General features: G+C 54.1%; 59 protein-coding genes (2 of these 59 cut by a window edge). 22 read left to right on the forward strand and 37 right to left on the reverse strand.

Translation table 11 applies throughout. The features are described from left to right. Positions 1–7 carry the beginning of a DNA-directed RNA polymerase subunit omega gene (gene rpoZ, locus ACSPHG_RS00255; RefSeq protein WP_034461476.1) on the reverse strand. It extends 269 nt beyond the left edge of the window, so 7 of the gene's 276 nt are visible here — the first part of the coding sequence; it begins with the start codon at positions 5–7; its stop codon lies beyond the left edge, outside the window. A gap of 53 nt (positions 8–60) precedes the next feature. After that, on the reverse strand, positions 61–684 hold the full coding sequence (gene gmk / locus ACSPHG_RS00260) for a guanylate kinase (protein ID WP_435951491.1): 624 nt from the start codon (positions 682–684) through the stop codon (positions 61–63). 255 nt (positions 685–939) lie between these two features. Here gmk and ligB point away from each other — a divergent pair, with 255 nt between their 5' ends. Further along, positions 940–2,628 (forward strand): NAD-dependent DNA ligase LigB, encoded by a 1,689-nt coding sequence (ligB, locus tag ACSPHG_RS00265; protein WP_435951492.1) that lies wholly within the window; start codon positions 940–942, stop codon positions 2,626–2,628. Here ligB and ACSPHG_RS00270 read toward each other — a convergent pair. Then, positions 2,625–3,242, reverse strand: coding sequence for a trimeric intracellular cation channel family protein (locus ACSPHG_RS00270; RefSeq protein ID WP_435951493.1), 618 nt, complete (start codon positions 3,240–3,242; stop codon positions 2,625–2,627). The genes ligB and ACSPHG_RS00270 overlap by 4 nt on opposite strands. Before the next feature lie 412 nt (positions 3,243–3,654). Further along, positions 3,655–4,518, reverse strand: a complete 864-nt coding sequence (locus tag ACSPHG_RS00275) for a YicC/YloC family endoribonuclease (protein WP_435951494.1) — start codon at positions 4,516–4,518, stop codon at positions 3,655–3,657. A gap of 123 nt (positions 4,519–4,641) precedes the next feature. Here ACSPHG_RS00275 and rph point away from each other — a divergent pair, with 123 nt between their 5' ends. After that, positions 4,642–5,358, forward strand: a complete 717-nt coding sequence (rph, locus tag ACSPHG_RS00280) for a ribonuclease PH (protein WP_435951495.1) — start codon at positions 4,642–4,644, stop codon at positions 5,356–5,358. Between the two features lie 61 nt (positions 5,359–5,419). After that, positions 5,420–6,061 (forward strand): orotate phosphoribosyltransferase, encoded by a 642-nt coding sequence (gene pyrE / locus ACSPHG_RS00285; protein WP_435951496.1) that lies wholly within the window; start codon positions 5,420–5,422, stop codon positions 6,059–6,061. A gap of 30 nt (positions 6,062–6,091) precedes the next feature. Here the strand turns inward: pyrE and slmA are convergent, their stop codons facing one another. From slmA to coaBC, 3 genes are all read right to left on the reverse strand, one after another. Continuing rightward, positions 6,092–6,688 carry a nucleoid occlusion factor SlmA gene (slmA, locus tag ACSPHG_RS00290; protein WP_435951497.1) on the reverse strand — a complete coding sequence of 199 codons (597 nt, stop codon included), beginning with the start codon at positions 6,686–6,688 and terminating at the stop codon, positions 6,092–6,094. Positions 6,689–6,812: 124 nt separating this feature from the next. Next, a complete protein-coding gene (gene dut / locus ACSPHG_RS00295) occupies positions 6,813–7,271 on the reverse strand; it encodes a dUTP diphosphatase (protein ID WP_435951498.1) in 459 nt (152 codons plus the stop codon). After that, positions 7,249–8,460: a bifunctional phosphopantothenoylcysteine decarboxylase/phosphopantothenate--cysteine ligase CoaBC gene (gene coaBC, locus ACSPHG_RS00300; RefSeq protein ID WP_435955913.1), complete on the reverse strand. Its 1,212-nt coding sequence runs from the start codon at positions 8,458–8,460 to the stop codon at positions 7,249–7,251. The genes dut and coaBC overlap by 23 nt, the downstream gene beginning before the upstream one ends. 164 nt (positions 8,461–8,624) lie before the next feature. Between coaBC and radC the strand changes: the two genes are divergently transcribed. The 4 genes from radC (at position 8,625) to mutM (ending at position 10,816) form a co-directional block, all read left to right on the forward strand. Further along, positions 8,625–9,302 carry a RadC family protein gene (gene radC, locus ACSPHG_RS00305; RefSeq protein ID WP_435951499.1) on the forward strand — a complete coding sequence of 226 codons (678 nt, stop codon included), beginning with the start codon at positions 8,625–8,627 and terminating at the stop codon, positions 9,300–9,302. 215 nt (positions 9,303–9,517) lie between these two features. Beyond that, positions 9,518–9,754, forward strand: coding sequence for a 50S ribosomal protein L28 (gene rpmB, locus ACSPHG_RS00310; RefSeq protein WP_004154798.1), 237 nt, complete (start codon positions 9,518–9,520; stop codon positions 9,752–9,754). A 13-nt stretch (positions 9,755–9,767) separates the two neighbouring features. Further along, positions 9,768–9,935, forward strand: coding sequence for a 50S ribosomal protein L33 (gene rpmG / locus ACSPHG_RS00315; RefSeq protein ID WP_002208990.1), 168 nt, complete (start codon positions 9,768–9,770; stop codon positions 9,933–9,935). Between the two features lie 71 nt (positions 9,936–10,006). Next, complete coding sequence (gene mutM, locus ACSPHG_RS00320) at positions 10,007–10,816, forward strand: bifunctional DNA-formamidopyrimidine glycosylase/DNA-(apurinic or apyrimidinic site) lyase (RefSeq protein ID WP_435951500.1); 810 nt, start codon at positions 10,007–10,009, stop codon at positions 10,814–10,816. Here the strand turns inward: mutM and coaD are convergent, their stop codons facing one another. The 7 genes from coaD to rfaQ form a co-directional block, all read right to left on the reverse strand. Then, positions 10,817–11,296 (reverse strand): pantetheine-phosphate adenylyltransferase, encoded by a 480-nt coding sequence (coaD, locus tag ACSPHG_RS00325; protein WP_435951501.1) that lies wholly within the window; start codon positions 11,294–11,296, stop codon positions 10,817–10,819. Further along, a complete protein-coding gene (locus tag ACSPHG_RS00330; RefSeq protein WP_435951502.1) occupies positions 11,293–12,069 on the reverse strand; it encodes a glycosyltransferase family 2 protein in 777 nt (258 codons plus the stop codon). Before ACSPHG_RS00330 ends, coaD begins: the two co-directional genes overlap by 4 nt. Continuing rightward, on the reverse strand, positions 12,069–13,343 hold the full coding sequence (waaA, locus tag ACSPHG_RS00335; RefSeq protein ID WP_435951503.1) for a lipid IV(A) 3-deoxy-D-manno-octulosonic acid transferase: 1,275 nt from the start codon (positions 13,341–13,343) through the stop codon (positions 12,069–12,071). The genes ACSPHG_RS00330 and waaA overlap by 1 nt, the downstream gene beginning before the upstream one ends. A gap of 162 nt (positions 13,344–13,505) precedes the next feature. Beyond that, positions 13,506–14,507, reverse strand: coding sequence for a glycosyltransferase (locus tag ACSPHG_RS00340; RefSeq protein ID WP_435951504.1), 1,002 nt, complete (start codon positions 14,505–14,507; stop codon positions 13,506–13,508). A 19-nt stretch (positions 14,508–14,526) separates the two neighbouring features. Next, entirely contained in the window at positions 14,527–15,627 is a 1,101-nt protein-coding gene (locus ACSPHG_RS00345; protein ID WP_435951505.1) for a glycosyltransferase, read from the reverse strand. Positions 15,628–15,630: 3 nt separating this feature from the next. After that, positions 15,631–16,758 (reverse strand): glycosyltransferase family 4 protein, encoded by a 1,128-nt coding sequence (locus ACSPHG_RS00350; protein ID WP_435955914.1) that lies wholly within the window; start codon positions 16,756–16,758, stop codon positions 15,631–15,633. Beyond that, a complete protein-coding gene (gene rfaQ / locus ACSPHG_RS00355) occupies positions 16,758–17,831 on the reverse strand; it encodes a putative lipopolysaccharide heptosyltransferase III (RefSeq protein ID WP_435951506.1) in 1,074 nt (357 codons plus the stop codon). The genes ACSPHG_RS00350 and rfaQ overlap by 1 nt, the downstream gene beginning before the upstream one ends. A 157-nt stretch (positions 17,832–17,988) precedes the next feature. On the opposite strand from rfaQ, the gene ACSPHG_RS00360 reads away from it, so the two are divergent. Beyond that, positions 17,989–18,957 carry a polysaccharide deacetylase family protein gene (locus tag ACSPHG_RS00360; protein WP_435951507.1) on the forward strand — a complete coding sequence of 323 codons (969 nt, stop codon included), beginning with the start codon at positions 17,989–17,991 and terminating at the stop codon, positions 18,955–18,957. A gap of 13 nt (positions 18,958–18,970) precedes the next feature. On the opposite strand, the gene ACSPHG_RS00365 is transcribed toward ACSPHG_RS00360, so the two are convergent. From ACSPHG_RS00365 to rfaD, 6 genes are read right to left on the reverse strand one after another with little or no spacing between them, the layout of a single operon-like run. After that, positions 18,971–20,185, reverse strand: a complete 1,215-nt coding sequence (locus ACSPHG_RS00365) for an O-antigen ligase family protein (protein ID WP_435951508.1) — start codon at positions 20,183–20,185, stop codon at positions 18,971–18,973. Next, positions 20,173–21,093 carry a glycosyltransferase family 2 protein gene (locus ACSPHG_RS00370; RefSeq protein ID WP_435951509.1) on the reverse strand — a complete coding sequence of 307 codons (921 nt, stop codon included), beginning with the start codon at positions 21,091–21,093 and terminating at the stop codon, positions 20,173–20,175. The genes ACSPHG_RS00365 and ACSPHG_RS00370 overlap by 13 nt, the downstream gene beginning before the upstream one ends. Before the next feature lie 25 nt (positions 21,094–21,118). Beyond that, positions 21,119–22,219, reverse strand: coding sequence for a glycosyltransferase family 9 protein (locus ACSPHG_RS00375; protein ID WP_435951510.1), 1,101 nt, complete (start codon positions 22,217–22,219; stop codon positions 21,119–21,121). Positions 22,220–22,225: 6 nt separating this feature from the next. Next, a complete protein-coding gene (gene rfaC / locus ACSPHG_RS00380) occupies positions 22,226–23,203 on the reverse strand; it encodes a lipopolysaccharide heptosyltransferase RfaC (RefSeq protein WP_435951511.1) in 978 nt (325 codons plus the stop codon). Then, the gene (gene rfaF, locus ACSPHG_RS00385; protein ID WP_435951512.1) at positions 23,203–24,252 is read right to left on the reverse strand and encodes an ADP-heptose--LPS heptosyltransferase RfaF; all 1,050 of its coding nucleotides are present in this window, start codon (positions 24,250–24,252) and stop codon (positions 23,203–23,205) included. The genes rfaC and rfaF overlap by 1 nt, the downstream gene beginning before the upstream one ends. A gap of 16 nt (positions 24,253–24,268) precedes the next feature. Next, complete coding sequence (gene rfaD, locus ACSPHG_RS00390) at positions 24,269–25,201, reverse strand: ADP-glyceromanno-heptose 6-epimerase (RefSeq protein WP_435951513.1); 933 nt, start codon at positions 25,199–25,201, stop codon at positions 24,269–24,271. A 217-nt stretch (positions 25,202–25,418) separates the two neighbouring features. Between rfaD and kbl the strand changes: the two genes are divergently transcribed. Together kbl and tdh are read left to right on the forward strand one after the other, a co-directional pair. After that, positions 25,419–26,615, forward strand: a complete 1,197-nt coding sequence (gene kbl / locus ACSPHG_RS00395; RefSeq protein ID WP_435951514.1) for a glycine C-acetyltransferase — start codon at positions 25,419–25,421, stop codon at positions 26,613–26,615. A gap of 10 nt (positions 26,616–26,625) precedes the next feature. Beyond that, complete coding sequence (gene tdh, locus ACSPHG_RS00400; protein ID WP_435951515.1) at positions 26,626–27,651, forward strand: L-threonine 3-dehydrogenase; 1,026 nt, start codon at positions 26,626–26,628, stop codon at positions 27,649–27,651. Between the two features lie 95 nt (positions 27,652–27,746). On the opposite strand, the gene ACSPHG_RS00405 is transcribed toward tdh, so the two are convergent. From ACSPHG_RS00405 to gpmM, 5 genes are all read right to left on the reverse strand, one after another. Beyond that, positions 27,747–28,664, reverse strand: a complete 918-nt coding sequence (locus ACSPHG_RS00405; RefSeq protein WP_435951516.1) for a hypothetical protein — start codon at positions 28,662–28,664, stop codon at positions 27,747–27,749. Further along, positions 28,657–29,889: a glycosyltransferase gene (locus ACSPHG_RS00410; RefSeq protein ID WP_435951517.1), complete on the reverse strand. Its 1,233-nt coding sequence runs from the start codon at positions 29,887–29,889 to the stop codon at positions 28,657–28,659. Before ACSPHG_RS00410 ends, ACSPHG_RS00405 begins: the two co-directional genes overlap by 8 nt. Before the next feature lie 79 nt (positions 29,890–29,968). Continuing rightward, a complete protein-coding gene (locus ACSPHG_RS00415) occupies positions 29,969–30,925 on the reverse strand; it encodes a divergent polysaccharide deacetylase family protein (RefSeq protein ID WP_435951518.1) in 957 nt (318 codons plus the stop codon). A gap of 3 nt (positions 30,926–30,928) precedes the next feature. Continuing rightward, complete coding sequence (gene envC / locus ACSPHG_RS00420; protein WP_435955915.1) at positions 30,929–32,188, reverse strand: murein hydrolase activator EnvC; 1,260 nt, start codon at positions 32,186–32,188, stop codon at positions 30,929–30,931. A 33-nt stretch (positions 32,189–32,221) separates the two neighbouring features. Further along, positions 32,222–33,769: a 2,3-bisphosphoglycerate-independent phosphoglycerate mutase gene (gpmM, locus tag ACSPHG_RS00425; RefSeq protein ID WP_435951519.1), complete on the reverse strand. Its 1,548-nt coding sequence runs from the start codon at positions 33,767–33,769 to the stop codon at positions 32,222–32,224. A gap of 250 nt (positions 33,770–34,019) precedes the next feature. Between gpmM and ACSPHG_RS00430 the strand changes: the two genes are divergently transcribed. From ACSPHG_RS00430 to cysE, 5 genes are all read left to right on the forward strand, one after another. Next, positions 34,020–34,451, forward strand: coding sequence for a rhodanese-like domain-containing protein (locus ACSPHG_RS00430; RefSeq protein WP_435951520.1), 432 nt, complete (start codon positions 34,020–34,022; stop codon positions 34,449–34,451). Between the two features lie 23 nt (positions 34,452–34,474). Next, the gene (gene grxC / locus ACSPHG_RS00435) at positions 34,475–34,726 is read left to right on the forward strand and encodes a glutaredoxin 3 (protein WP_435951521.1); all 252 of its coding nucleotides are present in this window, start codon (positions 34,475–34,477) and stop codon (positions 34,724–34,726) included. A 65-nt stretch (positions 34,727–34,791) separates the two neighbouring features. Beyond that, positions 34,792–35,259 (forward strand): protein-export chaperone SecB, encoded by a 468-nt coding sequence (gene secB, locus ACSPHG_RS00440; RefSeq protein ID WP_121266219.1) that lies wholly within the window; start codon positions 34,792–34,794, stop codon positions 35,257–35,259. After that, a complete protein-coding gene (gpsA, locus tag ACSPHG_RS00445; protein ID WP_435951522.1) occupies positions 35,259–36,278 on the forward strand; it encodes an NAD(P)H-dependent glycerol-3-phosphate dehydrogenase in 1,020 nt (339 codons plus the stop codon). Before secB ends, gpsA begins: the two co-directional genes overlap by 1 nt. A gap of 155 nt (positions 36,279–36,433) precedes the next feature. After that, positions 36,434–37,255 (forward strand): serine O-acetyltransferase, encoded by an 822-nt coding sequence (gene cysE / locus ACSPHG_RS00450; RefSeq protein WP_435951523.1) that lies wholly within the window; start codon positions 36,434–36,436, stop codon positions 37,253–37,255. Here cysE and trmL read toward each other — a convergent pair. From trmL to cpxR, 3 genes are all read right to left on the reverse strand, one after another. Beyond that, positions 37,252–37,725, reverse strand: a complete 474-nt coding sequence (gene trmL / locus ACSPHG_RS00455; RefSeq protein ID WP_435951524.1) for a tRNA (uridine(34)/cytosine(34)/5-carboxymethylaminomethyluridine(34)-2'-O)-methyltransferase TrmL — start codon at positions 37,723–37,725, stop codon at positions 37,252–37,254. The two genes, cysE and trmL, sit on opposite strands and share 4 nt — an antisense overlap. Before the next feature lie 79 nt (positions 37,726–37,804). After that, entirely contained in the window at positions 37,805–39,175 is a 1,371-nt protein-coding gene (cpxA, locus tag ACSPHG_RS00460; protein ID WP_435951525.1) for an envelope stress sensor histidine kinase CpxA, read from the reverse strand. Continuing rightward, positions 39,172–39,870, reverse strand: coding sequence for an envelope stress response regulator transcription factor CpxR (gene cpxR, locus ACSPHG_RS00465; RefSeq protein WP_435951526.1), 699 nt, complete (start codon positions 39,868–39,870; stop codon positions 39,172–39,174). The genes cpxA and cpxR overlap by 4 nt, the downstream gene beginning before the upstream one ends. A 147-nt stretch (positions 39,871–40,017) precedes the next feature. Here cpxR and cpxP point away from each other — a divergent pair, with 147 nt between their 5' ends. The 5 genes from cpxP (at position 40,018) to ACSPHG_RS00490 (ending at position 45,265) form a co-directional block, all read left to right on the forward strand. Then, complete coding sequence (gene cpxP, locus ACSPHG_RS00470) at positions 40,018–40,530, forward strand: cell-envelope stress modulator CpxP (RefSeq protein WP_435951527.1); 513 nt, start codon at positions 40,018–40,020, stop codon at positions 40,528–40,530. 125 nt (positions 40,531–40,655) lie between these two features. After that, the gene (fieF, locus tag ACSPHG_RS00475; RefSeq protein WP_435951528.1) at positions 40,656–41,558 is read left to right on the forward strand and encodes a CDF family cation-efflux transporter FieF; all 903 of its coding nucleotides are present in this window, start codon (positions 40,656–40,658) and stop codon (positions 41,556–41,558) included. A gap of 186 nt (positions 41,559–41,744) precedes the next feature. Then, on the forward strand, positions 41,745–42,707 hold the full coding sequence (pfkA, locus tag ACSPHG_RS00480) for a 6-phosphofructokinase (RefSeq protein WP_167614694.1): 963 nt from the start codon (positions 41,745–41,747) through the stop codon (positions 42,705–42,707). A 146-nt stretch (positions 42,708–42,853) separates the two neighbouring features. Continuing rightward, a complete protein-coding gene (gene sbp / locus ACSPHG_RS00485) occupies positions 42,854–43,843 on the forward strand; it encodes a sulfate/thiosulfate ABC transporter substrate-binding protein Sbp (protein ID WP_435951529.1) in 990 nt (329 codons plus the stop codon). A gap of 117 nt (positions 43,844–43,960) precedes the next feature. Beyond that, positions 43,961–45,265: an SLC13 family permease gene (locus ACSPHG_RS00490; protein WP_435951530.1), complete on the forward strand. Its 1,305-nt coding sequence runs from the start codon at positions 43,961–43,963 to the stop codon at positions 45,263–45,265. 43 nt (positions 45,266–45,308) lie between these two features. Here the strand turns inward: ACSPHG_RS00490 and tpiA are convergent, their stop codons facing one another. Next, a complete protein-coding gene (gene tpiA / locus ACSPHG_RS00495; protein ID WP_435951531.1) occupies positions 45,309–46,076 on the reverse strand; it encodes a triose-phosphate isomerase in 768 nt (255 codons plus the stop codon). A 107-nt stretch (positions 46,077–46,183) separates the two neighbouring features. Beyond that, the gene (locus ACSPHG_RS00500) at positions 46,184–46,783 is read right to left on the reverse strand and encodes a YiiQ family protein (RefSeq protein WP_435951532.1); all 600 of its coding nucleotides are present in this window, start codon (positions 46,781–46,783) and stop codon (positions 46,184–46,186) included. A 113-nt stretch (positions 46,784–46,896) separates the two neighbouring features. Here ACSPHG_RS00500 and ACSPHG_RS00505 point away from each other — a divergent pair, with 113 nt between their 5' ends. Continuing rightward, the gene (locus ACSPHG_RS00505; protein WP_435951533.1) at positions 46,897–47,316 is read left to right on the forward strand and encodes a DUF805 domain-containing protein; all 420 of its coding nucleotides are present in this window, start codon (positions 46,897–46,899) and stop codon (positions 47,314–47,316) included. Between the two features lies 1 nt (position 47,317). Here ACSPHG_RS00505 and fpr read toward each other — a convergent pair whose 3' ends face one another. From fpr to ACSPHG_RS00525, 4 genes are all read right to left on the reverse strand, one after another. Continuing rightward, the gene (gene fpr, locus ACSPHG_RS00510; protein WP_435951534.1) at positions 47,318–48,064 is read right to left on the reverse strand and encodes a ferredoxin--NADP(+) reductase; all 747 of its coding nucleotides are present in this window, start codon (positions 48,062–48,064) and stop codon (positions 47,318–47,320) included. Positions 48,065–48,181: 117 nt separating this feature from the next. Beyond that, positions 48,182–49,192: a class II fructose-bisphosphatase gene (glpX, locus tag ACSPHG_RS00515; RefSeq protein ID WP_435951535.1), complete on the reverse strand. Its 1,011-nt coding sequence runs from the start codon at positions 49,190–49,192 to the stop codon at positions 48,182–48,184. 86 nt (positions 49,193–49,278) lie between these two features. Then, positions 49,279–50,793, reverse strand: coding sequence for a glycerol kinase GlpK (gene glpK / locus ACSPHG_RS00520; protein ID WP_435951536.1), 1,515 nt, complete (start codon positions 50,791–50,793; stop codon positions 49,279–49,281). Positions 50,794–50,818: 25 nt separating this feature from the next. Continuing rightward, positions 50,819–51,670, reverse strand: coding sequence for an MIP/aquaporin family protein (locus tag ACSPHG_RS00525; protein WP_435951537.1), 852 nt, complete (start codon positions 51,668–51,670; stop codon positions 50,819–50,821). A gap of 440 nt (positions 51,671–52,110) precedes the next feature. Between ACSPHG_RS00525 and zapB the strand changes: the two genes are divergently transcribed. Beyond that, the gene (gene zapB, locus ACSPHG_RS00530; RefSeq protein ID WP_435951538.1) at positions 52,111–52,350 is read left to right on the forward strand and encodes a septal ring assembly protein ZapB; all 240 of its coding nucleotides are present in this window, start codon (positions 52,111–52,113) and stop codon (positions 52,348–52,350) included. Between the two features lie 58 nt (positions 52,351–52,408). Here zapB and rraA read toward each other — a convergent pair whose 3' ends face one another. The 3 genes from rraA to hslU all read right to left on the reverse strand — a co-directional run. After that, entirely contained in the window at positions 52,409–52,894 is a 486-nt protein-coding gene (gene rraA / locus ACSPHG_RS00535) for a ribonuclease E activity regulator RraA (protein ID WP_435951539.1), read from the reverse strand. 92 nt (positions 52,895–52,986) lie between these two features. Continuing rightward, positions 52,987–53,916 carry a 1,4-dihydroxy-2-naphthoate polyprenyltransferase gene (gene menA / locus ACSPHG_RS00540; protein WP_435951540.1) on the reverse strand — a complete coding sequence of 310 codons (930 nt, stop codon included), beginning with the start codon at positions 53,914–53,916 and terminating at the stop codon, positions 52,987–52,989. Positions 53,917–53,992: 76 nt separating this feature from the next. Continuing rightward, positions 53,993–55,064 carry the 3' portion of an ATP-dependent protease ATPase subunit HslU gene (gene hslU / locus ACSPHG_RS00545; RefSeq protein ID WP_435951541.1) on the reverse strand. Its footprint extends 263 nt past the window's final position, so only the last 1,072 of its 1,335 coding nucleotides appear in the window; the start codon falls outside the window, past its right edge; it ends in the stop codon at positions 53,993–53,995.

Here is a 55,064-nt window from a genome sequence, read left to right on the forward strand (position 1 = left end):
GTGCCATATTTTAAAGCTCCACAGATGAAGAAATGACTGGGCATGATACTGAAACTGGGCTCAGTCTGCCAATAGTTTGCTGATTAAAGCGTCATGTCGCGCTTTTTGGCGACCCATTCGCAGACGCTCGGCACGAATAATAATCTTTAAATCTGACAGCGCGGTGTCGAAGTCATCGTTGACGATAAGATAATCATATTCGGCGTAATGACTCATTTCTGCAACAGCCTGCTCCATACGCTTCGCGATAACTTCTTCGCTGTCCTGCCCGCGGCCACGCAGGCGACGGTCTAATTCATCTTTTGACGGCGGTAAAATAAAGATGCTGCGCGCATGCGGCATTTTATTACGAATTTGCTGTGCGCCCTGCCAGTCGATGTCCAGAAAGACGTCTACACCGGTTGCCAGAACCTGCTCAATGGCATGACGCGAGGTGCCGTAGTAATTGCCAAAGACTTCCGCGTGCTCGAGGAAGGCGTCTTCAGCAATCATCTGCTTAAACTCGTCTTTGCTGACGAAGAAATAGTGCTCGCCATGGTTTTCACCAGGGCGTACGCCGCGAGTGGTATGAGACACGGAAACCTGCGTGTCATACAGCGGTTGTGTTTTTAACAAAGCCTGAATGAGGCTGGATTTCCCCGCGCCACTTGGGGCGGAAACAATATAAAGCGTGCCTTGAGCCATGAGTTCTAACTTATTCGGTAAGGATAAAAGAAGAGCATCTACCGGCCTATTATACACGGCGGCAAGACGGCACGGTGAATTTGTCATACCGCCATCACGCTTTTCTCTGGTTTTGCGTAGCGCTTTCCAACTTATCCGAACGGTTTCTGCAACAACTCCAATTTCTCTGGAAATGTCTCGCAGGGATTTTAATCCGTTATCGCAGCGGTCGCGTTGTCGCGATATACCTCTTTTCAGTCTGACAGGGAGGTAGCTATGAGCAGGTTAATAAAGCTGATTTTGTTATTGAACATTCTGGCTGGAGCCGCCTCGGCCTCCTGCCCCGTCTGGTCGCCGTTACAGGCAGAACAGGAGATGGATAAGTTGAAAAGCCAGCTTAATCGGTGGGACGATGCCTACTATCGTGAGGGACAAAGCCAAACCAGCGATGCGGTTTACGACAATCTTCGTGCGCGGTTAAACGAATGGCAGCGCTGTTTTCACCCATCAGCCCCGTCGTTGCAGCCCACTCTTTCAACGCAGGGTAAGACTTATCATCCCGTTGCGCATACCGGTGTCAAAAAACTTGCGGATAGCGTGGCGGTGTCCCATTGGATTGAAGGCAAATCTGATTTATGGGTACAGCCTAAGGTAGATGGGGTTGCCGTCACGCTGGTGTACCGGCACGGCAAGCTTGTAAAGCTTCTCAGTCGCGGCGACGGGCAAAAAGGCGAGGACTGGACGGCAAAAGCCGCCATGATTGATGCGATACCCAAAAAGCTTTCCGGCCTGCCTGGAGAGAGCATATTGCAGGGGGAGCTATTCCTGAAGCGCCAGCAGCATATACAGAAAACCATGGGCGGCATTAACGCCCGCAGCAAAGTCGCGGGTTTCATGATGCGGCAGGCAAGCTCCGAATCGCTGAACAGCCTTGGCCTCTTCATTTGGGCCTGGCCTGACGGCCCGGCAGATCTCAGGCAAAAGTTAGACGTTCTCGCTCAGGCCGGGTTGCCGTTCGCCAAAGCATGGTCAAAGCCTGTCGAGTCGCTAAGCGAGATCTCTTCTCTGCGCAACGAATGGTTTACCTCGCCTTTGCCGTTTGTGACGGACGGTATCGTTATCCGCCAGGGCCATGAGCCTGCCGGGAAGTTTTGGCAGCCGGGGCAGGCAAACTGGCTTGCTGCCTGGAAATACCCTCCTGCGCAACGGTTTACGGACGTAAAAGGTATTCGCTTTAATATTGGGCGCACCGGCAAGGTTGCCGTGGTGCTGGATTTGGAGCCTATGCAGCTCGACGATAAGCAGGTTAAGCGGGTCAATATCGGTTCGGTAAAACGCTGGCAGGAGCTTGATATTGCTCCCGGCGATCGGGTTATGGTGAGTCTGGCAGGTCAGGGCATTCCACGAGTCGATGAAGTTGTATGGCGCGTCGGCCTGCGAGATAAACCGCAGCCGCCGACGCAGATAAGCGCCTCGCCTCTAAGCTGCCTTTACGCCGCCGCAAAGTGCCGCGAGCAGTTCTACGCAAAGCTTGCATGGCTAAGCACGCCCGCGGTGTTAGACATCAAAGGCGTCAGCAGGAGCACGTGGCAGAAACTCAATCAGTCCACGCACCTGGAACATATCTTTTCCTGGCTGTTGCTGAGCCAGGAAGCCTTAAAGCAGCCAGACGGCTTTTCCGCCAGCAAAGCCGAGCAAATCTGGCATCAGTTCTCTTTAGCTCGCCAGATGCCCTTTCGTCGCTGGCTGATAGCCTTTGGCCTCCCGTTGCCGAGACCTGCGATGAACTTACTTGCCGATACCCACTGGCGTCAGCTAGTCGAACGCAATGAACTTGGTTGGCAGGAGCTGCCCGGCGTGGGGGCCGTCCGGGCAAAGAAGCTGGTGGAGTTTGTTAATTATCCGCAGATAGGCCAACTGGCGGCTTTTCTGGCACAGCAGGGAATAAAGGGCTTTGCCGATTAATGTTCGCTGTGCTTGTAGTGAAAGACCGGTAAGCCAAGCCGCAGGCGCAGTGCCAGTAAACGCGTGGTGAAACCGAAAATCAGCGTGGCGATGACGACGACATCGTGGCTCGATACATAGTGTTGCAGCACGATGTAAAGGACGGCAGAGGCGAACGAAATGCCGGCATACAGTTCTTTCTGGAATACCAGCGGAATGCGCTTGCAGAACATGTCACGCAGCACGCCGCCGAACACGCCGGTCACCACGGCGGCAATAATGGCGATAATTGGGCCTTCACCCATATCCAGGGCAATTTGTGCGCCGATGATGGAAAACACCACCAGGCCAAGGGCGTCCAAAACAAGGAACAGGCGGCGAAGATGAGGCATCACCGGAGCCATGATAGTTGTGAGCACGGCGGCTATGGCAACAATCACCACGTATTCAGGATGCTTTACCCAACCCAGCGGATAATGTCCAAGCAGAATGTCACGCACCGATCCTCCGCCAAGAGCGGTAGCTGTTGCGATGATAATAACGCCAAAGGTATCCATGCGGCGGCGTCCGGCAGCCAGCGCGCCGGTCATTGCCTCGGCGGTTATACCGATGAGATAGAGAATATGTAGCAGCATGAACACCCCCTGTAAGAACGCGAAGAGGGTAACGTTTCGTGCGCTGGGCCACCATTGAGATTTTCTAAGTTGAAGTGTTTTGGATTAGTTTTGATAATGAATTTACTGGATTTTCTCCTTATTTTAAGGCGATTTTATAAAGTTTTATGTTTTATAAGGATAAGTTTAACTATCGAGTTAGAAAGAAGTCATAACGATAAATACCGCAATGATTATGCCAGGTCAGGCAAAAGGGTACGGTGCGGGCATCGCCATAGAAACACTTCGCGGTGAATTGGGGCGTTCAGAGCGCGCGGTAGGCGATCCAGCTTGAGAAAATGGGGATGGTTACGGCGGAACAGCTTATCGGCTACAGCTGAATTTGAGCATTAAAAAGCCCGCAAACAGCGGGCCATAATCAGCTAAGCGGAGATTATTCGATGTTCTGGATTTGCTCGCGCATTTGCTCGATTAGCACCTTCAGCTCAATGGCCGAATTGGTAACATCGGAATTAATAGACTTAGATGCCAGGGTATTCGACTCGCGGTTGAACTCCTGCATCATGAAGTCGAGGCGACGGCCGACGGCCTCTTTTTTCTTCAGGATGTTGTAGGTCTCTTTGACGTGCGCTTCCAGGCGATCCAGCTCTTCGGCAACATCGATGCGCTGAACCATCAGCACCAGCTCCTGTTCGAGACGCGTGTTCTCTAGCTGAACCTGCGCTTCTTCAAGCTTACTGACCAGGCGCTCACGCTGCCATTTGACCACTTCAGGCATCTGCGCGCGCACCTTAACGACTTCAGCGTTCACGCCTTCGAGACGCTGCTCGATCATCGCTTTCAGCGCCTGGCCTTCGGTCTCACGGGCAACGATGAAGTCGTCCAGCGCGCCGTCCAGCGCGGCGAGAATTTCAGCGGCGATGGCATCCAGATCCTGCTCCTGAGCGGACATCACGCCCGGCCAGCGTAAAATGTCTACCGGATTAATTTCGCCTTCGTCGCTTTGCATTTTCACCCAGTTTGCGGCTTCAACCAGCTGCTTCGCCAGCTTTTCGTTAAGCATCAGGGAGCTTTGCGCGCGTGCATCAGGTTCGAAACGCAGGTTACATTCGATTTTGCCGCGCGTTAAGCGAGTGCGGATGCGTTCGCGCGCCACGGGCTCGAGGCTACGGAACTGTTCCGGCATGCGAATATAAGTTTCGAGATAACGTTGGTTTACCGAACGTAACTCCCAGGAGGCGCTGCCCCATTCGCCTTTAACTTCACGCCGGGCATAGGCGGTCATGCTGCGGATCATAAATCGGTACCGTATTCTGCAAATGATGGGGGGATTATAGCCATGCCTGGCCGGGCAGGATAGGAATAAGCTCGTGAAGTCCGTATAATGCGCGCCACATTCGTTTTAGCCGGAGATAAGCCCATGCGTCCATCAGGTCGTAGCGCCGAACAAGTGCGCCCAGTTACCCTGACCCGTAATTACACCAAACACGCTGAAGGTTCCGTGCTGGTCGAGTTTGGCGATACCAAAGTCCTCTGCACCGCCACCGTTGAAGAAGGCGTACCGCGTTTTCTGAAAGGCCAGGGCCAGGGCTGGATCACCGCAGAATACGGCATGCTGCCGCGTTCGACCCACAGCCGTAACGCTCGTGAAGCGGCGAAAGGCAAGCAGGGCGGCCGTACCCTGGAAATCCAACGTCTGATTGCACGCTCTCTGCGTGCTGCCGTGGATTTGAAAACCCTCGGCGAATATACCATCACGCTGGATTGCGACGTTCTGCAGGCCGATGGCGGCACGCGTACCGCTTCCATCACCGGTGCCTGCGTTGCGCTGGCAGACGCGCTGAACAAGCTCGTGGCTATCGGCAAGCTTAAAACCAACCCGATGAAAGGGATGGTTGCCGCCGTTTCCGTTGGCATCGTTGGCGGTGAAGCGGTTTGCGATCTGGAATACGTTGAAGATTCCGCCGCTGAAACCGACATGAACGTGGTGATGATGGAAGATGGCCGCATGATTGAGATTCAGGGCACCGCCGAAGGTGAGCCGTTCTCCCATGAAGAGCTGCTGACGCTACTTGCGCTGGCGCGAGGGGGAATTGAATCGATCGTCACGTCGCAGAAGGCGGCGTTAGAAAATTGATTTTTAAGGCGACTGAAGAGTCGCCTTTTTTACGTCTATAAAAACCCAAAGGAGCGAATCCATGAAACCGTATCAGCGCCAGTTTATTGAATTTGCGCTTAACAAGCAGGTACTGAAGTTTGGCGAATTCACGCTGAAATCCGGGCGTACAAGCCCCTATTTCTTCAATGCCGGGCTGTTTAATACCGGGCGCGATCTGGCACTGCTGGGCCGTTTTTACGCCGCCGCCCTGATGGATTCAGGTATTGATTTCGACCTGCTGTTTGGGCCTGCTTACAAAGGCATTCCTATCGCGACCACCACGGCGGTTGCGCTGGCGGAACATCATGAGCGCGACGTGCCTTATTGCTTTAACCGCAAAGAAGCCAAGGACCACGGCGAAGGCGGTAATCTGGTAGGCAGCGCGCTGCAGGGCCGCGTTATGCTGGTGGACGACGTTATTACAGCAGGCACTGCGATTCGTGAGTCGATGGAGATCATCGCAGCAAACGAAGCAACGCTTGCTGGCGTGCTGATTTCCCTCGACCGCCAGGAGCGCGGGCGCGGCGAAATTTCCGCCATTCAGGAAGTTGAGCGGGACTATCAGTGCCAGGTGATTTCTATCATCACGTTGAAAGATCTGATTGAGTATCTGGAGGAACAGCCTGAGATGGCCGTTCATCTGGCAGCGGTGCAGGAATATCGCGCTCAGTACGGCGTATAACAAAAAGGGCCTTATCAGGCCCTTTTGCATTCAGCGAAGCTGTGCTGCGACTAGCGGCCAGCGGGTATCAAAATCATCCGTTGGCAGATAGCGGAATTCACTGCGTACAAAGCGAGAAAGCATCCCCTCGCAGAAGGCCAAAAGCTGGCTTGCAAGCAGGGCTTCGTCGGTGCTGTAGCCTTCCCCTTCGCGCATTTTTTTCTCACGCATCACCTGTCGCAGCTGCACTTCAATACGTTCAAACAGCTGGTTGATGCGGCCTTGCAGACGGTCCTGTTCGAACATCAGCGCGTGGCCCGTTAGTATGCGGGTAAGACCTGGGTTCTTTTCACCAAAACCCAGCACCAGCAGCACAATCAGGCGCAGACGAGCCAGCGTATCTTTTTCATCCTTCAGGATGAGGTTGATGCGGGTGATCAGGCTGTCTTCAATAAACTCAATGAGGCTGTCGAACATTTTCGTTTTGCTGGGAAAATGACGATACAGTGCCGCTTCAGAAACGCCCACCGTGGCCGCAAGTTTAGCGGTGGTGATGCGTTGGCTGCCGTCGCTGGATTCAAGCATCTGGGCCAGAGATTGAAGTATTTCCTCGCGACGATTCCTTTTCGCAGTCTGTTTTTCTGCCATGTTCTAAAATACCCCTGAAATAAAGCACCTGTCAGGCAAGCAGCCACACGACGCCCGCAAGCATGTCGCTTGCGGTCTGTTTTAGCGTTATGAACGCGTGTGGTTACGTTAAAAAACGAGCTTACTACTGGCGGCCAGAATGGCCAAAGCCGCCTTCGCCGCGGTCGCTGGTATCAAAATCTTCGACCAGGTTGAATTCGGCTTGTACAACCGGCACAAAGACCATCTGCGCGATACGTTCACCCGGTTCGATGGTGAAGCTATCTTGCCCGCGGTTCCACACAGAAACCATTAGCTGCCCCTGATAATCGGAGTCGATAAGCCCCACCAGGTTACCCAGCACGACGCCATGTTTGTGCCCCAGGCCAGAGCGAGGCAGGATGACCGCAGCAAGGGAAGGATCGCCGATATGAATCGCAAGCCCGGTTGGTACTAGCGTAGTCTGGCCTGGGGCCAGCTCAATGGCGTTGTCCAGACACGCACGCAGGTCAAGACCGGCTGAGCCGGAAGTGGCATAAGTCGGCAGTGGGAACTGCTGACCCACGCGAGGGTCCAGAATCTTAACGTCGATTTTTTTCATCATAACGGGTAACAATCTCGTCCATTAAAAGATGGCCAAGGAGTGACTTACGCTCGTGCGGTAAGACTTTCTCTCCTTCCTGCCAGAAAAGGTGTAACGCGTTGCTGTCGCTATTAAAGCCCTGACCCGATTGTGAAACGTCGTTGGCACAAATCAGGTCGAGATTTTTTCGGATGCGCTTTTGCCGGGCGTATTCTTCCACATTAGTTGTTTCGGCGGCAAACCCAACAACGTAAGGCCGATTGACCGAAAGTGCGGCAACGCCCGCCACGATGTCCGGGTTTTTGACCATTTTTAGCGTAATTTCATCGCCTTGCTTTTTGATTTTCTCGTCGGCGACGATTGCTGCGCGATAGTCGGCTACTGCGGCACAACCGATAAAAATATGCTGACCCGGCACGTTTTGCTGTACGGCAGCTTCCATTTCCAGCGCTGAGTTAACGTCAATCCGTTTTACTCCAGCAGGCGTCGCAAGTGAAACCGGCCCGGAAACCAGCGTAACATTTGCACCGCGCGCAGCCGCAGCCGCAGCGATGGCGTAGCCCATTTTCCCGGAGCTGTCATTGGTGATATAGCGCACCGGGTCAAGACGTTCCCGCGTCGGTCCGGCGGTAATCATGACGTTGAGATGTTGCAGATCTTTGACGACGCTAAAATGGCCCACCGCCAGTTCAACTATTTCCAGCGGGTCGAGCATGCGCCCCGGCCCCACGTCGCCACATGCCTGGCTGCCGCTGTCCGGTCCCCACAGCATGAGGCCACGGGAAGACAATACTTCGAGATTGTGTTGGGTTGCCGCTGCGCGATACATCTGTTGGTTCATGGCGGGAACGACCGCAACCGGCGCGGGAGTGGCAAGAAAAATCGTGCTGACCAAGTCGTTCGCCATTCCTGCCGCTACACGGGCAATGAGATCGGCGGTGGCGGGGGCAAGAATCACTAAATCTGCCCATTTCCCCAGTTCGATATGGCCCATTGCCGCTTCCGCTGCGGGGTCAAGCAGACTGTCTGACACCGGGTAACCAGATACGGCCTGCAGGCTCAATGGCGTTATGAAGGCTTTAGCCGCCTCGGTCATTGCCACACGTACATCCGCCCCGCGATCGCGCAGACGACGCACCAGTTCAGGCGTTTTATAGGCCGCAATGCCGCCGCTAACGCACAGAACAATTTTTTTGCCGGAAAGCCCCATCATGATTTTTCCCACTGGAAGTCTTAATCGTGAGGCTATTTTATCACACTCCTTTGGCCACGACTTTTTGCAGTTTGCGAGACATCCCGCATGCTGGAAATCTCGAGATCGCAAGCGGCCTTTTAGCTGGGCACAATGGCCGCTCAAAGGGATTGGGAGGCGCAATGGACAGTGTTAAAGAGTGGGACAAGACCGAATTGCCGCGTGAGAAGCTGTTAAGTTTTGGTGTGGGTTCACTGACCGATGTTGAATTACTGGCGCTTTTCCTGCGTACGGGATTGCGGGATATGAATGTGTTGGCCCTGGCGAACGCTTTGCTTGAGCGTTTTGGCTCGCTGAGCAGACTTCTTTCAGCGGATTATTCGCAGTTCGAGGATATTAAGGGGATTGGCAAGGCTAAATACACTCAGCTGAATGCGATTGCCGAACTGGCAAGACGTTATTATTCATCGCGCGGTGTGGAGGAGCTTACCTTCAAAAGCCCGGATGCGGTGCGCGAATTTGTGCAAAGCCAACTGACGACGGAACAGCGCGAGATCTTTATGGTACTTTTTCTTGATAACCAGCACCGTATTATTAAACACACCCCGATGTTTTCTGGAACGCTAAGCCATGTTGAGGTGCATCCAAGAGAAATTGTCCGCGAAGCAATGAAATCTAATGCAGCGGCGGTCATTCTTGCGCATAATCACCCGTCGGGTAGGGCCGAACCGAGCAAAGCTGACCGTGCCATTACCGAACGTATCGTGAAAGCCTGCCTTTTTATGGAAATTCGCGTGCTTGACCATCTGGTTATCGGTCGCGGAGAGTACGTTTCTTTTGCTGAACGTGGGTGGATTTAAGCCGATTTGCGCGATCCTTGGGGATCTTTGTCTGTTCGGGACTTGAGCACATGCGTCAGGCAGCGTATACTACGCCACCTTTGAGAATCTCGGGTTTGGCATTATGCGCCTGGCACTGTGGTTCACATTGAACCGCCAGGGACCAGGCTTGCAGCCTGACGAGGCGCCATAACCCTATACGAAGCTCGAGCTAATTTGATTTTTGGAGAATAGACATGTCCCGAGTCTGCCAAGTTACTGGCAAGCGTCCGGTGACCGGTAATAACCGTTCCCACGCAATGAACGCGACCAAACGCCGTTTCCTGCCGAACCTGCACTCTCACCGTTTCTGGGTTGAGAGCGAGAAGCGTTTTGTCACACTGCGTGTATCTGCTAAAGGTATGCGTGTAATTGATAAGAAGGGTATCGAAACGGTTCTGGCCGATCTTCGTACCCGTGGCGAGAAGTACTAAGAGGAACTAAGTCATGGCTAAAGGTGTTCGCGAGAAGATCAAGCTGGTTTCTTCTGCTGGTACTGGTCACTTCTATACCACCACGAAGAACAAACGTACTAAGCCGGAAAAACTGGAACTGAAAAAGTTCGATCCAGTTGTCCGTCAACACGTACTGTACAAAGAAGCTAAAATTAAATAATTTTAGTGACTTTGATGAAAAACCTCGCTCCGGCGGGGTTTTTTTGTTTTAAGCCATAGCCCGGAGGAGAAATGCCAGAGTTACCTGAAGTTGAAACCAGCCGCCGCGGCATTGAACCGCACCTGGTGGGCGAAACCATTCTGCACGCCATCGTGCGCAATAGCCGCCTGCGCTGGCCCGTTTCTGACGAGATTCATGCTCTAAGCGATAAACCGGTGTTAAGCGTCCAGCGCCGGGCAAAATATCTCCTGCTTGAGCTTCCCGACGGTTGGATAATTATCCACCTTGGCATGTCCGGCAGCCTGCGCATTCTTACCGAAGAGCTGCCCGCGCAAAAGCATGACCACGTCGACCTGGTGATGAGCAACGGCAAAGTGCTGCGCTATACCGACCCGCGTCGCTTTGGTGCCTGGCTGTGGGTTAAGGAGCTGGAAGGCAGCAACGTGCTGGCACACCTTGGTCCGGAACCGCTGCATGACGAGTTCAACGCGGAATATCTGCGCGAAAAATCGGCGAAGAAAAAAATCGCCATCAAGCCTTGGCTAATGGATAACAAGCTGGTGGTGGGCGTCGGTAATATTTACGCCAGCGAATCGCTGTTTGCTGCTGGGATCCATCCCGATCGCGCCGCGCAGTCGTTATCTAAAACCGAATGCGAGCTGCTGGTGAAAGTGATCAAGGCGGTACTGATTCGATCCATTGAGCAGGGTGGTACGACGCTAAAAGACTTTTTACAGTCCGACGGCAAGCCGGGCTATTTTGCCCAGGAGCTTCAGGTTTACGGACGGGAAGGGGAGCCGTGCAGGGTTTGCGGCACGCCTATTATCGCCAGCAAGCACGCGCAGCGCAGCACGTTCTACTGCCGCAACTGCCAGCACTAGCTACTTCAGTTTTTCCAGTAAAGCCTGGCAAACCGGCTCAGGCAGAAAATGCGCGACATCGCCATGGTGGCGCGCCACTTCCTTCACCAGCGAAGAAGAGACAAAAGACCACTCCTTCGACGGCATCAGAAACACGCTTTCCAGTTCCGGCATTAAATGACGGTTCATATGGGCGAGCTGCATCTCATATTCGAAATCTGCTGCGGTACGCAAGCCGCGCACCAGCACGTTGGCCTGCTGCGCTTTGGCGAAGTTAGCCATCAGATCGCTAAAGCCTACCACCTCAACGTTCGGCAGATGTGACGTCACCTGTTTAGCCAGCGCTACGCGTTCGTCCAGCGAAAACATGGTTTTTTTGTGCGGGCTGTTGGCGATGGCGAGGATAATAGAGTCAAACATCATGGCTCCGCGAGTCACGATATCCAGATGCCCGTTGGTGATGGGATCAAAAGTACCAGGGTAAATCGCTCGGGTGCTCATAGCTGCTCTTTTTCCGTATAGCCGTGGTTTAAGGCCCAGAGTTCGGTGTACTTATTAAAGGTGTACTGCGCGTTGACGACCGCCAGCAGGAAGCCTTGCTTTCCGTCCAGAAAACCTGCGCGAAGCAGCAGCGTTTTGCAGAAGGCCCCCAAAGTGTGGCTGAAAATTCCCGTGAGCGAGACTTTTTTACCGCGCTGATGGCGCTCGTGCGCCCATGCGGTGGCGTAATTCATCTGCTTACGCTGGAAGCTTGCGAAGTCACGGCAGGTCAGGTGCAGCAGGTCGCCTTTTAGAGTAATAGCTTTTATACCGGGCGCATCCAGCGATTCGTGAACCTGATTGTCGTTATAGCGGTAACGATCGCGCGGGTAGAGGCGGGTGACCCGATCCGGGTACCAGCCGCTGTGACGCATAAAGCGCCCTAAAAATAAATTGCGCCTGGCGATGCTGTAGACGGCTTCGGGCTGGGGATTTTGCAACGTAGTCTGAATGGCGGCGGCGAGTTCTGGCGTGACGCGCTCATCGGTATCGATCATCAAAACGTAGTCGCCGCTTGCGTAGGATTGAGCGCGCTGGCGCTGAATCCCAAACCCCTGCCAGTTTTCATCGCTAAAGACTTTTACGCCGGCGGCGCGAGCGATATCCACGGTGGCATCGGTGCTCCCGGAATCCAGCAGCACCACCTCATCTGCCCAGGCGACCGATGCCAGACAGTCCGGCAGAATATCCGCGGCGTTTTTGGCGATCATCACCACTGACAGACGGTTGGGCATTAGTGACTCCGCTGTGGCAGATAGGGTTGCAGCAGCTGTAACAGGCGTTGCAGGGCACCCTGATTCTGGTGCAGTACTTCGACAGCGTGGCGGCCGTAGTAAAGGCGATAGTCTTCGTCGGTGATAAGCGTGGAAATTTCTTTCACCAGCGACTGCGCGTCGGTGACGGTGATCATGCCGTCGGCTTCCAGCAGCTTCGCGCAGATGTCTTTGAAGTTAAAGATGTGCGGGCCCATCAGCACCGGAATGGCGTGCGCGGCTGGCTCCAGCGGGTTATGGCCGCCGCGTTCAACCAGGCTGCCGCCGACAAAGGCGAGGTCGGCAATACCGTACAGCAGCATCAGCTCGCCCATTGAATCGCCAATCACAACCTGCGTGCTGCCCGAGGGAATTTCGCCGCTGCTGCGCAGGGTGAAGCTGAAACCCGCTTTTTGCACCAGATCTTTTGCATCTTTGAAGCGTTCAGGGTGGCGCGGCACCAAAATCAGCAGGAGGTCCGGGAATTTCGCCAGCAGCTGGCGGTGTGCGTCGAGAATAATGCTTTCTTCGCCGTCGTGGGTGCTGGTGGCAATCCACACCTTACGGCGCGGAGCCCACTGGCGGCGCAGGGTAATGGCGCGGGCGGCAAGCTCCGGCGTGACGGAAATATCAAACTTCAGGCTGCCGGTCACCGTAAGCTGGGAGCGTTTAAGGCCCAGCTCAAGGAAGCGACCCGCATCCTCTTCATTTTGTGCGGCGATGAGCGTGATTTTGCTCATCAGGCGGCGCGTGAAATTACCGAGCTTTTTGTAACCTTTAGCGGAGCGTTCTGACAAACGCGCATTGGCGATGACCAGCGGGATTTTGCGGTTATGCAGCGCGGTGATCATGTTCGGCCACAGCTCGGTTTCCATCACGATCACCAGCTTCGGGCGCACGGTATCCAGAAAACGGTTCATGGCGCACGGCAGATCGTAAGGGAGATAAACGTGATGGACGTTTTTACCGAAGGCTGACTGTACGCGTTCGGAGCCTGTCGGCGTCATGGTAGTGACGGTGATAGGTATCGTTGGGTAGCGATGGCGCAGCGCCCGTACCAGCGGGATCGCGGCAAGCGTTTCGCCGACGGAAACGGAATGCAGCATGATACCGTCCGGCGCTACTTTCCCTCGACAAAAGCCATAGCGTTCGGCCCAGCGTTTACGATACGCAGGAGCTTTGCGGCTACGGAGCAGAAGTCGCAGCCACACAAAGGGCTGAATGAGGTAGAGCAGGGCGGTATACAACGATTCCAAGCGAATTTTCCGTATTTTCATTATCGGCGGGCAAATTCTAAGCATTCGCAGGGCGTAAAGCTATTGTTTTGGTGATATTCGACGGCTTTACCGATTGTTCTGGCAACGGGAGAGCGAATCAAAAGCAGTGCGAGCAGCCCAACGCCGCTCGCAATCATATTATTACCCCGGGACGCGAGTTGCCTTTTTCAGTTTCAGGTAGCGGCGGCCTAAGCGCCAGCGCAGGCGGAACCCGCGCGCGTTTTTCCAGATTAGGCGCCAGATACCACGGTCGAAAAATTCCTGGATTATCATTTTCTTCTTCTGCGGATCTTTCATGTTATTGAAAGTATGCAGGATGCCAAGCCCTTCTTTTGCAATCTGCCAGTTACATGCCGGGATGTTTTTGACCTTTTCCGGATAGCGCAGGTTGATGGCTTCGAGCATTTCCAGAATTTTAATGTAGTGGCGCGCCGAGCGGATCAGCGTGTCGTCGGTGTCAGGCATATGGGAGACCGACGCCGAGTGAATATAGTAGTCGTAGAACCTTTCGCTGGTGTACTGAACGCGTTCTGCGGCAAGCAACACTTCCGTGGTCCAGGGGATGTCCTGATGGCGTAAGCCGGGCTCGAAGATAAACCCGTGTTCGCGGATAAAATCATGGCGATAGAGATTCAGCCAGGTCACGTGCAGGAACTTACGCGAATCCAGTGCTTTTTTCAGCCAGGCCGGGCCGCTGATGACGCCCGTTGATTGGAGTTTGTCTTCCGGAAAAATAGGGCGCGAAGGCTTTCTGTTATTTTCGTAGACATAGTTGCCATTGCAGGTCACAACGTCCAGATTGCCCGCCAGCGCCATATCGAGCAGGCGGCGGTACATGCCGGGCTTGAAGTCGTCGTCGATATCAGGGAAGGAAAGATATTGTCCGGTCGCTACGGCAAGACCGGTATTGCGCGCGATGGAAACGCCCTGGTTGTCTTGCTCAATCACCACCATGCCAGGAAATTTTTCGCGCCAGGCGTTGATAATCGCCATTGAGCCATCGGTTGAACCATCGTTCACCATAATGACTTCCATCTCTTCGATGGCCTGCGCTTCGAGACAGGCGAAAAACTTCGCCAGGAAAAGTTCGCCGTTGTATACCGCGACGACGACGCTAAGTAATGGAGCCTGGTTCTGGGACATAAGTTACCTGAAAATAACGTTATCTTTTTTCTGTTGCCAGGGACAAATACTGCTGGCAAATAGCACCGATGCTATAGGACTCAATGGTGTTGGCATCAATAGCCGGCGGGTTGTGGTAGATGTCGAGCATGGTATTCGCCAACTGTTGGTCACTCATGCCGGAGAGGCCGCGAGCCAGCGGCCCGGTCAGGATCTCTTCCGGGCCGCCCGGGCAGTGTGTGCTGACTGCTGGCGTCTGGCAGATGAGGGCTTCGACAAGCACGTTGCCAAAGCCTTCACAGTCGGAGCTTAAAAGCAGCATGCGGGCATTGGCTATCCATGGGTAAGGATTGGCTGCGAAAGGTTTGATAAACACGCGATCCGCCACGCCCGCCGCGGTAGCCATGGTTCTTAGCTGTTCGATTCGTTCAGCGCTGCCGTTTCCCATCAGCACCAGCGGCGCTTCGATGCCGCTTAGCGCGTAGGCTTTGATTAGCCGGTCGTGGCGTTTGTGCTCATGGAAACGCCCGACATGGATGAGATAGTCCTGGCCCGCCATTTCGCACGGCTCTTTGGCGCGCTGGTGGATGCCGTCGATATCGAACGGATTATGAATGACCGTGCTTCTCGCAAGCGTAATATCAAAGCGCTGGGTGATATCTTTCAGCACCGCCTTCGATACGGCAACAACGTTACTGTTCTCATAAACGCTTTTGATTTTTTTACGTTTTATCCAGCGTGAGAAACCGTGTCGATGCAGCAGGTAAGAGAAGGAGAACATGCCGTGTACGCAGTACCACAGCCTGTCACGTGGAATCGTTTTGGTATGGGCGACGATGCGGTCTGTTTTATGCAAATGAGAGAAAATGAGGTCGAATTGCCCACTTCTTTGCGCTTTTTCAACGGCTTCATCCAGAAGTGCCGCGCGGCGTGAGAGCTCCGTGAGCTTGCGCCACGGTTTTTTGCAGGTATCCAGAATGATTTGATAGTCGACGCCGTCCGGGATTTCATAATCGCAGACGCGGCGCAGCGAGAAAACCGAGACCTGATGGCCCATACCGACCAGCCCCTTTGAAAGGGTAAGCACGGTTTTTTCAGCGCCGCCGCCGGGTAAGCCATCAATAATCATTAGGATGCGCATCGTCTAATCCAGTATGTTTTGATACAGCGAAATAAGTTGCTGTGAAAGTTTTTCCGGCGTCGCATCCCTGACTCGTTCACGTGCATGTATCCCCATGACCTCGTCCAGATGGCGGGCGGGAATGGCCATTACAGCAGCCGTCAGCTCATGAATGTTAAGTGCATCGCAAACGTATCCATTTTGTTCGGTCGTGATAAATTCTGCCCCGCCGCAGGTGGGCGTGGTGATAACCGGTAAACCACATGCCATCGCTTCCAGGATCACGTTCGGGAAGGGATCGTAGAGCGTTGGCAGCAATAATGCGTCAGCAGCCTGATAGAAGGGCAGCGTATTTTTCTGCACTCCCATGAAAATCACCCGATCCTGACACCCCAGAGTTTGTGCCAGCGCCCGGTACTGCTTTTCTGCTTTATCTTGTCCTACCACTATCAGGTAGCGATCGGTACTGGCGATAGCCCGGATTGCGCTGGCAAGACCCTTGCGCTCAAAACCGGACCCCACGTATACCAGTGCTACCGCCTGCGGTGGAATATTGATTTCATGCCGCCATTTTGCCCTCTGCTCCGGCGTGGCCGGAACGAAGCGGGAGGAATCAATAGCATTATAGATGACATGTATCTTATTAGCAGGTATAGCAAAATCTTCGATGATTTCGCGTTTTACCATTTCTGCATTGCAGATCACGGCTTTCAGCTCCGGCGCCTGATACATCGCCCGCTCGGCCTGCATGACGTAGCGATGATAGCGATCGCGAAGCAGCAGCTTTTGCCGCCAGGCTGGCAGGATACGAGCGCGCTGTAGCAGCCAGCGGCGGTGCACGCCATCGCCAGCGCGATAGATATCGCAGCCGGCTATACGTTCATGGCTTTGTACAAGATCGAAATTCTCACGCTGCCACAGCGCGCGTGCGGCATCGGCAAAACCTTTCTCGCGGCTAATCCGCCCCCACTTCATCGGGTTGCAGATATGAATATGCCAGTTTTCCTGGCGTTCGCCCTGCCACTGCCGCGTGATGACGTTCAGCTCCAGGTCATGTGCGCTTAAGGCCTCAAGGGCGCGGGAAACAAAGCGTTCTGCGCCTCCATCGGGGCGATATTTTTGGCGCACGATAGCCAGACGGCAGCGTTTCATCACAGCAGTTTCCTTGCGGCAGCAATTACGACATCGGAAGGAATAGCATCCAGATAGCGTTCGCTGGTTTTTGTATCAATTTTATCGGGATCCGGCAGCGGGCCGTAGTCGCCCGCCCAGATAACCTCGCCTTTCACCTGCCACGGGCTCCAGAACGTGAGTTTGGATGGGCCAAACAGCGCGATGCAGGGCGTTTGCAGGGCGGCGGCCATATGCATGGGAACGGAGTCAACGCCGATAAACAGACGGGCATGGTCGATAAGCGCGGCTAGCTGACGCAGGCTTAATTCACCGGCCAGGGAATAAACCCGTTCGGCCGGGCAAAGCGCACGGATGCTTTCAATCATCGCCTTTTCATTTTTATCCGGGCCGGAGGTCAGCACGATGGTGTGCCCATCCTGCTGGAGCGCGGTAATCGTCTGCGCCATTTTTGCATCATCCCAACACTTAAAGAACCAGCGGGATGTTGGCTGAACGACGATAAACGCTCCATCAACGTTTTTTTCTTTGAGCTTGTTCTGCACGGCCAGCCAGTCATCGGGCCGATAGCTCATCGTAACTTCGGAAACCGTGGGGATAGGTAGCGGAGCAAGAATTGACAGATTTTGCTCAACGGTGTGCATGTGTTGATGGCCAGTAACCGGCGCGAGCTGCGTATGGCACTGTTGCCAGAACCAGCCACGGCGCTTGTTGAAGTCAAAGCCTATGCGGACAGGCGCACCGGTAAAACGGGAAACAATAGCGCTACGCCACTGGTCGGCAAGGTTTAGCACCAGGCTATAACGCTGTTGGCGCAGCGTCCTGAGGAGCTGCCACTCTTTGCAGAAGTGCTGACGGGTGCCCAATTTTCGCCATTTACGGTCAATGCCATAGATGTGATGGATAGAGGGATGGGCGGCCAGCATATCGCGGGTTTCTTCATAAAGCAGAACGTCGATCTGTGCCTGCGGCCAAGCCTGATGCAGGGCATTGATCACCGGCGTTGTCAGCAGCATATCACCGTGATGACGCAGCTTTATGAGTAATATACGAGTTTGCGGCCCGTCAGCGAGTGTCTGCAAAGCGTTATTCATTATCGTCTTTAGGTGATTAACCAAAGCGTGATTCTAATAGACCTTGAGTATGGTTGCTACAATTCTACTCGGGAGTCGGTGCATTCCTGGAAAGCGGTTTGCCCTTGTCCGGGAGGCTGCGTAACATGGCGGAAATATCGTTAGCGTAGAGACGGCAATGAGCACCCCAGCATTTATCATCACGATTGATACCGAAGGCGATAATCTGTGGCAAAACCATCGACAGATTAAAACGGAGAACGCGCGTTTTTTGCCGCGTTTTCAGGCGCTTTGCGAAAAATATGCCTTCAAACCCGTCTGGTTAACCAACTATGAGATGGCCGTCGACCCTGACTATATCGCTTTTGCTAAGGACGTTATTGCGCGCGGGCAGGGTGAGGTGGGAATGCATTTGCATGCATGGAACAGCCCACCGGAATTTGATTTAACCGGCGACGATTGGCGCTGGCAACCCTATCTTATTGAATATCCTGACGAGATCCTGCGCGAAAAGGTCGTCTATATGACGACGCTTCTTGAAGAAACTTTCGGTACCAAAATGCTCAGCCATCGTGCCGGGCGATGGGCGTTTGATAGCCGCTACGCACGCCTGCTGGTGGAGTTGGGCTACAAGGTTGATTGTTCGGTGACGCCCCGCGTGAACTGGCGGAACGCTAAGGGATCGCCAGCTGGGACGGGCGGTACGAATTATCAACACTTCCCAACTCGTTCCTACTTTATGGATCTTGATGTCATCCATCAGCCGGGAGATTCTCCGCTGTTGGAAGTCCCGATGAGCATTCAGTACAAGCACAGCGCGCTGATGAATACCTTTAAGCAGGGCTACGACAGGCTTCGCGGAAAATATCGCAGCCCGTCGGTGAACTGGCTTCGTCCGGCGAGAGGAAATGCTGCGCAGATGATAGATGTGGCACAAAAAACGTTGGCGGAAGGCAATGATTACGTCGAGTTTATGCTGCACTCTTCGGAATTTATGCCGGGCGGAAGCCCGACGTTCAAAGACGAAGCGGATATCGAACGTCTGTATCAGGATCTCGAAACGCTGTTTGCCTGGCTTGCCGAGCGGACGCGAGGTATGACTTTGGCGGAATACTATCAGGCCAAAGTTAATAAGCCGGGCGCGTAGGCCCGGCGTTTGGTCATGCGATTTGTTTTTGCTGCGGTAGCGTAATACTACAGACACCGATTAAAGCGACGAAGAATAATATAGCCTCTGAGCTTAAAAGTATGACGTCGCTTAAGCCGTAAACAATCATGCAGTTCAAGGTAAACAGCAGGGCGGTATTGCGGTTGCGCAGAGCGACCCAACTAATACCGATATATAGCCATAATAATGCAAGACCGCCCAAAATCCCCTGTAACGATAAGGTGTCTATCGTTTCATCGTGCAGATGGACATTTATAAACTCCATGGCAGATCTGTACTGTGGTTTTTCTTTTACGTATTGTGCCGAATAGTCATAGCGGGATTGAAGCGATTGCCCTAAAGGTGCATGCGCGAAATTATTCAATCCAATCGTCCACATAGAGAAACGCGCGCCCAGGGAGGTGTTATCCTTACCCTCCTGGTACAACGTGATTTCATTGTAGGTTTGTGCGATTTTCGGATAAATAAATTTATTGTAGAGCGCACCAAAGGCTATTGCAGCAACAATTAATACGGCAAAAATAGTCTTTAGATGAATCTTTTTGAAATAATAAGCCGTCATCAAAAAGACGATCAGCAGATGGCAAATAATTGCTGCACGGGTCCCGGTAACGATGATAACCACAAACGACAGTATTATGGCCAGCGCAGCAATCACATAGCATGCTATCTTATTCTGAACATACAGCTGATAGATAAAGAAAATACTAAGCGCAGAATAAATATAAGCAGAAATAGTTGCCCTGTTAATACTCATTTCTGCTCGCTGCATGCCATGCATAATCTGCCACCAGGCATAACAGGAAGCACCGAGCACGGCGGCGCCCGTTGCGATTAACAACCACTTTTTATAATCAACGTTTTTAATGTGATAATTTAGCTGCGTGAGGTAGAAAACCAGTACTCCACCTAACACTAATTTCTTTCCGCCAACTAAATGGTCATTGTAACTATTAAAAGCTTCTGTACCATATTGATACCATAGGTACCAGACTACTTTAATCAAGCCAAATAGAATGATGGGGTAGGCTATATTAAAGCTTTTAAAGCTAATCTTTTTGCGCTCAATGAAGAGGCCAATAATACTAAGATAAATAGCAATATAATAAAAATCTCTTTGACGCCCAGTATTAATGAGCGCTAAAGAAAACGAAACAACTGTAAAACAAAATACAGCCAAATATAAACGGCTCTTTAATTTTTCCATAATGTACTCAATGCTTTTCTCTTATAGCTAACGCGCACGCTGAGGTCCAAAAAGAAGCTAACTGAGTGCGTCAAAAGAACATGTTGTTTTACGGTAGCGGCTTGGGCGCTTTTTTGAACTAAGGAGTTATATTTAATAGCAATGTCTAACCAGTGGCACAGGATCAGGTTTTTGAACTTTTCAGGGAACGATGCTTCCATCTTGATAGTGCAGGTTATCAAGTTGTCGATTTTCTCCTGATTTGGCGTTGTGGATAGAGTGCCATGATTTTTTATATAATAATAATGACTGTCATGCTGGAAATAAATATCGGTTGCATCCATCAGCATGCCTGGGAAGATATAGAAATCTTCGTAGCAGGTCATGGCTGGGATCTTGTGCTTTAAATAAATATCACGTTTGATAAATTGACCGATTAAATGAGCCTGCAAATCTTTATGAATTAAAAATCGTTTTACAGTTTCAGTCTGTGATATTTTCTCAGGGCTCAGGCCTGACCATGAATTATCAACTTTTTTGAGGTCGCGAATTTCATGCAGACGAGTGAGTAACATATCTGGCGCAGTTTGTTCAAGAAACGACATAATAGGGGCCAGGGTATTAGCCTTTAATAAGTCATCACTATCTAGCATGGTAATATAATCCCCTTTTGCCAAGGAAATACCATGTTGGCGCACGCGGCCGATGTTTTTGTACTCTACGGTTGAGGATACGACCTGAGGGTAATTGCTCGCAAAGTGGGCGATTTTATCCCCAGTGCTATCTTCTGAGGTGTCATTAATGATTATTATTTCAGACTGAACGATTGAAGGACCAAGGGCTTTTAACAGGCTATCAAACGTGGCATCTATCGTTTGTTCACAGTTGTGTGCAGCAATAATTATACTCAGAAGCGGGTTGTTCTTCATATATCTACTCATTAACAGCCTGAGGCTAATCGCAGCGCGTTTCTAATGCTGCCGTAGTATCTATGTTTTTAGTTATAAACTGCTGAATCGACGTTAAATCTTTATCACTTAAAGCAAACAGCTCTTCTCGCGGAGTATCGAAGAAATACGGTGCTTCAAAGATGTAGGATTTCTCATACTTTTCATTTCCGATAAACAGAACATTGCCCAGAGGCCTCTGTTCGGTCATACAGCATGGTCCATAAATGAGAACAATCGGGACGTTAACGGCATCAGCGATATAAACATTACCGGAATCGGAGGCGATGTAAAAATCCATTTTGCTAATCGCAAAAGGGACGTCCTGGAGAGGAAGCTCTCCAATCAGGCTGATGATATTCCCACGCTCGCCGAGCTTTCGGTTTAAATCGTCGAGCCAGACCTGCTCGCTCTTTGGCCCAAAAACATAAAAAACACAGTTCAGACCATCAAGCGCATCAAAGATTTTTTTCCACGTCACGGGCGGGATAGTTTTTGATTTGTTACCGGCAGAGATGCTGATACCAATTTTTATGACATTTTGTTTATCGAGAGAGGCCGTATAGACCGCGGGTATTCTTAAAGGAGACGTAGCGTGCTTTGGGTAGTCGCTCGAGCTTAGTTTGCGATCCGCGAGCTTAAGATAGTCGTCCACGGTTAATTGATTTTTGCGGTGGTCAACCACCCCATCAGCCGCCAGATAAAAAAGGCCATGGTACCAGCGGCGGTTATAGGTGCTTAAAAACTGCTTGTTAGCCGCGTTACAGCTCGCCGCAAAGAAAAGGTTGGTGCTGTTGGGCTGAAGGAGATAAACATTTTCATAGCGATTCATCAGCTTGAACGCCAGACGAAACTTACGCCATAAGCTCTTTTTATGTTCTTCAACCAGGAAAATAGTGTCGATGGTTTCGTCGTGCTGCGCCAGCGGCAGTACGGTTTTACCGATCAAAACGTCACTGTGCTTGAGATGGGCGAGCAGAGGCGTAACGTTAATGAAATCGCCGATTTTGGCCGTTTGAATCATCAAATTCCGGCCAGTCTTCTTGTAAAACAGCTTACCGATCAGCTTGAACGGCAGCAAAAAGATATAAAGGAAGAGGTAGCTCATTAATCGTTATTCTTTGGCTAATTGAGTAGTTGTCCGGAGCTTACTGAATGCTTCAGTTGCAGCGATGTTAGCCATGCTTTTTCCCGCACCGATGATTTCATGCTGGTTTTGTCCGTAACCGCCAATCAAACCCGGGTCGGTCGGGCCATACAGCGTAATGTTTGGACGATTAAGCGCAGCGGTCAGATGGCTCAAGCCTGTATCGACCGACACAACCGCCCGCGCCCCAGCAAGCTGCCTGGCGACCTGCTCCAGAGATAAACGTGGCAGTACATCGACGAAAGTGAACCCTTCAGCCAGTCGCTTCGCGCGCTCGTGTTCGTGTTCTGCACCCCACGGGAGTTTAATACGTAACCCCGTTTGTTGCATTAATTGAATAAGATCTCGCCAGTTCGATTCCGGCCAGTGTTTATCATCACGCGTGGTGGCGTGAAGAAAAACAACGTATTCATTGGCATCCGCTGGCGCTGTGGCAAGAAAATGCTGCGCTATAGCATAGTCGCCTTTAGACTTTGGTTGTTCGTATCCGATGCTTTTTGCGAATAATTCACGCGTGCGTTCAACCGCATGCTGCTGCTTTGCGATTGCGTGGCGTTTGTTATAGAAGAAGCTGGCAAGCGGTTCACGCGCGCTGTTCCAGTCCATGCCGTGCTTAACGCCACGGGCTTTCCGCGTCACAAGTGCCGCGCTTTTTATTAGCCCTTGGGCATCAATGACAACATCATACTTTTCGGTGCGCAGAGCCTGATAAAACGCTTTGCGTTCCGCTTTGACGGCTGCTGAAAACCAGTTTTTCCGCCAGCGGCGAATCGCCACCGGAAGCACTTTGTCTACCGCAGGATGCCAGGTTGGGATCTGCGCGAAACCTTCTTCGACAACCCAGTCGAATCGTATTCCCGGAATGGCTCGCGCCGCATCGGTGAGCGCGGGCAAAGTATGTAGCACATCGCCCATTGACGAGGTTTTGACGATCAGAACCCGCATTAGGCTTCTTTCTCCGCTTGCAGCAGCGCGTTCAGCTCATCCATAACACGGTCAGGCGTGATATCAATCAGGCTCTGGTGATAGCCTTCAGCGGCATCGCCCTTACGGATTTTGTGATAGCCGCTAATAAGGCGGATCACCCGTGCCTTATGTGACAGCGGCGGCGTGAAGTCCGGGCTGCTTGGCCCGTACAACGCAACCAGCGGGCGGTTGAGCGCAGCGGCAACGTGCATAAGGCCTGAATCGTTGGTGATGACCGCTTTGCACGCCGCAAGTAAAATGACGGCCTGCTCAAGCGCTGTGTCTCCGGCCAGATTACGGCAGTGCGCCTGCTGCACGGTAGTGAGCGCCGCGAGGATATCGTTCCCGGCCTCTTTATCTTTAGCAGAGCCGAACAGCACCACCTGATAGCCATCGTCGATGAGCTTGCCGGCAAGCGTTGCGTAGTGATAGTGCGGCCAGCGCTTAGCCGGGCCGAACTCCGCGCCCGGACAGAAGCCGATAATTGGACGGGAGGCTTCGAGGTTAAACGCTGCGCAAGTCTGCGCTTTTTCGCCTTCGTTGACCTGCAGCTGCGGCCACAGCAGCGGCTGAGGAAGATCTTTGGCCGACTGCATTACGCCTTTGTCATACGCCAGGGCAACATAGCGTTCGACCATCAGTGGCCAGGCCTGTTTATCCAGCACGCGGGCATCGTTAAGCAGGCCATAACGCATCTCACCCCGCCAGCCGGTGCGCTGCGGCACGTTGGCAAAGAACGGGACGAGGGCAGATTTGAAGGAGTTGGGCAGCACGTAGGCGCGATCATAGCGCTTTTCGCGCAGGCTATGGCCCAGACGACGGCGTTCGCCGATTTCCAGCGCGCCGTGTCCGAGGGGCATCGCCAGCGCTTCGTTGACTTCAGGCATGCGCGACAGCAATGGACGACACCATGCCGGTGCCATCACATCGATTATTGCCTGGGGATAGCGCGCCTTGAGCGTGCGATAGAGACTTTGCGACATCATCATGTCGCCCACCCATGACGGGCCAATCACCAGTATTTTCATGCGTCAGGCTACCTGCTTATGCGTCACGGTTCAGCCAGACCATGTATTCTGTCACGCCTTCGGCAACAGTTTTGAATGGCTTATCGTAGCCTGCAGCGCGCAGATTAGTCAGATCGGCCTGAGTGAACGCCTGATAGCGGCCTTTGAGTTTTTCCGGGAACGGAATGTACTCAATGCTGCCTTTTTTATGGAACGCGAGAGCCGCGTCGGCGATAGCCTGGAATGACTCGGCGCGGCCTGTGCCGCAGTTATAAATACCGGAAACGCCGTTCTGCCAGAACCACAGATTAACCGCGGCAACGTCACCCACGTAGATGAAGTCGCGCTTAAAGCCGTCGCTGCCTTCAAACAGCTTAGGATTCTCGCCGTTGTTCAACTGGGTATTCAGATGGAAAGCCACGCTCGCCATGCTGCCTTTGTGGCCTTCGCGCGGGCCGTAAACGTTGAAGTAGCGGAAGCCGGTAATCTGCGAATTCGCTTCTGGCAGGATCTGACGAACGTACTCGTCAAACAGGAATTTGGAGTAACCATAAACGTTAAGAGGCTGCTCGTATTCGCGGGATTCGATGAAGTCGCTGTTGCGGCCGCCGTATGTGGCTGCGGAAGAGGCATACAGGAACGGAATTTCACGCTCCAGGCAGTAATGCAGCACTTCTTTGGAGTACTGATAGTTGTTATCCATCATGTACTTGCCGTCCCACTCGGTGGTGGACGAGCAGGCACCTTCGTGGAAAATGGCGTCGATTTCGCCGAACTCTTCGCCTGCCATCACCTGGATCAAGAAATCTTCTTTATCCATATAGTCAGCAATATTGAGGTCAACCAGGTTTGCGAACTTGGTGCCATCTTTGAGGTTATCGACCACTAAAATATCAGTGTAGCCAATATCATTCAGTGACTTAATAATGTTGCTGCCGATAAACCCAGCACCACCGGTGACAATAATCATAAGCGTAACCTTAACAATATAGGGGGCCGCGAGGCACGATACCTCACGCGCTAATGGCTCTTATCATACCATTACAATCAAAGACCCGCCTAATCAGACGAAGTTTCTGCCCCTCGTGATTTATCCTGCAAAAATCAACTTCCCTGAAGCGTAATCTCGTCTCCTGGTATAGGTTTGGGTAATATGTGCCGAAATTTGCCCTGCCTGGAGAATCGCGATGCGCGAAGATTTTTACCAACAGTTAACGTCCCAGCTTGATACCGCACGTGCGGAAGGCCTTTTTAAAGAAGAAAGAATCATCACCTCCGCGCAGCAGGCGGATATCACCGTAGCCGACGGCAGCCAGGTGATTAACTTCTGCGCCAACAACTACCTGGGGCTTGCGAACCACCCGCAGCTTATTGACGCGGCGAAGCAGGGGATGGATACGCACGGTTTCGGGATGGCGTCAGTGCGCTTCATCTGCGGCACGCAGGACAGCCACAAAGCGCTGGAAGGCAAGCTGGCTGGCTTCCTGGGAATGGAAGACGCCATTCTCTATTCCTCCTGCTTTGACGCCAACGGCGGCCTGTTCGAAACGCTGCTTGGGCCGGAAGACGCCATTATTTCCGATGCGTTAAACCACGCCTCCATTATCGACGGCGTGCGCCTGTGTAAAGCGCAGCGCTATCGCTACGCCAACAATGACATGCAGGAACTTGAGGCGCGTTTGAAAGAAGCGCGCGCGGCTGGCGCTCGCCACGTGATGATCGCCACCGACGGCGTATTCTCCATGGACGGCGTTATCGCCAACCTGAAAGGCGTGTGCGATCTGGCTGACCAATATGATGCGCTGGTGATGGTCGATGACTCGCACGCGGTTGGCTTTGTGGGCGAAAACGGGCGCGGCACGCATGAATACTGCGACGTGATGGACCGCGTGGACATCATCACCGGCACGCTGGGCAAAGCGCTTGGCGGTGCTTCTGGCGGTTACACTGCCGGTCGGAAAGAGGTGATCGAGTGGCTGCGCCAGCGTTCCCGTCCTTACTTGTTCTCCAACTCGCTGGCTCCGGCCATTGTCTCCGCATCTATCAAAGTTCTGGAGATGCTTGAAACCGGTGCCGAGCTGCGCGAACGCCTGTGGGCTAACGCCAGCCTTTTCCGTGAAAAAATGACGGCGGCGGGCTTCACGCTGGCGGGGGCCGATCACGCGATTATCCCCGTGATGCTTGGCGAAGCGGTTGTCGCGCAGAACTTTGCCCGCGAGCTGCAAAAAGAAGGCATTTATGTCACCGGGTTCTTCTATCCGGTTGTACCAAAAGGTCAGGCGCGTATCCGCACCCAAATGTCTGCGGCCCACACCACGGAGCAGATTGAACGCGCGGTTGCGGCGTTTACGCGTATCGGTAAACAGTTGGGCGTTATCGCCTGAGGGAGCGGTCATGAAAGCATTAGCGAAACTGAAAGCGGAAGAAGGCATCTGGATGACGGATGCGCCCAAACCGGAAATGGGCCATAACGATCTGCTGATCAAAATCCGTAAAACCGCGATTTGCGGTACCGACGTGCATATCTATAACTGGGATGAATGGTCGCAGAAGACCATCCCGGTGCCGATGGTGGTCGGTCATGAATACGTGGGCGAAGTGGTCGGCATCGGTCAGGAAGTGAAAGGCTTTAAGATTGGCGACCGCGTTTCCGGCGAAGGCCACATCACCTGTGGGCACTGCCGTAACTGCCGCGCGGGCCGTACCCATCTGTGCCGCAATACAACCGGCGTGGGCGTAAACCGCCCGGGCTGCTTTGCGGAATATCTGGTGTTACCGGCGTTCAACGCGTTCAAAATCCCGGACAACATTTCCGACGATTTAGCCTCCATCTTCGACCCGTTCGGCAACGCGGTTCACACCGCGCTGTCGTTCGATCTGGTGGGGGAAGATGTGCTGGTATCCGGCGCGGGTCCGATTGGCATTATGGCTGCGGCTGTGGCAAAACACGTCGGCGCGCGTAACGTCGTTATCACCGATGTGAACGAGTACCGTCTTGAGCTGGCGCGTGAAATGGGCGTGACCCGCGCGGTGGACGTCAGTAAAGAAAACCTGAACGACGTCATGAAAGAGCTGGGAATGACCGAAGGTTTTGACGTCGGTCTGGAAATGTCCGGCGCGCCGCCTGCGTTCCGCACCATGCTTGATACCATGAACCACGGTGGCCGTATCGCCATGCTGGGTATTCCGCCTTCCGATATGTCCATCGACTGGACGAAAGTCATCTTCAAGGGGCTGTTCATCAAGGGGATTTACGGGCGCGAAATGTTCGAAACCTGGTACAAAATGGCCGCGCTGATCCAGTCCGGTCTGGACCTGTCGCCAATCATTACGCACCGCTTCGGGATTGATGACTTCCAGAAAGGCTTTGACGCCATGCGTTCCGGGCAGTCCGGGAAGGTTATTTTGAGCTGGGATTAAATTGTCGCGACTGTGATTTGTAGGGCGGATAAACGAAGTGCCATCCGCCATAAGATTCAGGAAAATAAGGTGGATGGCGCTACCGCTTATCCACCCTACCTGGCTTTCTGCTTTTCAGCATCCGTCAGGTAACGGACTTTACGGGTGTAATCCTGGCCTTTAAACAGCAGTTCGCTGTCCGGCGAGGCAAGGTACTTCTGCCATTCAGACAGCGGGAAGCCGCCGTGTGCGCCTACCACCTGTTTCGGGATAACCGACGGCGTGCCGCCGATTTTCTTCGAGACCGGCCAATTCATCCAGTCACCGAGATTCACCGTGCGAATATCCAGCATGTCGAGCAGGGTGGCTAACGGCAGCTGGTCCGTTGGCGGCTGGCTGTCGTCCATCAGTTCCCAGGTATCCTGGAATAGCGTTAGCCACAGCGGGCAGATCCGACGCCAGGTTTTACGCGTTGCGGCCAGAAAAGCGCCATTCACATGATCGACAATATACGGGCGCACCGTGTCTTTATAATAGGCAGGCACTCTTTCGGCAGGTGCTCCGTCCAGCTTGGCAATCATTTTCCCCTGGCGGAAGCTGGAATAAATGTGGTGATCTTCGATTTTGAACGTCGGCATCTGCAGCAGGTTGAGGTCGGAATCGATCATCAAAATGCCGTCGGTACGCGCCTGCAGGGGAGCGTTGAGCTTAACCAGGCGGCTTAGATAGATCTGCTTGTAGCGATAGCCCTCTTCGCGCTGCGGCAAATTGAGCGTTGCGACGCGAGTCTTCGCTGGGAGCTCGCCAAACTCTTCGGCAGGGCGATCGGAAACAATCACGATTTCCTGCACGTCCGGCGCGAAACGCGCGGCGAACGTCGCCGAAAGCAGCCCTTCTTCAATGTAATCGGCACCAGCGCAAGGAATAACGATTGAGGTTACCGGCACCGCTTTTGAGCCAGCGGCTGGCTCCTGATAAGGGATGTTATGTCGCGCCTTAATATGGCAATATTTCGCATTCAGAAATTTAAACATGATTATTCCGGGTTGGTTTCACTGCGCCGAGAACGTTTTCGACGCCGGCAACATAATGTTCTATCGCGTAATTATCAAGCACGCGCTGGTGGGCCTGGCGGGTAAGGGCATTACGTAATTCACTGTCCTGCCAGACGCTCTGGATATGCGATGCCAGCGCCATGACGTCGCCGTACGGGTACAGCAGGCCCGTACTGCCTGCATCAATCAGTTCCCCCGTTCCGGTCACGTTTGAGCCGATAACGACGGTATTGAGCAGCATGGACTCCAGCACCACGCGCGGCAGGCCTTCGCTTTTTGACGCCAGAATAAAGGCGTCAAAGGCCGCAAGATAATCGAGCGGGTTATTGCGAAAGCCGGTGAAAATCACCCGGTCGGCAAAGCCGTAGCCGCGAGCCTGCTGCTGTAATTTTTCACGCTCCGGGCCTTCACCCACCAGCAGGAATTTCCATTTCGCCTGCGGGTGCAGCTGATGAAAATGATGCAGAGCTTCGAGCGTGTGGTGACAGGATTTACGAGGGATCAGCGACCCGATGCTGCCAAATACGAAGGTGTTTTCATCAAGAGCCAGTTCCTCACGAATCGCTTTGCCATCCGGCAGACGCTGGTGGATATCGATGGCGTTGGAAACGGTGGTGCAAAGCGAAGGCTTTACGCCGTTTTCAAGCAGCACGCGCTCCACGCCATGGGAAACCGCAATCACCGCCTGCGCAACTTTATTCACCGTTTGCGCGATCTGTGGAGTCATGACGGGTTCGATGCGGCAATGCTGAACGACCGCTACATCCAGACCGTCCGCGGCAAAATAACCCTCCAGGTTTGAGCCAGGCTGGTTATTCATATACAGGATTTCGTAACCTTCGCGCTGGAGCAGCTCGCGAACGCGCTTAGCGTTAGGCAGGATGCGCCACTGCTTATCAATAATTTCTGCGGCTTTCTTGCGGGCCGTGCGGCTGAAGAAGACAAATGCGCGGGCGGTTTCTTTGCTGATTTTCGCCCACAGCGGCTGCCCGGCCTGCGGCAGGAAAATCACCGGGATACCGATGCCGTTTAGCACCTGTTCAATGGTTTCGCCTTCTCCACGCGCGTAGTTGTAGTAGAAACAACACGTGATATCAAACCGTTGGCGGTCGATGCGTTTGAGCAACTCCAGCATGCTGTTGGTGCCGCCGCCCCACTCTTTACCGTTATCCAGCAGGAGAATTTTACGCCGTTGTTGCGTCATTAAGCCCGGATCCCTGTTGCGTTAATCAGACGGCATTATATGTGTTCAGAACGCGGGTTTATACGCCGCGTTTGAATTGTCATGACTGGGGCGTATTCGAGCCCCAGCCCTGCCACTGATGCTGCATGTATTTCACCAGCGTGCTTTGGCTGATGCTATCGCCTATCACCGTAAAGAAGGTGGTAGCGTAGACCGGCTCCAGCGGCTGTTTAGGCTTGCAAAGGCTCACGCCTTTAAACGGATTGCGCGGTTTTTCAACGGGTTTGCCAGGCTGTGAAGGCACGGCGTTATTCGGCGTTGAGGTATCCACCTGCGGCTCGTTTAACAGGCTGCTCGGGCGCACCAGCGTAATGTCCGGCGGCAGGCTGTAAATCATCTGCTGCAGGACGCGTACCGTTGAAGGATGCGGGTGGCCGATGGCGATTGCGGAACCATTGCGGCGCGCAAGCGCTATGGCGCGGTTGAACTGGACGCGGATATCCGCTTCGTTCTGGGTATCGTCCAGGAAAACCTTGCGCTTGATGACTTTGACCTTCGTCCCCGAGGCGGCACGCATCGACTGGCTGTTGCCGATGGTCATGCTGTCGAGGAAGTAGAGATTGTACTGATCGAGCGCCTGCATCACCTTTTGCATCCCGAACAGGCTCGAGGTCATGGCGCTGCCCATATGGTTATTCAGGCCCACGGCGTAAGGCACTTTATTTACCGCTTCACGAATGATGCGCTCGATCTCGGCGCTGCTCATTTCCGGGCGCAGGGTGTCTTTTTCCAGAGGCTGTTTGCTCAGCGGAGCCATAGGTAGGTGGATCAAAACTTCGTGACCGGCATTGTGAGCTTTGGTCGCCATTTCATGGGCGTGAGGAGCGTTTGGCAGCACGGCGACGGAGACATTGGCTGGCAAATCAAGAACCTGGTTTTCCTGCTTCGGGCGATAGCCAAAGTCATCAATGACGATGGACAGCTTGCCGGCATTTACAGGTGCTGCCAGCGTGAAAGCGCAGGCGAGAGAAAAAACAACGTGACGAAATTGAAGCAAAACTTATCTTCCCAACCACGGCTGTGGATTGACCGCCTGGCCCTGACGACGAATTTCGAAATAAAGTGACGGGCGGCCCTGACCGCCACTGTTACCCACCAGCGCGATGGGTTGACCGGCGCGCACCTGCGTTCCCACGCTAACCAGTGCGCTCTGGTTATAACCGTACAGGCTCATATCGCCTTTGCCGTGTTCTACCACCACAACCAGCCCGTAGCCCTGCAGCCAGTCGGCAAGAATCACGCGTCCGTCAGCGATGGCTTTCACCTCGGTGCCTTCCCCCGCTGCGATAACGATACCCTTCCAACGTAGTTCACCCTGCAGCTGTTCGCCATAGCGATGCAGCAGAGAACCGCGCACCGGCCAGAAAGCCTGGCCGCGCGGCGATCCAAGACCGCCGGTTCGCGACATCAGCGAACGCTCGTCCTGGGTAGGCTTGTAGGTGCTGCCTTTGCTGGCGGCTTCTTTCTGACGATTACGGACCTGCTCGGCTTCCCGCGCTTCTTTTTCGGCGCGCGCTTTCGCAGCGGCGGCGGCACGGGCTATTTGACTCTGGAGGCGGGATTCGTTCTGGCGCATCTCACTCAGCTTCTGCTGGCCCTGCTGGATGGAGGATTCCAGGCTGGAAAGCGTCTTTTTACGCTCGTTGCGCGCATCTTCAAGCTTGGCTTGCTGTGCCTGCTGATCGTAAAGCAGCGTTTGCTGTTCGGTTTGCTTGGCTTCGAGCGTTGCTTTCTGCTCGTCGACTTCCGCTTTTGTCTGCTTGAGTTCTTCAATGGTCTGCTGGCGTGCGGCGTTCAGATAGCCAAAGTAGGCCTGCAGACGCTGCCCGCGCTGGCTTTCTTCACCGCTCAGAATGAGCTGCAAGCCCGTGTGCTGGCCCTGACGAAACGCCGCATCAAGCTGGGCGGCCAGGTTACGTTCCTGGGAAGCCTGTTGCTTTTGCAGCTTCACGAGGGAAGCATTCATGGTGTCAATCTGGCGGTTAAGCGTAGCGAGGGTATTTTGTGTGTCGCGCAGCTTACGGCTTGCGGCGGCGATGGCCTGTTCCTGCTCCCGTAGCTGAGCAAGAAGTGTGGCGCGCTGCTGCTGCTGCTGGCGTACCGCGCGTTCTTTAGCGGCGATATCCTGCTGGATGGATTTCAGCTGATCGCGGTCGTCCGCGTGGCTGGAAAACGGGCATAACAATACGCCAGCGCTAATCACGCTGGCGTAAATCATGGGCCTGACTGAAAACCGCTTCGGTTTCACGGCCCATGTTATTGAAAAAATCGCCTTTCCCCTCATGGGGAGGGATTATTCCACGATGAACAGCGGCTTGCCAGTCATCTCTTGCGGGATTTCCATGCCCATCAGGCTCAGCATGGTAGGGGCGATATCGGAAAGCTTGCCCCCTTCCACCGCGCTGACGCTGCGTGAACCGATATAAATCAACGGCACAGGCAGGCTGGTGTGAGCGGTGTGTGCCTGGCCGGTTGCCGGGTCGCGCATTTGCTCTGCGTTACCGTGGTCTGCGGTGATCAGCAACTGACCGCCAACGTTTTCAACGGCGGCAACCACCTGCGCGATGCAGTTATCCAGCGCTTCAACGGCGGAAATTGCTGCTTCATAAACGCCGGTATGGCCGACCATATCCCCGTTCGGATAGTTACAGATGATGGTGTCATACTTGCCGCTATTGATGGCGGACAGCAATTTTTCAGTTAATTCTGCAGAGCTCATTTCCGGCTGCAGATCGTAAGTTGCCACTTTTGGCGAATTGATCAGCACGCGGTCTTCCCCAGCAAACGGCTCTTCAACGCCGCCGTTATAGAAGAAGGTCACGTGCGCGTATTTCTCGGTTTCGGAAATGCGCAGCTGGGTTTTGTCATGCTTCGCCATCCACTCACCGAAGGTATTGGTTAAGGAAGCCGGTGGATATGCGCAGGCGGTTTTGATGTCCGCTGCGTATTCTGTCAGCATCACAAAATCACCGAAGTTAACCACTTTTTTGCGAGCGAAGCCGTCAAACTCTGCGTTAACGAAGGCGCGGGTGATCTGGCGGGCGCGGTCAGCACGGAAGTTCATGAAGATCAGCGCGTCGCCGTCGTTCATGACCGCATCTGCTTCGCCTTCAGCGCGGATGACTGTTGGTTTCACGAATTCGTCGTTTTCGTCCCGAGCGTATGCCGCTTCCAGGCCAGCAACGGCGCTGTCTGCCTGATATTCGCCTTTCGCCTGAGTCATCAGATCATAGGCCAGTTCGACGCGATCCCAGCGGTTGTCGCGGTCCATCGCAAAGTAGCGACCAATAATAGAAGCCACGCGGCCTTTGCCAAGTGCGGCAAATTTGTCGGCAAACTTCTGCAGGGAAGATTTGGCGCTGCGCGGAGGAGTATCGCGACCGTCGAGGAAAGCGTGCAGGTAGATGGCTTCTGCGCCACGTTCTGCTGCCAGTTCAATCATCGCCAGGATGTGCTCTTCATGGCTGTGAACGCCACCAGCAGAAGCCAGGCCCATGATGTGCACGGCTTTACCCGCTGCAACCGCTTTGTCTACCGCTGCGGTCAGCACCGGATTTGCAAAGAAGGTACGTTCTTTAATTTCAACATCCAGACGGGTCAGATCCTGGTAAACAATGCGGCCAGCGCCAAGGTTTACGTGACCGACTTCGGAGTTGCCCATCTGCCCGTCAGGCAGACCCACTTCCAGGCCCGATGCGTTGATCAGGGTGTGTGGACGCTGGGCCCACAGGTTATCCATAACCGGGGTTTTAGCATTCAGAATGGCGTTATCCTGCTGCTCTTCACGGTGGCCGTAGCCATCCAGAATCACCAGAACCATAGGTTTTTTAGTAGCCGACATTGCAAGAACCTCTAAGTCAAAGACAAAAAATTTGCGTAATTTTACTACAGGCGTCACAGGAAAATAGCCGCAGAAGATCAAAGAAAGCGGTGGGATTGGGAAAGGTTTATCTCGGGCAAGGTCATTTTTTTCGTAACAGCACGCAGAATCCACAATACATCATGCTCACTGGCTGTAATTGCCCCAATGCGAAGGTATACTCCTTGCCTGGTTTTTTTCATATTTACTCAGTCGGGAGTTATTACCCCCCATGCAAGAAATTATGCAATTCGTTGGTCGCCATCCCATACTTAGTCTGGCGTGGGTTGGTTTACTGGCCGCCGTACTTTTCATGACCTTTAAGGGTTTAACCTCAAAGGTGAAGGTGATTACCCGTGGTGAAGCCACGCGTTTGATCAACAAAGAAGATGCTGTTGTGGTGGATGTGCGCCAGCGTGATGATTTCCGCAAAGGCCATATCGCTAACTCACTGAACGTGCTGCCAGCTGACATCAAAAGCGGCAACTTTGGTGAGCTGGAAAAACACAAAGCGAAACCGGTTATCGTGGTTTGTGGCAACGGCATTTCCTCCCAGGAGTCAGCAGCGCTGCTGACAAAAGCAGGCTTCGAGCAGGTTACCTTACTGAAAGAAGGTATTGCTGGCTGGAGCGGGGAAAACCTGCCGCTGGTTCGCGGTAAATAATCTGGGTGCATTCTGAGGTAACCATGGCGAATATTGAAATCTACACCAAAGCAACCTGTCCTTTTTGCCACCGCGCAAAAGACCTGCTCAGCAGCAAAGGGGTCACGTTCCAGGAATTGCCCATTGACGGTGATGCCGTGAAGCGGGAAGAGATGATTAAACGCAGTGGTCGTACGACGGTGCCGCAGATTTTTATTGATGCACAGCACATTGGCGGCTGTGATGACTTGTATGCGCTAGATGCTCGTGGTGGACTCGATCCCCTGCTGAATTAGCGCCGTTTATCTGCCGTGAGTCGTGGATAAACAAAGGACGTATTAATTATTTAAAGGGTTTAAAAATGTCAGAACAAAACAACACAGAAATGGCTTTCCAGATTCAGCGCGTTTACACCAAGGACATCTCTTTTGAAGCGCCAAATGCGCCTCATGTTTTCCAGAAAGACTGGCAGCCAGAAGTTAAACTGGATCTGGACACCGCTTCCAGCCAGCTGGCCGACGATGTGTATGAAGTTGTGCTACGCGTAACCGTGACCGCAACGCTTGGCGAAGACACCGCGTTCCTGTGTGAAGTGCAGCAGGCAGGTATCTTCTCTATCGGCGGTATCGAAGGCACGCAAATGGCACACTGCCTGGGTGCGTACTGCCCGAATATTCTGTTCCCGTATGCGCGCGAAGCAATCACTAGCCTGGTTTCTCGTGGTACCTTCCCGCAGCTGAACCTTGCACCGGTTAACTTCGATGCGCTGTTCATGAGCTATCTGCAGCAGCAATCTGGCGAAGGTGCTGAAAACCATCAGGATGCCTGATGAACAGCCTTAATGCTTCAATGACTGTGATCGGTGCCGGCTCTTACGGCACCGCTCTTGCCATCACATTGGCAAGAAATGGCCACCACGTCGTACTGTGGGGCCACGATGCAAAACATATTGCGACTTTACAGGCCGATCGCTGTAACGCCGCCTTCCTCCCTGATGTCTCCTTCCCGGATACGCTCCATCTCGAAAGCGATTTAGCGAAAGCGCTTGCCGCAAGCCGCAATATTCTTGTGGTGGTGCCAAGCCATGTTTTCGGACAGGTGCTGCGCCAAATCAAGCCGCTGATGCGTTCCGACGCGCGCGTAGTTTGGGCAACCAAAGGGCTGGAAGCAGAAACGGGCCGCCTGTTGCAGGACGTTGCCCGTGAAGCGCTGGGCGAAAACGTCCCCCTTGCGGTGATCTCTGGCCCAACGTTCGCCAAAGAGCTGGCGGCCGGGCTGCCCACGGCAATCTCTCTGGCCGCCACTGACGAAACCTTCGCGCAGGATCTCCAGCAGCTGCTGCACTGTGGCAAAAGCTTCCGCGTGTACAGCAATCCTGACTTCATCGGCGTGCAGCTAGGCGGCGCGGTGAAAAACGTGATTGCGATTGGCGCGGGGATGTCTGACGGCATCGGTTTCGGTGCAAATGCGCGTACCGCGTTGATTACCCGCGGGCTGGCAGAAATGTCTCGTCTTGGCAGCGCGCTGGGTGCCGATCCGGAAACCTTTATGGGTATGGCCGGTCTGGGCGACCTGGTACTGACCTGTACCGATAACCAGTCCCGTAACCGTCGCTTCGGCATGGCGCTGGGGCAGGGGGCGGACGTTGATTCGGCACAACAGCAAATCGGCCAGGTGGTTGAAGGCTACCGTAACACCAAAGAAGTGCGGGAGCTGGCGGCGCGTTTTGGCGTCGAAATGCCAATAACCGAGGAAATTTATCAGGTATTGTATTGCGGAAAAAACGCTCGCGAGGCAGCATTAACGTTGCTTGGCCGAACGCGCAAGGATGAACGAAGCGGCAGTTAATACCCGTCATACTTCAAGTTGTGGGGGTAGTGGCTGCACTTACCCACAACACGAATTATTTTGGGTAAAGTTACGAGTGATGGAACAACATAACCGCAATAACTGAAGCGCCTCGGTACTTCGTGCCGGGACGCTGTTTCTGTCTGGAGAGAGCAATGTCGTCTGAAGAACTGGATTTGGTGTGGAGCAACATTAAAGCTGAAGCGCGAGCGCTTGCCGATTGTGAACCAATGTTGGCCAGTTTTTATCACGCAACTCTCCTGAAACACGAAAATCTCGGCAGTGCCCTTAGCTATATGCTAGCTAACAAGCTGGCCTCCCCAATCATGCCCGCCATTGCTATACGAGAAGTAGTCGAAGAAGCCTACGCCGCTGAACCACAGATGATCGCCTCAGCCGCCTGTGACATTCAGGCCGTTCGCACGCGCGACCCGGCCGTGGATAAGTACTCAACGCCGCTGCTGTATCTGAAAGGCTTCCACGCGCTTCAGTCTTACCGTATCGGCCACTGGCTGTGGAAAGAAGGGCGTAGAGCACTGGCGATTTTCCTGCAAAACCAGGTGTCTGTTTCCTTTCAGGTCGATATCCACCCGGCTGCGAAAATTGGCTGCGGGATCATGCTCGATCACGCGACCGGTATTGTGATCGGTGAAACGGCGATCGTAGAAAATGACGTGTCGATTCTGCAGTCGGTAACGCTAGGCGGGACGGGTAAAACCAGCGGCGACCGCCATCCGAAAATCCGCGAAGGCGTGATGATTGGCGCCGGGGCAAAAATCCTCGGCAACATAGAAGTAGGGCGCGGGGCCAAAATTGGCGCGGGTTCCGTGGTTTTGCAACCGGTGCCGCCTCATACCACCGCCGCTGGCGTGCCGGCCCGCATCGTGGGCAAGCCGGAAAGCGATAAGCCAGCCATTGATATGGATCAGCACTTCAACGGCGCGAATAACGGCTTCGAATACGGCGACGGAATTTAGCTTCTCAGTACGGCGCCGGGGTAACCAAGCTGGCGCCACGCCTCATAGACCACTACCGACACCGCGTTCGACAGATTCATACTGCGGCTGTCCGGCATCATCGGAATACGAATTTTCTGCTCGGAAGGCAGCGCGTCGAGGATCGTCATCGGCAGGCCGCGAGTTTCCGGACCAAACACCAGATAATCTCCATCCTGATAGCTTACCGCGCTGTGGGCAGGCGTTCCCTTAGTTGTCAGGGCAAACAGGCGCTGCGGATTTTCAGCTTCCAGGAAGGCGTCATAGTTCTTATGGCGATTAACGGCGGCGAACTCGTGGTAATCCAGACCCGCGCGTCGCAGGCGCTTGTCATCCCATCCGAAGCCAGTCGGCTCGATGATGTGCAAACGGAAGCCGGTATTTGCGCACAGGCGGATGATATTCCCGGTATTGGGTGGAATTTCAGGTTCAAACAGCACGATATTCAGCATACAACCCCCACAAGACAAGGGGCGCAGAATAGCAAATTTTGGGGCAGGAAGGAAAACAGGCCCCGAAGGGCCTGAAGCGTTAACGATGGTAAAGCGGTATCCAGATAACAAGGCGTAAACCGCCGAGCGGGCTGTCCTCAGCTTTTACCCAGCCGCGGTGCTGCTGGACGGCCGTTTCCACAATGGCGAGCCCCAGGCCCGTGCCGCCGGATTCGCGATCGCGCGCTTCGTCAGTACGGTAGAACGGCCGGAAAATCTGCTCACGATCTGCCGGGCTGACGCCCGGACCATCGTCGTCAACCGTGACGGTAATTCCTTGATTATCGACCGAGAAGTTCACGGCGATTTTCGTGTGCGAGTAACGCAGCGCGTTGCGCACGATGTTTTCCAGCGCGCTTTCCAGCGAGTTCGGGTTGCCGTACATCAGCCATGGACCCGGCGGATAGGTGACTTCCAGCGATTTGCCCATCTGCTCTGCTTCAAACGCTGCGTTATCCAGCACTTCTGACCAGATCTGATTCGCTTTCATCGTTTCGCTGGCGAGGGCGTTTTTCTGCTGGTTGCGGGACATGACCAGCAGGTCGTTAATCATGCCGTCCAGGCGCTGGGCTTCGGTTTCGATACGCTCCAGCTCTTTGCTTTCGCCGCTTTTACGACGCAGCAGAGCGGTGCCCAGCTGCAGACGAGTGAGCGGGGTGCGCAGCTCGTGGGAGATGTCCGACAGCAGCCGCTGCTGGGTGGTCATCATTCTTTCGAGCGCCGTCACCATCTGGTTGAAACTGGCTCCGGCTGCCAAAAATTCCTGCGGGCCTGCTTCCAGTTCCGGGTGCTGGCGTAAATTACCCTGGGCGACCTCATCCGCAGCGTTTTTCAGCTTACGAGCCGGTTTTGCAAGGCTCCACGCAAGCCAAAGCAGCAGCGGCGAGCTAACCAGCATCGTAACAATGAGCAGCAGCAGCGGACGGTCAAACAGGAGGTTTATGAAATCTGACTGCGAGCTGCTGGCCGGGCGAATAAGATAAAGTTGGTAGTTATCTTCGCCATCACGCACCGAAAATGGCCCTATCAGCTCGACGCGGCCATATTTTTTCTTCTGCGGATGATCGGAGTTATCAGACTGGCCGATGAAGTTACGGATGATCTGCATTTCATTGCGCTGGGCGCCGATTACGCGTCCTTCGCTGGTCACGAGCAACAGGCGTTGCCCGGGCGGTGCCCATTTATCAATGGCTCTAAACAGGCGACGCCACCACATCAGGTCGTTAGGGGGATCGTTTTCCAGCTCCGCCTCGACATGCTGTTCAATCATAGTGCCTTGACGTTGCTCGTTTTCCATCAGCTCGGTCATCTGACGCGAGTCCAGCTTGGGCAGCATCAGTACCAGCATCAGCACTAACGCTAACGTTAACCAGAAGATGGCAAAAATTCGCGCGGTAAGGCTACTTATCATGAAGCGGAAACCATCAGGTAGCCGCGGCCACGCAGGGTTTTAAACCACGGATGCCCATCTTTGCGCTCCGGTAATTTGCGGCGCAGGTTGGAGATGTGCATATCGATGGCGCGGTCAAACGGCGTCAGGCGCTTGCCGAGCACTTCCTGGCTCAGATGTTCGCGGGATACCACCTGCCCCAGGTGCTGTGCCAATAGATACAGCAGCGTAAATTCGGTGCCGGTTAAGTCAAGCGCCAGGCCGTCAAAACTGGCCTCCTGGCGGCCAGGATTCAGGCTGAGTCCGTCGACTTCAACCGTTGGCGAGCCGCTGTCGCTATTTTGCTGCTGCTCACTCCAGTGTGAACGGCGCAAAATAGCGCGTATACGGGCCACCAGTTCACGATCGTTGAACGGCTTAGGAAGATAGTCGTCTGCGCCCAGTTCAAGGCCCAGGACGCGATCCAGTTCGCTTCCGCGTGCGGTAAGCATAATGACAGGTGTCTGGTGTGTCTGGCGTAGCTCTTTCAAAGTATCGATGCCGTTCTTTTTCGGCATCATCACGTCGAGCAATAACAGGTCAATGCTGTCGTCTAAAAGCTCCAACGCTTGTTCGCCGTCGTGCGCGACAACTACGTTAAAACCTTCCATGTCGAGCAGTTCCTTCAACAGGGAAGTAAGCTCTCGGTCATCATCAACTAGCAGAATTTTATTCATTGTTAAATTACCTCCGAGGCAGAAATTACGTCATCAAGGCGCGCTAATCCATGACTTTACGTTGTTTTACACCCCCTGACGCTAGTTTGCAGCGGGAATCGTAGACTGGCTCTCGTTGAATCGCAGCACAGATGATTTCGGGAGCAAGTGATGCGCAATGTTACCGCTGCCGTCATGGCCTCAACACTGGCTTTCGTGTCACTAGCCAGCCAGGCCGCAGATTTATCGACAAGCGATAATTGGCACCACGGCGAAGAACTAGTGAAGCGTAACAGTGTTCAGAGTCATATGTTTGACGGCATTAATTTGACTGAGCAGCAGCGCCAACAGATGCGCGATCTGATGCAGCGGGCAAGGCATGATAGCCCACCCGTGAACGTTCGCGAAATGGAGACCATGCATAACCTGGTCACCGCAGACAATTTTGACGAAACGGCTGTACGTGCCCAGGCAGAAAAAATGGCACAAGAACAGGTAGCCCGCCAGGTAGAAATGGCGAAAGTGCGCAATCAAATGTACCACCTGTTAACGCCTGAGCAGCAAGCCGTTTTGAACAACAAACACCTACAGCGCATGAATCAATTTCGTGAACTGGCGGATCTGCAGCAGATGTCCTCGTTGCAGGCACTGAGTAGTAGCAGTACCCGTAGTAACCAGTAACAAACCCTGTTTTCCTTGCCATAGACACCATCCCTGTCTTCCCCGCCTTAAACGGCGGGGTTTTTTTTGCCTTAGAGATCGGATGAATCCGCTATACTAGCCAGCATTAATTTGTTGGAGCCCCTATGAATCAACAATATGGGCAGTTGGTCAGCCGTGCGGCTATCGCTGCTACGATCATGGCGTCGCTGTTACTTTTGATTAAAATTTTCGCCTGGTGGTATACCGGCTCGGTCAGTATTCTGGCTGCGCTGGTCGATTCGCTGGTGGATATCGCGGCATCGCTAACGAACCTTCTCGTGGTGCGCTATTCGCTTCAGCCTGCTGACGAAGAACACACCTTCGGGCACGGAAAGGCCGAGTCGCTGGCGGCACTTGCGCAAAGCATGTTTATTTCCGGATCGGCGCTGTTCCTGTTTCTTACCGGTATCCAGCATCTGGCGGACCCGGCACCGATGAACCAGCCGCTGGTCGGCGTGGTAGTCACCGTTGTTGCGCTGGTCAGCACGTTAATTCTTGTGACTTTTCAACGCTGGGTAGTCCGAAAAACACAAAGTCAGGCCGTTCGCGCGGATATGCTTCATTATCAGTCTGATGTTATGATGAACGGCGCGATTCTCGTCGCGTTAGCGTTATCCTGGTATGGCTGGCATCGTGCGGATTCACTGTTTGCATTGGGGATCGGCGTCTATATTTTGTATAACGCGATTCGCATGGGCCATGAGGCCGTGCAGTCCCTTTTAGATCGTGCGCTACCGGAAGCAGAGCATCAGGCCATTATTGATATCGTTACCTCCTGGCCGGGTGTCAGAGGAGCGCATGATTTACGTACGCGGCAGTCAGGGCCGACCCGCTTTATTCAGCTTCATATCGAAATGGAAGACAATTTACCGCTGGTTCAGGCGCACGTGATCGCTGAACAGGTAGAACAGGCGATCCTGCATCATTTCCCTGGGTCGGATGTGATTATTCACCAGGATCCCTGCTCGGTTGTACCCATGGCGCAGCAAGGGCAATTTGAGCTTTAGTTTATCGTTACAGAAAAGCAGACGTGGGCGGCATTTTATGGATAAATTACCCCCATTTGGCCTGACCTGAATCAATTCAGCTGGAAGCGGTTGTTATACTATTTGCAGCAGAGTCGAAGCCTCGGTTAGCCCGCAGGCTGTTTCCGGCAACAGGATTAATTTTGCATTCAAAGTTCAGAGGTAGTCATGATCAAAAAAATTGGTGTGTTGACGAGTGGCGGTGATGCGCCGGGCATGAACGCCGCAATTCGTGGTGTGGTTCGTGCAGCATTGTCCGAAGGCCTGGAAGTAGCTGGCGTGTATGACGGCTATCTCGGTTTGTATGAAGACCGCATGATCAACCTGGACCGCTACAGCGTGTCCGACATGATCAACCGCGGTGGTACTTTCCTTGGCTCCGCTCGCTTCCCGGAATTCCGTGATGAGAAAATCCGTGCGGTGGCTATCGAAAATCTGAAAAAACGCGGTATCGATGCGCTGGTAGTTATCGGCGGCGACGGCTCCTATATGGGTGCGAAGCGCCTGACCGAAATGGGCTTCCCATGCATTGGCCTGCCGGGCACCATCGATAACGACATTAAAGGCACCGACTACACCATCGGTTTCTTCACCGCGCTGGAGACCGTTGTCGAAGCAATCGACCGCCTGCGTGATACTTCTTCTTCCCACCAGCGTATCTCTATCGTCGAAGTGATGGGTCGCTACTGTGGCGACCTGACCTTAGCCGCGTCCATCGCCGGTGGCTGTGAGTTTGTGGTATTGCCGGAAGTTGAATTCAACCGCGAAGACCTGGTTGCAGAGATCAAAGCCGGTATAGCTAAAGGCAAAAAACACGCCATTGTGGCCATCACCGAGCACATCTGTGATATCGACGAGCTGGCGAAATACATTGAAACCGAAACCAAACGCGAAACGCGTGCAACCGTACTGGGCCACATCCAGCGCGGCGGTTCTCCGGTAGCCTATGACCGTATTTTGGCATCCCGCATGGGCGCTTACTCCATCGAACTGCTGCTGCAAGGCCACGGCGGTCGTTGCGTAGGTATCCAGAACGAGAAGCTTGTGCACCACGACATCGTCGACGCTATCGAAAACATGAAGCGTCCGTTTAAAGGCGACTGGCTGGACTGCGCTAAAAAGCTGTACTAATTGAGCTTAGAACGAGCCGGGGAAACCCGGCTTTTTTATGCGTGCCTATATTTCCATTAGTTATAGCCAATCTTTTTTTATTCTTTAATCAATGCAAAAGTTTCTGGCAGGCTGAGTTCATCAAACTACATAGAAGAGAGCGTGCGATGAACAAGTGGGGAGTGGGGTTAACTTTGCTTTTGGCGTCTGGCGGCGTTTTGGCCAAGGACATTCAATTACTCAACGTGTCTTACGACCCGACGCGTGAACTGTACGAAGAATATAACAAAGCCTTTAGCGCGCACTGGAAGCAGGAAACCGGCGACAACGTGGTGGTGCGTCAGTCCCACGGCGGATCGGGTAAACAAGCGACCTCGGTGATCAATGGCATTGAAGCCGACGTGGTTACCCTTGCGCTGGCTTACGATGTCGATGCCATTGCTGAGCGTGGCCGCATCGATAAAAACTGGATTAAGCGCCTTCCGGACAACTCCGCGCCTTACACCTCCACCATCGTGTTCCTCGTGCGTAAAGGCAACCCGAAGCAAATTCATGACTGGAACGACCTGATTAAGCCCGGCGTTTCCGTTATTACCCCGAACCCGAAAAGCTCCGGCGGCGCTCGCTGGAACTACCTTGCAGCGTGGGGCTATGCTCTGCATCACAACAACAACGATCAGGCCAAAGCGCAGGATTTCGTGAAGGCGCTGTTTAAAAACGTTGAAGTGCTGGATTCCGGCGCGCGTGGCTCTACCAACACCTTCGTAGAACGCGGCATCGGCGACGTGCTGATCGCCTGGGAAAACGAAGCGCTGCTGGCGACCAACGAGCTGGGCAAAGACAAGTTTGAGATCGTTACCCCGAGCGAATCTATTCTGGCGGAGCCGACCGTTTCCGTGGTCGACAAAGTTGTTGAGAAGAAAGGCACGCAGAAAGTCGCCGAAGAGTATCTGAAATACCTCTACTCTCCGGAAGGGCAGGAAATCGCCGCGAAGAACTACTATCGCCCGCGCAATGCGGAGGTAGCGAAGAAATATGAAAACGCCTTCCCGAAACTGAAGCTGTACACCATCGACGAAGAGTTTGGCGGCTGGACGAAGGCCCAGAAAGACCACTTCTCGAACGGCGGTACGTTCGACCAAATCAGCAAGCGTTAATCAGCCGGCCCCACACGGGGCCGTCTTTCTTTTTGAGCTAAATGCGAACCGTTATCAACTGATTTACTTTTATACCGCGCCACCGTAGACTGCTGAAAAAATCTACAGGAGACAGGTATGTCGCACTGGTTTACCCACCCTTTGTTTCTCCCTACGCTGATTATCCTTGTTACCATCACGCTCTGGGCCACCTCGGCGCTGCCAGAATACCTCACCGCTTTGCTGTTTTTTGCGGCCGCTACGGTAGCGAAGATTGCCCCAGCGGAGGTTATTTTTAGCGGCTTCGCCTCTTCGGCGTTCTGGCTGGTGTTCAGCGGGTTCGTATTGGGGATTGCGATACGCAAAACGGGCCTGGCCGACCGGGCGGCAAGGGCAATATCCGGCAGCCTGACCGATTCCTGGGTGCGGATGGTTGGCAGCGTCGTGCTGCTTAGCTATGCGCTGGCCTTTGTTATGCCTTCCAACATGGGGCGCATCGCCCTGCTGATGCCGATTGTGGCGGCGATGGCGAAACGTTCGGGCATTGCGGACGGCTCGCGCGCGTGGTTCGGTCTGGCGCTGGCCGTCGGCTTCGGCACTTTCCAGCTTTCCGCCACTATTTTGCCCGCTAACGTGCCCAACCTGGTGATGAGCGGGGCGGCGGAAGGCGCGTACGGTATTCATCTCAACTACCTTCCTTACCTCTGGCTACATACGCCGGTGCTGGGCATATTGAAAGGCCTGTTGCTTATCGGCCTGATTTGCTGGCTGTTCCCAGGCAGGCCGCACGCGCCCAATGATATAGGTCACCCGGGGCCCATGAGCCGGGATGAAAAACGCCTTGCCTGGCTACTGGCGGCGGTACTCGCCCTGTGGGTGAGCGAAAGCCTTCACGGCATCGGCCCGGCCTGGGTTGGATTAGTTGCCGCCTGCATTACGCTGCTGCCGCGCGTCGGGTTTATCAACAGCGACGAGTTCGCCAGCGGCGTGAACGTGCGGACCTGTTTCTACGTAGCGGGCATTCTCGCGTTAGCGTCTACCGTGACGGAAACCGGGCTGGGGAGCGTGGTAGGGGAAAAACTTCTCGCGGTGATGCCGCTCGACCCGCAGCGTCCCTTCACCAGTTTTGTCGCGTTGACCGGAATCACCAGCCTGTTGAACTTCATCGTCACCGCAAACGGCGTACCGGCACTCTACACTACGCTTGCAGAAAGCTTTGCGCAGGCGACGGGGTTCCCGCTGCTCTCGGTTATTATGGTGCAGGTGCTGGGCTATTCGACGCCGCTGTTGCCGTATATGGCTTCGCCCATCGTGGTGGCGATGGCGTTAGGGAAGGTACCCGCAAAAGCGGGCCTGAAGCTCTGCGTGGCGCTGGCAGTGGTGACTTTCGTGGTGCTGATGCCGCTGGATTACGGCTGGTTCCGGCTGCTGGGCAAGCTATAAAAAAAGGCTCCGCAAGCGGAGCCTTTTAACATTTGTACGTCAATTACGCTTTTTTCGCTTCAGCTGCTGCTTTAACGATAACTGCGAAAGCGTCAGCTTTCAGGGATGCACCGCCAACCAGCGCGCCGTCGATATCCGGCTGCGCAAACAGCTCTGCTGCGTTCTTATCGTTTACGGAACCGCCGTACTGGATGATGACCTGTTCAGCCACTTTCGCATCGGCTTTCGCGATATGATCGCGGATGAATTTGTGTACGGCCTGAGCCTGAGCTGGGGTAGCTGATTTGCCAGTACCGATTGCCCATACTGGTTCGTAAGCGATAACTACGCCTTCGAATGCCGCAGCGCCCTGAGTTTTCAGCACCGCGTCGATCTGACGTGCGCAAACTTCTTCAGTTTTGCCCGCTTCGTTTTCTGCTTCGGTTTCGCCGATGCACAGAACTGGGGTCAGGCCAACCTGCTTCAGAATTGCAAATTTCTTCGCGATCAGCTCGTCAGACTCGGCGTGATAGGTACGGCGCTCGGAGTGACCAATGATGATGTATTTAGCACCGATATCTTTCAGCATTTCAGCGGATACTTCGCCGGTGAATGCGCCAGACAGGTTAACGTCAACGTTCTGAGCACCAAGAATGATGTGGCTACCGGAAGCTGCGTGTTTTGCCAGGTCCAGGTACATGGTTGGCGGGGCGATAGCTACGCCACAGCCGTCAACGCCAGACAGTTCTTTGCGCAGGCCAGCGATCAGCTCGTGAACCATGTGCTTGCTGCCGTTCAGTTTCCAGTTACCCATCACTAAAGGATGTCGCATTTCAATTCTCCACGCGGTAAGCAAATAATAAATAGCTGCCCTCGGGGCAGCGTGGTCTGTGAAACAGTATAGAGACTCGCTGGGCTAAAGGCTTTGCTTTTTGTCATTTAATCGCCGTTGTTTAGCGATTCAGAAAGCGTAAGCTTAATCGGTTCAACAGCGAAAGTTAGCCCCTTTTCGCCGTTATCTGCCACCACATATCGAATCGCACCTTCGGTTTGTGCGAAGTAGCGTTTGTTTTTCCCAGCGGTGAATAGTTTATTCAGGCGTTCCTGGCTTTGCTGCTTAGAAAACGTTGGCGTGAAGCTGCGCAGCATGGCGGCCATGTATTCCATCGCTTTGGCGCGCGCGGCTTTTTGCTCCGGCCCCTGAATCGGCAGCCAGGTCATCTGGATAGATTTTATTTTTAAGGTGCCGCGCTCAAGCGCCGTGGAGGCATACAGATTTTCGTTGATCTTACTGGCTGCACGCGTCAGGTTCGCCTTATCGCGACTGGTGTCGATGGCGCGGAACTCGCCGAGCGGCAGGTTCGGATTATCGATATTAAACTTTTCGCGAAACTGCGTGATCGTAAGATCGAACGTGGGAGAGCCCGGCAGTAAATAAGGGGCGGCGGACAGGGCCGACGGCGGCTGTGCGGGAGGATCTGCCCGGCTCACCGCGACAGGCAGCGTGAACAGCACAAGGGCGCAGAGCAGATATCTCATCAACAACTTCTCCTGTCATTCATGGCACAGATTAAATCCGTAATCCGTTGGCTTGTCAAAATCATGCGTTGCCAGGGTACACTACGCGGCAAAACCCATCAGGACCTTACCATATGACCATACAGCAGTGGCTGTTCTCTTTTAAAGGACGTATTGGGCGTCGCGATTTTTGGATTTGGATCGGCGTCTGGATTGCCGGGCTGGCCATTCTCTTTACGCTGGCAGGCGCTGAAATCATGCCTTACTCCACCGCCGGGTTCTTTTTGTCCGGGTCTTTGATCCCTACGGCTGCGGTGATTGTTAAACGCCTGCACGACCGCAATAAGAAGGGCTGGTGGGCGCTGATGTTTATTCCGGCGTGGCTGCTGCTGGCGGGGAATTGGGAAGTGTTCGGCAGCCTCGCGCAGTGGGGGCTGGGGCGCTTTATCCCGACATTGATTCTGGTGATGATGATCATCGACCTGGGCGCGTTTGTCGGCACCCAGGGCGAGAACAGATTTGGCAAAGATACCAGCGACGTGAAATACCGCTGATTTACCAGTAGTGTTCGGCGGTCATATGGCCCGGACGGCGGCGAAGGTGTTTGGTCATCTGCCGCGTATCCTTCAGAAGCTGCTGGGTGTCACGCACCATCTGCGGGTTGCCGCACAGCATTACGTGGCTGGTTTCCGTGGTCATCGGCAGGCCAACCGCCGCTTCCAGCTCGCCGCTTTCAATCAGCGCCGGTACCCGCCCGGTCAGCGAGCCGGCGATGGTTTCGCGGCTCACCACGGTCTGAATGCGTAATTTCCCTTCGTAGCGCTGCTGCAGCTCCTGCATCAGCGGCAAATAGCTCAGGTCGTTGGCATAGCGCACGGCGTGCAGCAGGACGATATTCTCAAAGCGCTCGAGATCTTTGCCTTCCTGCAAAATGGAAAGGTACGGGCCAAGCGCGGTGCCGGTCGCCAGCATCCATAGGGTTTTACAGTCGGGGATTTCTTCCAACACGAAGAAGCCTGCGGCTTCGCTTACCACCATGACTTCATCGCCTGGCTGCATAACGTGCAGGCGCGGGCTGAGCTTGCCTTCGGGCACGTTAACCAGATAGAACTCAAGATTCGGATTGCCCGGCGCGTTAACGTAGGAGTAGGCGCGCTGCACGCGTTCGCCGTCGATTTCCAGGCCAAGCTTGGTGAACTGCCCGGCGGTAAACGGGGCGATGGGAGCCTCAACCGTCAGGCTGAAAAGAGAATCGGTCCAGTGCTGAACCTGCGTGACTTTACCTTTTACCCAATCCGCCATGCTGTGCTCCTGTTGTGCTCATGTCCTGGCCGTCGCTGTCTGCGAGTATCTTCACCAGAATAGTCAGAGATTTCCAGCCCGCGCGGGCCGGAAAGCTCGATCAGACAAACGGCTGCCTTACAGAATATGGTTCTGCACGTCCGGGTCTTTACGGTCAAGATAATGGATAGACTTTATGCGGCGAATGGTGCGCGATTTACCGCGAATCAGCAGGGTTTCGGTGGTCGCCATATTGCCCTTGCGGGTGATGCCGTCCAGCAGGTCGCCTTTGGTGATGCCGGTTGCGGAGAAGATAACGTTATCGTTACGCGCCATATCGTCCAGCTTCAGCACCGCTCCCGCTTCGATGCCCATCGCCTTGCAGCGTTCCAGCTCCTGCTCGCCGAGGCGGCGGTTTTCTTCGCTGTCGCCTTTTACGTGATGACGAGCCAGCAGACGGCCCTGCATGTCGCCGTCCAACGCGCGGATAACCGCTGCGGAAATGACGCCCTCCGGCGCGCCGCCGATGCCGTACATCACGTCGACCTCGCTGTCCGGCATGCAGGTCAGGATAGACGCGGCCACGTCGCCGTCAGGAATCGCGAAAACGCGCACGCCGAGCTTCTGCATTTCTGCGATGGTGGCGTCATGGCGCGGCTTGGCGAGGATGGTGACGGTAAGCTCGCTGAGCGGCTTGTTAAGCGCCACGGCAACGTTGTGCAGGTTTTCGGCCAGCGGCAGATTGAGATCGATTATGCCTTTCGCGCCAGGGCCGACGATCAGCTTTTCCATGTACATGTCCGGCGCGTTCAGGAAGCTGCCCTTATCGCCCACGGCCAGCACGGCCAGCGCGTTGGCCTGGCCCATCGCCGTCATGCGGGTGCCTTCGATAGGGTCAACGGCGATATCCACCGCGTCGCCTTTGCCGGTCCCGACTTTTTCACCGATATACAGCATCGGCGCTTCGTCGATTTCCCCTTCGCCAATCACAATCTGACCGTCGATATTGACCTGATTTAGCACGATACGCATGGCGTGCACGGCGGCACCGTCGGCGGTATTTTTGTCACCGCGGCCAAGCCATTTGTAGCCAGCAAGCGCTGCGGCTTCGGTTACGCGGGAAAATTCGATAGCAAGTTCACGTCTCATCACATACTCATTTAGCAAGCAGAATTGCGACGGAGTTTAGCACAGTTTGATACCCTCTCCCGACGGGAGAGGGTTAGGGCGAGGGGTTAACTTTCGTCGTGTTCTTCCCAGGCAAGCGCGCGTTTCACGGCTTTTTTCCAGCCCGCGTAGCGAACGTTACGCTCGGTGGTTTCGATACCCGGACGGAACTCTTTCTCGATGACCGCTTTTTCGCTGACTTCATTCAGATCTTCCCAGAAGCCGACTGCAAGCCCGGCGAGGTAGGCCGCGCCTAACGCGGTGACTTCACGCACTTCCGGGCGTTCTACGCGCGTGCCGAGGATGTCGGCCTGGAACTGCATCAGGAAGTTATTCGCTACCGCGCCGCCGTCCACGCGCAGGGCATGAAGGCGAATGCCGGAATCAGCCTGCATCGCTTCAAGCACGTCACGCGTTTGATAGGCGATGGACTCGAGCGTTGCGCGAATAATGTGGTTGGAGTTTACCCCACGCGTCAGGCCGAAAATCGCACCGCGCGCGTACGGGTCCCAGTATGGCGCGCCCAGGCCGGTAAATGCTGGCACCACGTACACGCCGTTGGTGTCTTTAACCTTGGTCGCAAAATATTCGGAGTCGAAGGCATCGCTGATGAGCTTCATCTCATCGCGCAGCCACTGAATCGACGCGCCTGCCATAAACACCGCGCCTTCGAGCGCATAGTTGACTTCGCCGCGCGGGCCGCAGGCAATGGTGGTCAGCAGGCCGTGGCTTGAGGTCACCGCTTTTTCACCGGTGTTCATCAGCATAAAGCAGCCGGTGCCGTAGGTGTTTTTCGCCATGCCTTCTTTCACGCACAGCTGGCCGAACAGCGCCGCCTGCTGGTCACCCGCGATGCCCGCGATAGGAATACGCGTGCCGCCTTTACCGCCGATGTTGGTCTGGCCGTAAACTTCAGACGACTTACGCACTTCCGGCAGCATGGCGCGCGGAATATCCAGCGCTTCCAGCATGCGGTCGTCCCAGTCCAGCTCGTGAATGTTGAACAGCATGGTACGGGAGGCGTTGGTGTAGTCGGTCACGTGCACGCGTCCCTGGGTCATCTTCCAGATAAGCCAGGTGTCGATGGTGCCGAACAGCAGCTCGCCGCGACGGGCGCGCTCGCGTGAACCTTCCACGTGGTCAAGAATCCATTTCACCTTGGTACCGGAGAAATACGGGTCGATGACCAGGCCGGTGTTGTGACGAATGTACTCTTCCATGCCGTCGCGCTTGAGCTTCTCGCAGATCTCAGCGGTACGACGGCACTGCCAGACGATGGCGTTGTAAATCGGCTTGCCGGTTTCGCGTTCCCACACAACGGTCGTTTCACGCTGGTTGGTGATGCCGATGGCCGCAATCTGATCGGAGTTGATATCGGCTTTCGCCAGCACTTCTACCAGCGTAGAGCTTTGGGTCGCCCAGATCTCCATTGGGTCATGCTCAACCCAGCCGGGCTTAGGATAAATTTGCTCAAACTCACGCTGCGAAACGCTAATGATATTGGCGTCATGATCGAGGACGACGGCGCGGGAGCTGGTGGTGCCCTGGTCGAGCGCAACGATATATTTCTTTTCAGTGGTCATAAACTTGTCCCGAAGTCAGTGTTGCTTAAGATGCTTTTTGCTGTGTAGCTGTGCTGGACGCTTTCTCTTCCACGTCTTCACAAACGTCGCACGGCAAATGGCGACCAATCAATTTACGATACCCGAATGCGCCTAGCGCAGCGCCCGTCAGCGGGCCAAAAACAGGTACCAGGAAGTAGGGAATATCTTTACCGCCGGTGAAGGCGACGTCGCCCCAGCCCGCCATCCAGGCGAAGATTTTCGGCCCCAGGTCACGCGCCGGGTTCATGGCAAAGCCGGTCAGTGGGCCCATAGATGCGCCGATCACCGCGATTAACAGGCCGATCAGCAGCGGCGCCAGCGGCCCGCGTGGAATACCGTTGCCATCGTCGGTCAACGCCAGAATCACGCCCATCAGAATGGCGGTGATAACCATCTCTACGGCAAACGCCTGCACCAGGTTAATGTGCGGGTTGGGGTAAGTAGAGAAGATACCGGCTAAGTCCAGGCTCTCTACGCTGCCACGAACCATGTGATGGGTTTGTTCGTAATCAAGGAACAGATTGTAATATAAGCCGTATACCAGCGCCGCGGCGCAGAAGGCGCCTGCGATCTGGGACACAATAAACGGCACGACTTTGCGTTTGTCAAAGCAGGCGAACAGCCATAGCGCGACGGTAACGGCAGGATTGAGATGCGCACCAGAAACCCCGGCGGTCAGGTAAATGGCCATCGCCACCCCTAAGCCCCAGATGATGCTGATTTCCCACTGTCCGAAGCTTGCGCCTGCGACTTTTAATGCGGCCACACATCCAACACCGAAGAAAATCAACAACGCGGTACCCATAAACTCTGCGATGCACTGGCCTTTTAAGGTTGGTGAAGCTGTCTGACTCATAGTAGGGTCCTGAAGGCAAAATTAATGATTATTGTGATTTGAGCGTCCATGCCACCCTTATGCCATGTAGGCATGGTGTTAATTTATCGTTAACGAACATAAACGAGAAATATCGAACTTAAATTCTGTGGCTTTCGTCAAGAAAATGCGCGTTTACGCGCTAAAAAATGAGCACTATCACACAGTGGCGGCAGGGAAATCGCGCATTTTGTTAACGGATTCTTTAACAAATAGAAGTTATTTTTGCCGTCGTCTTTCGGCATATGCTGAAAAACGTCATGATACGCAAAGAGCGCGGGAAGCCGCTGGACACGCGGTGCCGCGCTACTTACAATCGGGGAAACGCTGCGTGGTGCGCATATGTTCACAAAGGCGTCGCCGGGATCTCCGGGACGAGGATAGCCATCCATCAACGCCTTGCAATTCAGGAGAGATTTGACATGTCATTTGAAGTTTTTGAGAAACTGGAATCGAAAGTACAGCAGGCGATTGACACTATCACATTGTTGCAGATGGAAATCGAAGAGCTGAAAGAGAAGAACAACAGCCTGGCTCAGGAAGTGCAGCAGGCGCAGGGCAATCACGAAGAGCTGATCCGCGAGAATAATTCTCTGAAAGAACAACAGCATGTCTGGCAGGAGCGTCTGCACGCGCTGCTGGGCAAAATGGAAGAAGTGTAAGCTTAAACAGAAAAAAGAACGGGCGCCTCAGGGCGCCCGTTTTACGTTTAGCGATCCGTTATTCGATATCGAGCGGATCTTCAGAAAGGATAATGCCGGTGTTGTCTGCGTAGAGGTGGTCGCCGGAGAAGAACGTAACGCCGCCAAAATTGACGCGCACGTCGCTTTCGCCGATGCCATCACCCGCAGAGCCAACCGGAATCGCGGCGATGGCCTGAATGCCAATGTCCAGCTCTTCCAGATCGTCCACCTGGCGCACCGCGCCGTACACCACAATGCCTTCCCATTCGTTCTGGGTAGCCAGACGCGCTAACTCACCATCGATCAGGGCTCGGCGTACAGAACCGCCGCCATCGACCAGCAACACGCGGCCACGGCCATTCTGTTCGAGCAGATCGTACAGCAACCCGTTGTCCTCGAAACATTTCACCGTGATGATTTGCCCGCCAAAGGACGACCGCCCACCAAAGTTGGAAAACAGCGGTTCAACGACGTTGACATCTTCCTGGTAGATGTCGCAAAGCTCGGAAGTATCATATTTCATAGGATTAAGGTTCTTTTGCTGCCGGAGTTGTCAGTATATCGCTTAATGTTAACTGTTGGCAAAATCATCAATTGTTAATTGATATTTGTCAGCTAAAAATGCACCGTGCTGAGCACAACTCCTACCGCAAACAACAGGTTAATCAGCAGCGCGGCTTTCACCGTCCGCTCAAGCATCGGGCGAATAGCGGTAGGTTCCATTTCACGCGTAACGTACATCGCCTGCTTGATGAGCAGCGGCGCCGCCAGCACAAACAGCCATCCCCACAGGCTTTTCAGCCAAACCAGATTAAACATCGCCAGGCAAAGCAGGGCGCCCATCAGCAGGCAAACGTGATAGCGACGCGCCAGCACCGGCCCCAGACGCACCGCCAGCGTGTTTTTGCCGTTCTCACGGTCGCTGTCGATATCGCGCAGGTTGTTGATATTCAGCACGGCGGTTGCCAGCAGGCCGCAGGCGGTAGCCGGCAGGAAAACGAGCGGGGCGAGCGTATGCGCCTGCAGATACCAGCTTCCTGCCACGCTCAGCCAGCCGAAGAACACCAGCACCGAGATATCACCTAAACCCATGTATCCATACGGGCGCGTGCCGACGGTATAGGTAATGGCCGCGATAATCGCCACCAGGCCAAGCACCAGGAAACCGAAGAAGTCAGCCGGCGTGTGGCAGGCAACCGCGACGAGCGCCAGGCCTGAAAGACAGATAAGGACGACGGTGATAATCAGCGCGCGCTTCATTTGCGCCTGGGTAATCACCCCTTTTTGCATCCCGCGCAGCGGCCCGATACGATCTTCTTTGTCGCTGCCTTTCACGGCATCGCCATAATCATTTGCGAGGTTGGAGAGGATTTGCAGCAGCCCCGCCGTCAGTAGCGCGAGCCCGGCTACCGCCGGATCGAATACGCCTTGCCAGTACGCCAGCGCAGAACCGCAGACGATAGAGGCAAAAGCCAGCGGCAGGGTTCGGGGACGCAGGCTTTCCAGCCAGGCTTGCGTAACGCTAACAGAGTGCGGATTGCTCATAGTTTTCGATGCCAGATATAAAAAATGGAGGGCATAAGCCCTCCATTTGAAAATGAAGAAAATACGTTGAGCGCGATTATAGGATAAAACGGCTCAGATCTTCATCTGCTACCAGCTCATCCAGGTGCTTACTTACATAATCAGCATCAATAATTATCGAATGGCCGCTCAGGTCGCTGGCTTCGTAGGAGATATCTTCCACCAGGCGCTCGAGCACGGTGTGTAGACGACGCGCGCCGATGTTCTCGGTGGATTCGTTCACCTGCCATGCCGCCTGCGCGATACGACGAATACCGTCTTCGGTGAAGTCGATGTTCACGCCTTCGGTGCCCATCAGCGCCTTGTACTGCACGGTGATTGAAGCGTTTGGCTCGGTCAGGATGCGCTCGAAATCTTCAACGGTCAGCGCCTGAAGCTCCACGCGAATCGGCAGACGACCCTGCAATTCTGGGATCAGATCGGACGGGCTGGCCACCTGGAATGCGCCGGAAGCGATAAACAGGATGTGGTCAGTTTTGACCATGCCGTGCTTGGTGGACACGGTGCAGCCTTCCACCAGCGGCAGCAGGTCGCGCTGCACGCCTTCGCGGGAGACATCCGGGCCGGAACTGTTGCCGCCGCGCTTACAGATTTTGTCGATTTCGTCGATAAACACGATGCCGTGCTGCTCAACCGCATCGATCGCGTCCTGCTTCAGCTCTTCCGGGTTCACAAGCTTGGCCGCTTCTTCTTCAATCAGCAGCTTCATCGCGTCTTTGATTTTCAGCTTGCGCGGCTTCTGCTTCTGGCCGCCCAGGTTCTGGAACATGGACTGCAGCTGGCTGGTCATCTCTTCCATGCCTGGAGGTGCCATGATTTCCACGCCCATTGGCGCGGCCGCGAGGTCGATTTCAATCTCTTTGTCGTCGAGCGCGCCTTCACGCAGTTTCTTGCGGAAGGACTGACGCGCCGCAGACGGCTCTGGCGCCGTTTCGTTCTGGCCCCAGTTGTTTTTCGCCGGTGGGATCAGCACGTCAAGAATACGCTCTTCGGCCATTTCTTCCGCGCGGAAGCGGTTCTTTTCAATGGATTGCAGGCGCACCATTTTCATCGCGGAATCGGTCAGATCGCGAATGATAGAATCAACTTCCTTACCGACATAGCCTACT

Origin of the sequence: Dryocola baronae, from assembly GCF_051297175.1 — a bacterium.
GTDB lineage: Bacteria > Pseudomonadota > Gammaproteobacteria > Enterobacterales > Enterobacteriaceae > Dryocola.

What these genes read in the sequence shown, in the direction of transcription:
- gmk (WP_435951491.1), bottom strand. Translation starts at nt 684, where the DNA reads ATGGCTCAAGGCACGCTTTATATTGTTTCCGCCCCAAGTGGCGCGGGG.
- ligB (WP_435951492.1), top strand. Translation starts at nt 940, where the DNA reads ATGAGCAGGTTAATAAAGCTGATTTTGTTATTGAACATTCTGGCTGGA.
- ACSPHG_RS00270 (WP_435951493.1), bottom strand. Translation starts at nt 3,242, where the DNA reads ATGCTGCTACATATTCTCTATCTCATCGGTATAACCGCCGAGGCAATG.
- ACSPHG_RS00275 (WP_435951494.1), bottom strand. Translation starts at nt 4,518, where the DNA reads ATGATCCGCAGCATGACCGCCTATGCCCGGCGTGAAGTTAAAGGCGAA.
- rph (WP_435951495.1), top strand. Translation starts at nt 4,642, where the DNA reads ATGCGTCCATCAGGTCGTAGCGCCGAACAAGTGCGCCCAGTTACCCTG.
- pyrE (WP_435951496.1), top strand. Translation starts at nt 5,420, where the DNA reads ATGAAACCGTATCAGCGCCAGTTTATTGAATTTGCGCTTAACAAGCAG.
- slmA (WP_435951497.1), bottom strand. Translation starts at nt 6,688, where the DNA reads ATGGCAGAAAAACAGACTGCGAAAAGGAATCGTCGCGAGGAAATACTT.
- dut (WP_435951498.1), bottom strand. Translation starts at nt 7,271, where the DNA reads ATGATGAAAAAAATCGACGTTAAGATTCTGGACCCTCGCGTGGGTCAG.
- coaBC (WP_435955913.1), bottom strand. Translation starts at nt 8,460, where the DNA reads ATGGGGCTTTCCGGCAAAAAAATTGTTCTGTGCGTTAGCGGCGGCATT.
- radC (WP_435951499.1), top strand. Translation starts at nt 8,625, where the DNA reads ATGGACAGTGTTAAAGAGTGGGACAAGACCGAATTGCCGCGTGAGAAG.
- rpmB (WP_004154798.1), top strand. Translation starts at nt 9,518, where the DNA reads ATGTCCCGAGTCTGCCAAGTTACTGGCAAGCGTCCGGTGACCGGTAAT.
- rpmG (WP_002208990.1), top strand. Translation starts at nt 9,768, where the DNA reads ATGGCTAAAGGTGTTCGCGAGAAGATCAAGCTGGTTTCTTCTGCTGGT.
- mutM (WP_435951500.1), top strand. Translation starts at nt 10,007, where the DNA reads ATGCCAGAGTTACCTGAAGTTGAAACCAGCCGCCGCGGCATTGAACCG.
- coaD (WP_435951501.1), bottom strand. Translation starts at nt 11,296, where the DNA reads ATGAGCACCCGAGCGATTTACCCTGGTACTTTTGATCCCATCACCAAC.
- ACSPHG_RS00330 (WP_435951502.1), bottom strand. Translation starts at nt 12,069, where the DNA reads ATGCCCAACCGTCTGTCAGTGGTGATGATCGCCAAAAACGCCGCGGAT.
- ACSPHG_RS00340 (WP_435951504.1), bottom strand. Translation starts at nt 14,507, where the DNA reads ATGTCCCAGAACCAGGCTCCATTACTTAGCGTCGTCGTCGCGGTATAC.
- ACSPHG_RS00345 (WP_435951505.1), bottom strand. Translation starts at nt 15,627, where the DNA reads ATGCGCATCCTAATGATTATTGATGGCTTACCCGGCGGCGGCGCTGAA.
- ACSPHG_RS00350 (WP_435955914.1), bottom strand. Translation starts at nt 16,758, where the DNA reads ATGAAACGCTGCCGTCTGGCTATCGTGCGCCAAAAATATCGCCCCGAT.
- rfaQ (WP_435951506.1), bottom strand. Translation starts at nt 17,831, where the DNA reads ATGAATAACGCTTTGCAGACACTCGCTGACGGGCCGCAAACTCGTATA.
- ACSPHG_RS00360 (WP_435951507.1), top strand. Translation starts at nt 17,989, where the DNA reads ATGAGCACCCCAGCATTTATCATCACGATTGATACCGAAGGCGATAAT.
- ACSPHG_RS00365 (WP_435951508.1), bottom strand. Translation starts at nt 20,185, where the DNA reads ATGGAAAAATTAAAGAGCCGTTTATATTTGGCTGTATTTTGTTTTACA.
- ACSPHG_RS00370 (WP_435951509.1), bottom strand. Translation starts at nt 21,093, where the DNA reads ATGAAGAACAACCCGCTTCTGAGTATAATTATTGCTGCACACAACTGT.
- ACSPHG_RS00375 (WP_435951510.1), bottom strand. Translation starts at nt 22,219, where the DNA reads ATGAGCTACCTCTTCCTTTATATCTTTTTGCTGCCGTTCAAGCTGATC.
- rfaC (WP_435951511.1), bottom strand. Translation starts at nt 23,203, where the DNA reads ATGCGGGTTCTGATCGTCAAAACCTCGTCAATGGGCGATGTGCTACAT.
- rfaF (WP_435951512.1), bottom strand. Translation starts at nt 24,252, where the DNA reads ATGAAAATACTGGTGATTGGCCCGTCATGGGTGGGCGACATGATGATG.
- rfaD (WP_435951513.1), bottom strand. Translation starts at nt 25,201, where the DNA reads ATGATTATTGTCACCGGTGGTGCTGGGTTTATCGGCAGCAACATTATT.
- kbl (WP_435951514.1), top strand. Translation starts at nt 25,419, where the DNA reads ATGCGCGAAGATTTTTACCAACAGTTAACGTCCCAGCTTGATACCGCA.
- tdh (WP_435951515.1), top strand. Translation starts at nt 26,626, where the DNA reads ATGAAAGCATTAGCGAAACTGAAAGCGGAAGAAGGCATCTGGATGACG.
- ACSPHG_RS00405 (WP_435951516.1), bottom strand. Translation starts at nt 28,664, where the DNA reads ATGTTTAAATTTCTGAATGCGAAATATTGCCATATTAAGGCGCGACAT.
- ACSPHG_RS00410 (WP_435951517.1), bottom strand. Translation starts at nt 29,889, where the DNA reads ATGACGCAACAACGGCGTAAAATTCTCCTGCTGGATAACGGTAAAGAG.
- gpmM (WP_435951519.1), bottom strand. Translation starts at nt 33,769, where the DNA reads ATGTCGGCTACTAAAAAACCTATGGTTCTGGTGATTCTGGATGGCTAC.
- ACSPHG_RS00430 (WP_435951520.1), top strand. Translation starts at nt 34,020, where the DNA reads ATGCAAGAAATTATGCAATTCGTTGGTCGCCATCCCATACTTAGTCTG.
- grxC (WP_435951521.1), top strand. Translation starts at nt 34,475, where the DNA reads ATGGCGAATATTGAAATCTACACCAAAGCAACCTGTCCTTTTTGCCAC.
- secB (WP_121266219.1), top strand. Translation starts at nt 34,792, where the DNA reads ATGTCAGAACAAAACAACACAGAAATGGCTTTCCAGATTCAGCGCGTT.
- gpsA (WP_435951522.1), top strand. Translation starts at nt 35,259, where the DNA reads ATGAACAGCCTTAATGCTTCAATGACTGTGATCGGTGCCGGCTCTTAC.
- cysE (WP_435951523.1), top strand. Translation starts at nt 36,434, where the DNA reads ATGTCGTCTGAAGAACTGGATTTGGTGTGGAGCAACATTAAAGCTGAA.
- trmL (WP_435951524.1), bottom strand. Translation starts at nt 37,725, where the DNA reads ATGCTGAATATCGTGCTGTTTGAACCTGAAATTCCACCCAATACCGGG.
- cpxA (WP_435951525.1), bottom strand. Translation starts at nt 39,175, where the DNA reads ATGATAAGTAGCCTTACCGCGCGAATTTTTGCCATCTTCTGGTTAACG.
- cpxR (WP_435951526.1), bottom strand. Translation starts at nt 39,870, where the DNA reads ATGAATAAAATTCTGCTAGTTGATGATGACCGAGAGCTTACTTCCCTG.
- fieF (WP_435951528.1), top strand. Translation starts at nt 40,656, where the DNA reads ATGAATCAACAATATGGGCAGTTGGTCAGCCGTGCGGCTATCGCTGCT.
- pfkA (WP_167614694.1), top strand. Translation starts at nt 41,745, where the DNA reads ATGATCAAAAAAATTGGTGTGTTGACGAGTGGCGGTGATGCGCCGGGC.
- sbp (WP_435951529.1), top strand. Translation starts at nt 42,854, where the DNA reads ATGAACAAGTGGGGAGTGGGGTTAACTTTGCTTTTGGCGTCTGGCGGC.
- ACSPHG_RS00490 (WP_435951530.1), top strand. Translation starts at nt 43,961, where the DNA reads ATGTCGCACTGGTTTACCCACCCTTTGTTTCTCCCTACGCTGATTATC.
- tpiA (WP_435951531.1), bottom strand. Translation starts at nt 46,076, where the DNA reads ATGCGACATCCTTTAGTGATGGGTAACTGGAAACTGAACGGCAGCAAG.
- ACSPHG_RS00500 (WP_435951532.1), bottom strand. Translation starts at nt 46,783, where the DNA reads ATGAGATATCTGCTCTGCGCCCTTGTGCTGTTCACGCTGCCTGTCGCG.
- ACSPHG_RS00505 (WP_435951533.1), top strand. Translation starts at nt 46,897, where the DNA reads ATGACCATACAGCAGTGGCTGTTCTCTTTTAAAGGACGTATTGGGCGT.
- fpr (WP_435951534.1), bottom strand. Translation starts at nt 48,064, where the DNA reads ATGGCGGATTGGGTAAAAGGTAAAGTCACGCAGGTTCAGCACTGGACC.
- glpX (WP_435951535.1), bottom strand. Translation starts at nt 49,192, where the DNA reads ATGAGACGTGAACTTGCTATCGAATTTTCCCGCGTAACCGAAGCCGCA.
- glpK (WP_435951536.1), bottom strand. Translation starts at nt 50,793, where the DNA reads ATGACCACTGAAAAGAAATATATCGTTGCGCTCGACCAGGGCACCACC.
- ACSPHG_RS00525 (WP_435951537.1), bottom strand. Translation starts at nt 51,670, where the DNA reads ATGAGTCAGACAGCTTCACCAACCTTAAAAGGCCAGTGCATCGCAGAG.
- zapB (WP_435951538.1), top strand. Translation starts at nt 52,111, where the DNA reads ATGTCATTTGAAGTTTTTGAGAAACTGGAATCGAAAGTACAGCAGGCG.
- rraA (WP_435951539.1), bottom strand. Translation starts at nt 52,894, where the DNA reads ATGAAATATGATACTTCCGAGCTTTGCGACATCTACCAGGAAGATGTC.
- menA (WP_435951540.1), bottom strand. Translation starts at nt 53,916, where the DNA reads ATGAGCAATCCGCACTCTGTTAGCGTTACGCAAGCCTGGCTGGAAAGC.